This window comes from Pseudoalteromonas sp. S554 (genome assembly GCF_005930865.1).
GTDB classification, from domain to species: Bacteria; Pseudomonadota; Gammaproteobacteria; order Enterobacterales; family Alteromonadaceae; genus Pseudoalteromonas; species Pseudoalteromonas marina.
Genome location: NZ_PNDV01000023.1, coordinates 1 through 41,262, shown reverse-complemented (window position 1 = coordinate 41,262; position 41,262 = coordinate 1). Strand labels below are relative to the sequence as shown.

General features: G+C 37.7%; 41 protein-coding genes. 31 read left to right on the top strand and 10 right to left on the bottom strand.

Annotated features, from left to right (window positions below; translation table 11 throughout):
* The first annotated feature begins 396 nt into the window (after positions 1 to 396).
* Positions 397 to 1,584: a sensor domain-containing diguanylate cyclase gene (locus tag CWB65_RS06095; RefSeq protein ID WP_249365019.1), complete on the top strand. Its 1,188-nt coding sequence runs from the start codon at positions 397 to 399 to the stop codon at positions 1,582 to 1,584.
* A 54-nt stretch (positions 1,585 to 1,638) separates the two neighbouring features.
* Here the strand turns inward: CWB65_RS06095 and CWB65_RS06090 are convergent, their stop codons facing one another.
* Positions 1,639 to 2,058 (bottom strand): VOC family protein, encoded by a 420-nt coding sequence (locus CWB65_RS06090; protein WP_138740164.1) that lies wholly within the window; start codon positions 2,056 to 2,058, stop codon positions 1,639 to 1,641.
* A gap of 195 nt (positions 2,059 to 2,253) precedes the next feature.
* On the opposite strand from CWB65_RS06090, the gene CWB65_RS06085 reads away from it, so the two are divergent.
* From CWB65_RS06085 to CWB65_RS06075, 3 genes are all read left to right on the top strand, one after another.
* Positions 2,254 to 2,628, top strand: coding sequence for a hypothetical protein (locus CWB65_RS06085; RefSeq protein ID WP_138740163.1), 375 nt, complete (start codon positions 2,254 to 2,256; stop codon positions 2,626 to 2,628).
* Positions 2,619 to 2,996: a hypothetical protein gene (locus CWB65_RS06080; RefSeq protein WP_138740162.1), complete on the top strand. Its 378-nt coding sequence runs from the start codon at positions 2,619 to 2,621 to the stop codon at positions 2,994 to 2,996. Before CWB65_RS06085 ends, CWB65_RS06080 begins: the two co-directional genes overlap by 10 nt.
* Before the next feature lie 130 nt (positions 2,997 to 3,126).
* Positions 3,127 to 5,316 (top strand): fasciclin domain-containing protein, encoded by a 2,190-nt coding sequence (locus tag CWB65_RS06075; RefSeq protein ID WP_138740161.1) that lies wholly within the window; start codon positions 3,127 to 3,129, stop codon positions 5,314 to 5,316.
* 42 nt (positions 5,317 to 5,358) lie between these two features.
* Here the strand turns inward: CWB65_RS06075 and CWB65_RS06070 are convergent, their stop codons facing one another.
* Entirely contained in the window at positions 5,359 to 6,204 is an 846-nt protein-coding gene (locus tag CWB65_RS06070) for a sterol desaturase family protein (protein ID WP_138740160.1), read from the bottom strand.
* Entirely contained in the window at positions 6,194 to 6,646 is a 453-nt protein-coding gene (locus CWB65_RS06065) for an SRPBCC family protein (protein WP_138740159.1), read from the bottom strand. The genes CWB65_RS06070 and CWB65_RS06065 overlap by 11 nt, the downstream gene beginning before the upstream one ends.
* Positions 6,647 to 6,740: 94 nt before the next feature.
* On the opposite strand from CWB65_RS06065, the gene CWB65_RS06060 reads away from it, so the two are divergent.
* The 4 genes from CWB65_RS06060 (at position 6,741) to CWB65_RS06045 (ending at position 10,801) form a co-directional block, all read left to right on the top strand.
* On the top strand, positions 6,741 to 7,742 hold the full coding sequence (locus tag CWB65_RS06060; RefSeq protein ID WP_138740158.1) for an AraC family transcriptional regulator: 1,002 nt from the start codon (positions 6,741 to 6,743) through the stop codon (positions 7,740 to 7,742).
* Positions 7,743 to 7,811: 69 nt separating this feature from the next.
* Positions 7,812 to 8,606: a substrate-binding periplasmic protein gene (locus tag CWB65_RS06055; protein ID WP_138740157.1), complete on the top strand. Its 795-nt coding sequence runs from the start codon at positions 7,812 to 7,814 to the stop codon at positions 8,604 to 8,606.
* A 46-nt stretch (positions 8,607 to 8,652) separates the two neighbouring features.
* Positions 8,653 to 9,585: an alpha/beta fold hydrolase gene (locus tag CWB65_RS06050; RefSeq protein WP_138740156.1), complete on the top strand. Its 933-nt coding sequence runs from the start codon at positions 8,653 to 8,655 to the stop codon at positions 9,583 to 9,585.
* 127 nt (positions 9,586 to 9,712) lie between these two features.
* Positions 9,713 to 10,801 (top strand): polysaccharide lyase family 7 protein, encoded by a 1,089-nt coding sequence (locus CWB65_RS06045; RefSeq protein ID WP_138740155.1) that lies wholly within the window; start codon positions 9,713 to 9,715, stop codon positions 10,799 to 10,801.
* On the opposite strand, the gene CWB65_RS06040 is transcribed toward CWB65_RS06045, so the two are convergent.
* Positions 10,791 to 11,195 (bottom strand): nucleotide triphosphate diphosphatase NUDT15, encoded by a 405-nt coding sequence (locus CWB65_RS06040; RefSeq protein WP_138740154.1) that lies wholly within the window; start codon positions 11,193 to 11,195, stop codon positions 10,791 to 10,793. The two genes, CWB65_RS06045 and CWB65_RS06040, sit on opposite strands and share 11 nt — an antisense overlap.
* A gap of 183 nt (positions 11,196 to 11,378) precedes the next feature.
* Here CWB65_RS06040 and CWB65_RS06035 point away from each other — a divergent pair, with 183 nt between their 5' ends.
* The 11 genes from CWB65_RS06035 (at position 11,379) to CWB65_RS05985 (ending at position 23,324) form a co-directional block, all read left to right on the top strand.
* Positions 11,379 to 13,262 (top strand): propionyl-CoA synthetase, encoded by a 1,884-nt coding sequence (locus tag CWB65_RS06035; RefSeq protein ID WP_138740153.1) that lies wholly within the window; start codon positions 11,379 to 11,381, stop codon positions 13,260 to 13,262.
* A 227-nt stretch (positions 13,263 to 13,489) separates the two neighbouring features.
* Positions 13,490 to 14,569, top strand: a complete 1,080-nt coding sequence (locus CWB65_RS06030) for a methyl-accepting chemotaxis protein (RefSeq protein WP_008128866.1) — start codon at positions 13,490 to 13,492, stop codon at positions 14,567 to 14,569.
* A 275-nt stretch (positions 14,570 to 14,844) separates the two neighbouring features.
* The gene (locus CWB65_RS06025; RefSeq protein WP_138740152.1) at positions 14,845 to 15,606 is read left to right on the top strand and encodes a DUF6515 family protein; all 762 of its coding nucleotides are present in this window, start codon (positions 14,845 to 14,847) and stop codon (positions 15,604 to 15,606) included.
* Positions 15,607 to 15,831: 225 nt separating this feature from the next.
* Positions 15,832 to 16,611 carry a DUF2189 domain-containing protein gene (locus tag CWB65_RS06020; RefSeq protein ID WP_006791813.1) on the top strand — a complete coding sequence of 260 codons (780 nt, stop codon included), beginning with the start codon at positions 15,832 to 15,834 and terminating at the stop codon, positions 16,609 to 16,611.
* Positions 16,612 to 16,814: 203 nt separating this feature from the next.
* Positions 16,815 to 17,177, top strand: coding sequence for a DUF2237 family protein (locus CWB65_RS06015; RefSeq protein WP_138740151.1), 363 nt, complete (start codon positions 16,815 to 16,817; stop codon positions 17,175 to 17,177).
* A gap of 240 nt (positions 17,178 to 17,417) precedes the next feature.
* A complete protein-coding gene (gene dps / locus CWB65_RS06010; RefSeq protein ID WP_010555732.1) occupies positions 17,418 to 17,933 on the top strand; it encodes a DNA starvation/stationary phase protection protein Dps in 516 nt (171 codons plus the stop codon).
* A 163-nt stretch (positions 17,934 to 18,096) separates the two neighbouring features.
* The gene (locus CWB65_RS06005; protein WP_138740150.1) at positions 18,097 to 18,888 is read left to right on the top strand and encodes a hypothetical protein; all 792 of its coding nucleotides are present in this window, start codon (positions 18,097 to 18,099) and stop codon (positions 18,886 to 18,888) included.
* Positions 18,889 to 19,002: 114 nt separating this feature from the next.
* Positions 19,003 to 19,710 (top strand): hypothetical protein, encoded by a 708-nt coding sequence (locus CWB65_RS06000; RefSeq protein ID WP_010555729.1) that lies wholly within the window; start codon positions 19,003 to 19,005, stop codon positions 19,708 to 19,710.
* Positions 19,710 to 20,195: an RNA polymerase sigma factor gene (locus CWB65_RS05995; RefSeq protein WP_008128847.1), complete on the top strand. Its 486-nt coding sequence runs from the start codon at positions 19,710 to 19,712 to the stop codon at positions 20,193 to 20,195. The genes CWB65_RS06000 and CWB65_RS05995 overlap by 1 nt, the downstream gene beginning before the upstream one ends.
* 5 nt (positions 20,196 to 20,200) lie before the next feature.
* Positions 20,201 to 20,755 carry a hypothetical protein gene (locus CWB65_RS05990; RefSeq protein WP_008128846.1) on the top strand — a complete coding sequence of 185 codons (555 nt, stop codon included), beginning with the start codon at positions 20,201 to 20,203 and terminating at the stop codon, positions 20,753 to 20,755.
* A 364-nt stretch (positions 20,756 to 21,119) separates the two neighbouring features.
* Entirely contained in the window at positions 21,120 to 23,324 is a 2,205-nt protein-coding gene (locus CWB65_RS05985; protein WP_138740149.1) for a response regulator, read from the top strand.
* Positions 23,325 to 23,399: 75 nt separating this feature from the next.
* Here CWB65_RS05985 and CWB65_RS20040 read toward each other — a convergent pair whose 3' ends face one another.
* Positions 23,400 to 23,546 (bottom strand): zinc-binding dehydrogenase, encoded by a 147-nt coding sequence (locus CWB65_RS20040; RefSeq protein WP_283240431.1) that lies wholly within the window; start codon positions 23,544 to 23,546, stop codon positions 23,400 to 23,402.
* A 133-nt stretch (positions 23,547 to 23,679) separates the two neighbouring features.
* Here CWB65_RS20040 and CWB65_RS05975 point away from each other — a divergent pair, with 133 nt between their 5' ends.
* From CWB65_RS05975 to CWB65_RS05950, 6 genes are all read left to right on the top strand, one after another.
* Positions 23,680 to 24,576 carry a LysR family transcriptional regulator gene (locus CWB65_RS05975; RefSeq protein ID WP_138740148.1) on the top strand — a complete coding sequence of 299 codons (897 nt, stop codon included), beginning with the start codon at positions 23,680 to 23,682 and terminating at the stop codon, positions 24,574 to 24,576.
* A 285-nt stretch (positions 24,577 to 24,861) separates the two neighbouring features.
* Positions 24,862 to 25,440 (top strand): hypothetical protein, encoded by a 579-nt coding sequence (locus CWB65_RS05970; RefSeq protein ID WP_138740147.1) that lies wholly within the window; start codon positions 24,862 to 24,864, stop codon positions 25,438 to 25,440.
* Positions 25,441 to 25,509: 69 nt separating this feature from the next.
* Positions 25,510 to 26,286 (top strand): ETEC_3214 domain-containing protein, encoded by a 777-nt coding sequence (locus CWB65_RS05965; protein ID WP_138740146.1) that lies wholly within the window; start codon positions 25,510 to 25,512, stop codon positions 26,284 to 26,286.
* Between the two features lie 13 nt (positions 26,287 to 26,299).
* Positions 26,300 to 27,691, top strand: a complete 1,392-nt coding sequence (locus tag CWB65_RS05960; protein ID WP_138740145.1) for a transglycosylase SLT domain-containing protein — start codon at positions 26,300 to 26,302, stop codon at positions 27,689 to 27,691.
* Between the two features lie 79 nt (positions 27,692 to 27,770).
* Positions 27,771 to 28,664: a tetratricopeptide repeat protein gene (locus CWB65_RS05955; RefSeq protein WP_235591583.1), complete on the top strand. Its 894-nt coding sequence runs from the start codon at positions 27,771 to 27,773 to the stop codon at positions 28,662 to 28,664.
* Positions 28,661 to 29,197: a hypothetical protein gene (locus CWB65_RS05950; protein WP_008128829.1), complete on the top strand. Its 537-nt coding sequence runs from the start codon at positions 28,661 to 28,663 to the stop codon at positions 29,195 to 29,197. The genes CWB65_RS05955 and CWB65_RS05950 overlap by 4 nt, the downstream gene beginning before the upstream one ends.
* A gap of 83 nt (positions 29,198 to 29,280) precedes the next feature.
* Here the strand turns inward: CWB65_RS05950 and CWB65_RS05945 are convergent, their stop codons facing one another.
* Entirely contained in the window at positions 29,281 to 30,591 is a 1,311-nt protein-coding gene (locus tag CWB65_RS05945; protein ID WP_138740144.1) for a hypothetical protein, read from the bottom strand.
* A 282-nt stretch (positions 30,592 to 30,873) separates the two neighbouring features.
* On the opposite strand from CWB65_RS05945, the gene CWB65_RS05940 reads away from it, so the two are divergent.
* Positions 30,874 to 32,862 (top strand): methyl-accepting chemotaxis protein, encoded by a 1,989-nt coding sequence (locus CWB65_RS05940; RefSeq protein WP_138740143.1) that lies wholly within the window; start codon positions 30,874 to 30,876, stop codon positions 32,860 to 32,862.
* 74 nt (positions 32,863 to 32,936) lie between these two features.
* On the opposite strand, the gene kynU is transcribed toward CWB65_RS05940, so the two are convergent.
* On the bottom strand, positions 32,937 to 34,172 hold the full coding sequence (gene kynU / locus CWB65_RS05935; protein WP_138740142.1) for a kynureninase: 1,236 nt from the start codon (positions 34,170 to 34,172) through the stop codon (positions 32,937 to 32,939).
* Positions 34,169 to 35,011, bottom strand: a complete 843-nt coding sequence (locus CWB65_RS05930; protein ID WP_138740141.1) for an alpha/beta hydrolase family protein — start codon at positions 35,009 to 35,011, stop codon at positions 34,169 to 34,171. Before CWB65_RS05930 ends, kynU begins: the two co-directional genes overlap by 4 nt.
* Positions 35,012 to 35,375: 364 nt before the next feature.
* On the opposite strand from CWB65_RS05930, the gene CWB65_RS05925 reads away from it, so the two are divergent.
* Complete coding sequence (locus CWB65_RS05925) at positions 35,376 to 35,684, top strand: hypothetical protein (protein WP_006794804.1); 309 nt, start codon at positions 35,376 to 35,378, stop codon at positions 35,682 to 35,684.
* Positions 35,685 to 35,735: 51 nt separating this feature from the next.
* Here the strand turns inward: CWB65_RS05925 and CWB65_RS05920 are convergent, their stop codons facing one another.
* The gene (locus tag CWB65_RS05920) at positions 35,736 to 36,323 is read right to left on the bottom strand and encodes an acyl carrier protein phosphodiesterase (protein ID WP_138740140.1); all 588 of its coding nucleotides are present in this window, start codon (positions 36,321 to 36,323) and stop codon (positions 35,736 to 35,738) included.
* Between the two features lie 98 nt (positions 36,324 to 36,421).
* On the opposite strand from CWB65_RS05920, the gene CWB65_RS05915 reads away from it, so the two are divergent.
* The 4 genes from CWB65_RS05915 (at position 36,422) to CWB65_RS05900 (ending at position 40,464) form a co-directional block, all read left to right on the top strand.
* On the top strand, positions 36,422 to 36,898 hold the full coding sequence (locus CWB65_RS05915) for a YqhA family protein (protein WP_006794802.1): 477 nt from the start codon (positions 36,422 to 36,424) through the stop codon (positions 36,896 to 36,898).
* Between the two features lie 196 nt (positions 36,899 to 37,094).
* Positions 37,095 to 37,340 carry a DUF4235 domain-containing protein gene (locus CWB65_RS05910; RefSeq protein WP_138740139.1) on the top strand — a complete coding sequence of 82 codons (246 nt, stop codon included), beginning with the start codon at positions 37,095 to 37,097 and terminating at the stop codon, positions 37,338 to 37,340.
* Between the two features lie 320 nt (positions 37,341 to 37,660).
* Positions 37,661 to 39,076, top strand: a complete 1,416-nt coding sequence (locus CWB65_RS05905) for an amidohydrolase family protein (RefSeq protein WP_138740138.1) — start codon at positions 37,661 to 37,663, stop codon at positions 39,074 to 39,076.
* A 239-nt stretch (positions 39,077 to 39,315) separates the two neighbouring features.
* On the top strand, positions 39,316 to 40,464 hold the full coding sequence (locus tag CWB65_RS05900) for a PA0049 C-terminal domain-containing protein (RefSeq protein WP_138740137.1): 1,149 nt from the start codon (positions 39,316 to 39,318) through the stop codon (positions 40,462 to 40,464).
* 240 nt (positions 40,465 to 40,704) lie between these two features.
* On the opposite strand, the gene CWB65_RS05895 is transcribed toward CWB65_RS05900, so the two are convergent.
* On the bottom strand, positions 40,705 to 41,262 hold a 558-nt coding region (locus CWB65_RS05895), incomplete at its 5' end, for a transporter substrate-binding domain-containing protein (protein WP_138740136.1).

Sequence of the window (41,262 nt, the reverse complement as noted above, 5' to 3'; positions counted from 1 at the left end):
ATTTAATACATTTTATTAATTTTTTTTTTTTTTTTTTTTTTTTTTTTTTTTTCTAGTCTTTCATTTAATAAGTCTGCATTTGCAAATCAACATTGTGAAATTAAACAAATTAGTCCACAAATCACTTCAGCAAACACATTAAATAAACAAACGCCTTTAAGACTAAAAATTCAGTCTGGCAGAGTTCAATACTCTGTAAATTGCCAGTTACAGCAAGCTGGTGTTCTTAGCTTTAACCGCTCTACCCTTGAGCGCTTTGAGTGGCGCCAAAACGACGAAATACACAATCCAATTAGATACAACAAACCAGCTTATTTTATCGACTCAGGTGCAACAACCGCCCTATTAACTTTGTATTCTCCAGTCGAGTTTCGCCCGGTATTTAAGTGGCAACCAATGCCTGTATTTATTCAAAAAAGCCAACAACAAAACCTAATTTTAGGGCTATTTTACGGCTTGTGTATCACGCTTATATTGTATGTATTAATTATGGGGAGCCGCCTTAACGACGATACATTTAAGCTCTACAGCTTATACATTTTTTGTATTGGTGGCTTTATTCTTATGCAAGAAGGGCAGCTGTATTTATTTTTAACCTCCCAGCACAGCAGCAGTTTATTTAACATATACCTTTTATTTATTGGCCTATGTGTTTTAAGCGCGACATGGTTTATTTGCGCTCTTTTACAAATCAAAACAAGCTGGCCAAAAGTAGATACTGCCTTAAAGTGTTTAGCTGTAGTTGTCATGTTATTTAGCGTTTTACAAATACTGTTTAAAACCCCTCAAGTATGGGCTCTTTTAAGTAAAGCTACAGGCTATGTAACGCTTTGTATTGTAGGGTGTGTTTTTGTGCTTTCCGCTTTACAAGCACGCAAAGGCATTCGTGAAGCAACACTGGTGTTTATTGCTCTAAGCTTTGTATTTGTCAGTATGATTTTTAGAATATTATTAATAGACGAAAGTCCATTTATGCGTCGCTACGGGTTAATTATAGCTTTTGCTGTAGAGTCATTTTTACTCGCCGTGGCGGTTTCAAGGCGTATTAGTCGGATGAGGATTGCAAAAAAATGCGCCGAAACCGAAGCCGATTATGATCACCTTTGCGGTATTTTAAACCGCAGAGGGTGGTGCAAAAAATCGGCAGATTTAATAGAACATCATATAAAAAGTGGCGGTGTGCTCTGTTTAATTTATATAGATTTAGATGACTTTAAACAAATAAATGACACTCACGGTCACGCCGTTGGAGACCAAGCACTATGTAAAGTTGCTCACCATTTAAAAGCTATTGTGCGCAGTAACGATGTCATAGGACGTTTAGGAGGTGATGAATTTGTAGTGCTAGCGCACTTTTATACTAAGGCTCAGGTAAGCCCAAAAGTTCACTTTTTAAAAACTGAATTAGCCAAACTCACTATTGATCATAATACTGAACAATTAGCCATAAAAGCGAGTGTTGGAAGTGCTGTATTTAGTGATCCACCTAGAAATATTGATGAACTTTTAAAAGCTGGCGATGCTGCTATGTACCATGAAAAGCTAAAAAGAAAAGCAACACCGCTTACGTTAGTCGATTTATAAAATCGTCAAATTTTTCACATAAAAAAACCACTGAAAAGTGGCTTTTTATAAAAGTTATACTTTTTTAAATAAAACCTCGGGGTTAACCATGGTTTTCATTTCGAGCACATTGCCATTAGTATCTTCGATAAAAAATGTTTCTTGCTCAAATTCATCGCCAATGAATCGACGATATGGCTTATCTAGGTATTCTAAGTCAGCGTCTTCTATACGTTTTTTTAAATTGTTAAATTCATCTTCAGATAAGTGAATGCCAAAATGAGGAACCGCAACCGCCCCCATATCTACATCATGGCGAACAGTAGGTAATCGTTCAACGCTTTGATGTAATGTAAGTTCGTTACCCCAAAAGTCGATGTCGACCCAACGACCCTCTTCACTATTACCGGTTTTACAACCGAGGACGTCACAATAAAATGTTTTAGCTACTTCTAAGTCGCCGGCCGGAATTGCCAAATGCAAACAATTAGACATAAATTACCTTTGGTTATTTCTTAATCTTTAATAAGTTTTCTATATTATACATAAATTGTAATTTACATTACACAAAACACTTCTTTTGAGCATATTTAAACCTTACGGTAGCTTTATTTGATTTTTTTAACTATTCACTCGCAATAGTAAGCACTGCTTTTAAACATTCCCGAGTTACTTTAAACTAAGCGCCCTATGCTTAAATTCTTCCTCGTAAAATTCATCGCTTTTTTTATTGGCTGCTTACTGTGCTTTGTATTGCACTCTGTATTTAATATACCTGCAGTTATTGCTGCATCCTCAGTAGGGCTTGCGGGCTCATTTATTCCTTTTTCTCAGTTATTTAAAAACCACCCGAGCGCTGCTATCTATGCAGGGAGTTTTGCTGGCATGTGCTCGTCGAGTTTAATTAGCAGCTACTGGGAACTGGGGTTTATTTCACTTATAGGCGCATGTTTATATGTACTTACTTTAAATTTATTTTCTGGTTTTGGGGGAAAATTAGGAAGTATTGCATTTGTAAGCGTTACTGTATTTGCTCTAGCTAAAGGTTCTTTTTTATGGCAATAGAATACCCTGCCATTGCATTTTGCGGCGCTTTACTTACATTTTTACTTGCTAAACATAAGCCTTTTAGCCCTGTTAGCGCCTCTTCCGGCTTATCTATAATTGCTTACTATTTTTTTTATTATTTTAACTTACAGCCCGAGCTTTATAGTGCCATTTTTTTTGGTGGTACGTTTATTGGTATGAGTACGCCAAAGCGTTTTAGTGTATATACAATAACCAGTGCAGCAATGATTTTTGCGATCTTATTTGAATATTTAGTTCCTAAAATTAATAATTATGGCGGAGCACTGGGTATTAGTGCTTTTTTATCTGTATGTGCTTGTCATATATTTATTTTATTTGGGGCGCCACGTAGTAAAAAGCGATAAATAGTTTAATCCCTAACAAACTCCACAGATGCAAACGTTCAAAAAACACCCAAAAAACCTGATCCATTGTAAAAAAACGCCCGTAACGTTACGAGATTGTTAATTACATCTCACACAGAAGGATCAGGTCATGAACAAATTACTGAAGGTATGCCTCATTACATTTCCCTTGTTGCTAGCACAAGGGTGTAATGACGATGATGACGATAACACCCCTGTACAAGTTGAGCCCGAATCATCTTCAACCATTGTTGATGTAGCAAGAGACGCGGGTAACTTTACCACTTTAGTTGCAGCATTAGAGGCAACAGGTTTAGACGATACTCTTGCCGACACTAGCCAAGAATTTACTGTTTTCGCTCCTACCGATGATGCCTTTGCGCTACTTGGCGAAGACACAATAAACGGATTGCTAGAAGATACAGATACACTTAGTTCAATACTTACTTATCACGTAGTTTCAGGTAGCGTTAACGCTGAAGCAGCAATTGGTCTTGCTGGTACAACGGTTGACACTGTAAACGGCGGCAAAGTCGCTTTATCGTTAAATGGCGATAGCTTGTTAATAAACACAAGCACAGTAACCATGACTGACATTGCAACTGACAACGGCATCATTCATGCAATTGATGCAGTACTTACGCCTATCGCCACTGCTGAGGCAGCGCCAACTACCAATATCGTCGAAACAGCACAACAGGCTGGTGGATTCACCAAGTTACTTGCTGCATTAGACGCTGCGGGTTTAACGGCAGCATTAAGCGACGAATCAGCACAGTTCACTGTTTTTGCACCCACAGACGCGGCCTTTGAAGCCGTTGGTAGCAAAATGATCAATACGCTTTTAGCAAACCCAGATGTACTTGGCGACATTTTAAAGCAACATGTTTTGACTGGCGCGGTTGATTCGGTAACTGCTATGTCATTAAATGGTCAACCTGCAGAAACGCTGTTAGGCAACGCTCTTCCAATTACAATTAATGCCGAAACAGACATGCTAATGTTTGGCGGTGCCAATATTGTGGTTAAAGACATTGCTACAACTAACGGGGTAATTCATGTAATCGATTCAGTTATTGTGGCTGATGTAACACTACCTGAAAGCTTTGGTACAATTGCAGATGTTGCCAGCGATAATGGTAACTTTACAACACTGATTGCCGCACTAGCTGCTACAGGGTTAGACACTTTAGTTGCTGATCCTACCAATACATTTACAGTATTTGCTCCCACCGATGACGCTTTTGCAGCGCTTGGGCAAGACACCATTGATGCACTACTTGCAGACACTGATACCCTTCGCGACATTTTACTTTACCATGTAGTTGCTGATGCAAACGTTTTGTCTGACGCAGCAGTCACCATTGCAAATAGCGAAAATAATAAAGTGGAAATGGCAAATGGCGATATGGCCGCCCTATCATACGTAGACAGCGCACTGTTTATCAACGACTCTGCCGTCACTGCGGCAAATGTAACAGCCGATAATGGTGTAATTCATGTACTCAATAAGGTCATTATGCCACCAGCCGAAGTAGGCACACCTACCAAAACAATTGCTACTGTTGCAACAGAAACAGACGCACTTTCAACATTAGTGACAGCCTTACAAGCTGCTGACTTAGTTGATACGTTTAATGATACGACAAAATCGTTCACCGTATTTGCTCCAACAAACGCCGCATTTAGTAAAATCCCAACGGATACCTTAAACGCGCTACTCGCTGATACAGATGCATTAACCGGCGTATTAACGCAGCACGTTTTAGGTGCTCAAGTAGGTAGTACAGATGCGTTTGCAACAAACGGTAAAATGGTCACTACGCTTGCTGAAAACATGATAAGTGTAAACATTGTCGACTTTACTAGTACCACCAATGCTGCAACAGACAGTGTTGCATACGATGCAGAAAACGCACGCTTAGTAACAGGCATGGCTGATAGCACTGCGGGTAAAACGCTTTACGTTTTTGACAACGACTTAGGTGAGTCAATGAGCGTATGTGAAGATACATGTGCTACAACGTGGCCACCAGTGCTGGGCACAGCAGACTCTATTGAAAACATACCGGGTTTATCACTTATTGCTCGTGCAGATAGCACTATGCAGGTTGCATATCTAGGTCGTCCATTATACACCTACTTAGGCGATACTGCTCCGGGCGATGAAAATGGCCAAGGTGTAGGCAGTGTTTGGTGGCGAGTAAGCTTACCTGCAACTTCATTGCAAGTTGCTGGTAGTAACGTAACAACGACCGACATATACACTAGTAATGGCGTGGTTCATTTGATTGATACAGTCATTACTACTGCACAATAGTTTCTTTCCTTAGACAACAAAGTTAAGAGTGGATAACCACTCTTAACTTTTATAACTCACGTCATTATCATTGTTTTTCTGCGAGCTAGTTGGGTAGCCAAATAAAATACTTAGCTTAGCTTTAAACCCTTTTACTGTATAAGTTTGTTTAATTAAATGCCACCATTGATGAAATGTAATTGTGACTGGATTATTGCTATTTAACTGCCCCACAATGCCATACTTACATGGCTTATTAGAGTCTTCTTCAACAAATGTGCCAAACAACTTATCCCAGATTATAAGTACGCCTGCAAAATTTTTATCCAAGTATTCTCGGTTTATAGCGTGATGAACACGATGATGCGACGGTGTATTGAATACGCTTTCAAACCACCCAAGTTTTTTAACTATTTGTGTATGCACAAAAAACTGATATGCCAAGTTTAACGCAACAACTGTAAGTACCGTTATAGGATCAAAGCCGATTAAAATCATGGGTAACCAAAATACCCACATACCTGCTAAGGGGTACATTAAGCTTTGCCTGAATGCCGTTGTAAAATTCATTTTTGTAGAGCTATGATGCACAACATGTGCAGCCCATAACCAATGAATACTATGCGACGCCCTATGAAACCAATAATACAAAAAGTCTTGAAATATAAAGGCAAACAAAACGGTAAATACCGAGAGCTCTATATCGAAAACGCGGTATTCATATAACCAATTAAATAATGGCATCAGTAATATTAAAGAAACCGCATCAGCACCTTGGTGCAATAACGCCAAGGCCGTATTCGCCATGCTGTCTTTTATATCGTAAAAACGCCTGTATTTAATAAATTCAACACTAACAAATACTAAAAAAATGGGACTAAGTGCTAGTAAAATTACTTCAATGGTCATGTTGTGCCCTCTTAAAATAATGCTGTAATTTTTTAAGTGCTTGCGATATATCATGTTTAACAAGTAACTTTATTAAGCTACCCGGCATCCACCATGGTGGCCTAAAGGCGATACAATACCTAAGCGCTGTAGCTGTATTACCTTCATACTCAATGGGAGTTAAATATATGTCTCCTTGATGATTCTCCACCGGCTTATCACCCATTATGCGGTAACAAATATGATTACTGCTGGCATGTATAATTTGTTCATTAAAAGCAACAAGCGGCGTTTTAACTTGCCTTATGGCACCTGCCCCACCTTTCATTTCACCTTTATTGTGGGGTTTTAATTGTGAAAATTGAGCATTAAAAAAACGCCCTAAATAGGCATGTTCCAGCAATACAGCCGCCACCTTCTCAGGCGGAGCAAATAAAGTGCATTTTAAATTTATAGAAACCATAAGTGACCAATACTTAAAATAAGGCCTCTAGCATAATAAAATTTAACGTGGCAAACTTGCTCATACGCGATCATTTTTTAGCTTTAGGCGACAAATGCAAACCATTGCCGATCATTACTTTTCTAGTATTCTTGATTATTTACAAAGCCAAGGTTTAAATAATCAAGATGCTCTAAAGGCAATTAATTTTACTGAATTTAGTAATCGCACAAAACAACAACTATCACCACGCATAAGCCTCAAAAGCTATAACGCATTGCTTAATTATGCTCAAAATACACTTAAAGACCCTTTATTTGGCTTTAGACTAGGTCAGCATATTCGTACGGCGGACTATGGCGTTTTGGGATATTTAGTCGAGTCAAGTAACGGATTAGGCAACGCTATACAAGCGCTTTTAAATTACGACCGCTTAGTGGCAAATATAGGTAAAGCACAATTTGAGCAACACAAAAACCAAGCAACTATCCGCTGGTTTCCCCATGCTCAATGTAATGAACAAGTAGTATTAAGAAATATGACAGCTTGGGTGAGTGTTGTACGCCAATTACTCAATAACGAATTATCACCGACACAAGTTAGCTTTCAATATCACTTTACTCAACCGCAAATAAATACGCTAGCAACATGGTTTAATTGCCCAATTTTAACTAATGCAAAACACAACGAAATTTGTTTTCCGAGTAGCTATTTAAACCTGAACTTTAAAACTGATAACGCTGCTATTTATTTAGCACTAAAGCAAGTATCTGATCAGCAATTAAGTCTTTTTACTAACCAGCAAAATATAACTGAAAATGTCAGCCAAATTTTAATGGCAAAGCTCGATTTACAAAATTGTACGTTAATACGCACTGCAAATGCCCTCAGCATGACACCACGCACCTTGCAACGGCACTTAAAATTGCACGGTACAACGTTTGCCCTCATGCTTGAAAACGAGCGAAAGCGACGTATTAACGAACTGCCTAATAAACCTAATTTAGCACAGCTAGCATTGCTGCTCGGATTTAAAGATCAAAGCTCTTTTAATCGTGCTTTTAAACGTTGGTATTCGTGCAGTCCACTAGAATACTTTAAAACAAATAAGGGGTAATTTAACTTTGATTTACTTTTATTAAACATTTAAGTTTATATTTCAGGCAATATTATTTAAACTCAACCAATGTTGGCTAAAAAAGACTTTTTTATGTACCTGCGTGTTGTAATTAGCGCCTTTGTATTTATGTTTTGTACTGCGGTAAATGCAATGAGTACAGTAAACTTTATTGCCGAAGATTTGCACCCTTATCACTTTAAAAACGAGAATGGCCAAGCTGATGGCGCGCTTGTTGACATAGCCAAAGCCGTTTTAAAAATCACATCATTAAACGCTAAATTTGAAATAATGCCCATGGCGCGCGCATTTCACGAGCTTGAAAGTAATCCAAACACTATTTTACTTTCTTTATTAAAAACCCCTACGCGCACAAATAACTTTAAATGGTTAGGCAGTGTTTATTTTACCGATGCCTACGTAGTTAGCTTAAAAAGCAATAAAGCAGAAGCCACGCACTTAAACCACACTAAGTTTTATAAAATAGGCACTATTCGTGGTTACTCAAGTGCTAAGTATTTAAAGCAAATGGGCTTTAAAGAAGACAAAAACTTAGTATTGGTGAGCTACTACCAGCAACTTTGGCAAATGCTTTACAAAAAACGTATCGACTTTGCCTTAATGAATACACTCACATTAGAAAACGAGTTAAAAATGTCGGGCTTAGATCCAAGCCTTATCACCAAGCGCATTCACTTAGATAACTTTCCTTCAACGCTTTATTTTGCCAGTAATAAAATGCTTGAAGAAAGTACAGCCAACGCCTTATCGCAAGCACTTGTAATAATTAAGCAAAGCGGTGAGTACGAAGCAATTTTAAACAAATGGAAACTTCCGCTTCCTACCACTGCCAATAAACTGTAATAAATACGCACTACAATTTTAGTAAAGCTGATAACCTAACTTGGCTATGCGAACAATTAAAACACCGCACGGTATAACGCTTAACTATCAAGATGAAGGCAATAAACACTCTCCTGCAGTTATTCTGATAATGGGTTTGGGTGCTCAGATGACCGTATGGCCAGATTCACTATACTATGGTTTGGTTAAAAATGGCTTTAGAGTTATCCGTTTTGATAACCGTGATAGCGGACTGTCGACTCATTTGGATCATTACCCCTCTCCTAGTTTAGTGAAATCTTGGCTGAGTAAGCGCCTTCCTATACAAAGCCGAACTCCCTATTTGCTCGATGATATGGCAAACGATGTATTGTCGCTTATGAGCGCCCTTAAAATTAAAAAAGCCCACTTTGTTGGTGCATCTATGGGTGGAATGATTGCCCAGCTAATAGCAGCGCAACATAAAAAAAAGGTACTGAGCTTAACCGCTATTATGTCAAGTTCAAGCTTGCCAAGGCTGAGCGCTAAAAGCATTGGCGTATTTATTAAGCTTGCCAAATTAAAACCAAAAACACCAAGCCGTGATGAAGCAATTAATTACAACATTAAACTAAACCAACTAATTGGCAGCCCAGCTTACCCACAAACAGAAGCCGCCCTTCGGCTTCATGCAACACAAATAGTTGAGCGTTCAAACAACCCTAATGGCTACAAACGCCAGCTCATTGCAATGGCTGCCAGTAAAGATAGGCAACATTTAATTAGAAAAATTAAAACACCTACATTGGTCATTCATGGTAGTCATGATGTAGTCATTAATGTGGGTGAAGGTAAAAAAACGGCCATGTTAATAAAAAAGGCAAAACTAAAAATAGTGCCTGGTATGGGCCATAATTTTGCACCAGAACTCATGCCAAAAATGACAAAATGGCTCACAAAGCATATTAAAAAGGCACAACGTAAATACATTAAAAAAAGCTCAAAAACCACATTGGTATAACCAAATTTAAAATTAAAAAATAAAAAACATAGCAATTGGTAATGTTGATATTTTAAATTGGTATGTTAGATTAACGTTAATCAAGGTCGATATTGACCTTCATTAACATCATCACACAGAGACAACAATGAAAAATCTAACATCTACTTTTAAACTCACAGCACTGGCTGCTATTACTCCCTTGCTGTTTATGGGCTGCGCAAATACAAGCACACCTATTGATAGCAATACACCTGTTCCTGCATCAAAGTTTGATTTATCACAATGGAAAATAAACGTACCTGTTGATTTAAACAACGACGGTAAAATAGACACAATTGATGTTGAAGAAATTCAAACTTACGCGCACCCTGATTTTTTCTATCTTGACGATCAAGGTTACATGGTATTCACCTCGCCAAATAAAGCTTTAACCAGCGCTAACTCTACCAACACCCGCAGTGAGTTAAGGCAAATGATCCGCGGTACTAACACAAAAATAAAAACAAAAAGTTCAAAAAATAATTTTGCATTAGCTGTTCACCCACTCTCTGAGCGCTTTGGCTCTGTAGGTGGAAAAATGGAAGCCACGTTGAAGGTTGATCATGTGGCATTACGCGCTACAGACTCAAGTAAAAAAGCCGCATATTCTGTGGTGGTAGGACAAATTCATGCGGGGAAAGACCAAGCCCTAATAGATACAAAACTGGGTTATGGCTGGGGAAATGAGCCTCTTAAAATTTATTACAAAAAATGGCCCGGCCATAAAATGGGCTCCGTTTTTTGGAACTACGAACGTAACTTACCAAAAACAGATCCTAACCGAACTGATATTACATACCCAGTATGGGGAAACACGTGGGAAAACCCTAATGATCCGGGTGTTGAAGGTATAGCGCTTGGTGAAGATTTTAGCTATACCGTAAACGTACATGGTAATGTAATGCACCTTACCTTTAGCGCAAAAGGCAAAGAGGATGTTAACTACTCAATTAACTTAGGAAACAATGTTGATGCCTACGGCAAAGTGGACGACAAAGATCACCCGCATGGTTATGCTGCCGATTGGCATTATTTCAAGGCTGGTGCTTATAACCAATGTAGTACTAAATCGTCTAAAGGTATTTGGTACCCTGGCTGTTTAGGCACAGGCGAGTGGGCACTCGACAAACAAAACGGTGACTACGCTCAAGTGAGCTTTAAAAAGTTAATATTAAGCCCATCAACTAAGCCGTAAGTGTTGCTGTAGTTAAATAGTTTTTAAGTGATGTAAACAGTGGTGAAGGTAAGTTATTAATATCGCACCAGCGCCACTGTATACATTTATTTGGCTCGTTTAGCACAGGCTCACCACCATCGTAATCAGCTTTTACGTACAAAGTAATGTAGTGTTTGTTTTCAGCACTAAAAATATCGTTAGTAAAATCAAGCTTAGTTATTTGACTAACATTCAGCCCTGTTTCCTCAAATACCTCGCGTATTGCACACTGCTCAACGCTTTCGCCAAATTCTAAATGTCCACCCGGCGTTGCCCATGTATTTGCACCATGCGCACCAATTCGCTCACCTAATAAAATAGTGTTTTGTCGCATAATAATAACGGCAACACCCACTCTAACGTCGTTACTCATACAATTAATTCCTTACAAATATGAGGCTATGCTGAGCCGCGCGCCTTAATTTGTCAAACTCACTGCAACTGCATATTAACCATGTGATTAACTTTTAGCCGACCAAGGTCGAATAGCCTAGCCACATAAAAAAGCCTACCTTTTGTAAGGTCTCTCATACATATTTAGTTTTAGGAGCCTATTATGTCAGGCCTGTATAAACAGCAATACACGAGCTTTAAACAAAACCCAGCCCAATTTTGGCTAGAACAAAGTAAAAATATCCCCTGGTACAAAACACCAAACCAAGCATATACACAGGATAAAGACGGCCTTTATCATTGGTTTAGCGATGGACAATTAAATACCAGCTTTCTAGCGCTCGACCAACACGTAATTGCAGGCTTTGGTGACCAAACTGCGCTGATTTACGACTCGCCTGTTACCAATACAAAGCAAACTTATACTTACACCCAACTACAACAAGAAGTCGCTAAATTTGCAGGCGTAATAAAAGCACTTGGTGTACAAAAAGGCGATCGTGTAGTGATTTACATGCCCATGATCCCACAAGCTGTTATTGGTATGTTAGCTTGTGCTCGCTTAGGCGCTATACACTCCGTAGTATTTGGTGGGTTTGCAGCGCATGAACTTGCCGTTCGTATAGACGATGCAAAACCTAAACTCATACTGAGCGCTTCTTGCGGTATAGAGGTCGATAGCATCATTGAATACAAGCCACTTATTGATGACGCCATAGAGCTTGCCAATCATAAAATAGATCACTGTATTATTTATCAGCGCGACCAAGTTACTGCCAATATGGTCAACGAACGCGATATAGATTGGACACACGCAATGAAAACCGCACAGGCGGCAGATCCAACACCTTTAAATGGCAACGATCCACTTTATATTTTATATACTTCAGGTACAACAGGCGCCCCAAAGGGTGTTGTACGTGAAAATGGCGGGCACGCCGTAGCGATGAACTACAGTATGAAAACTGTTTACGGTATGGAGCCAGGCGAGGTATTTTGGGCAGCCTCAGATATTGGCTGGGTAGTTGGGCACTCTTATATTGTGTATGCACCATTAATGTACCGATGTGCAACCGTATTATATGAGGGCAAACCTGTGCGCACTCCCGACGCCACTGCTTTTTGGCGAGTAGTGGAAGAATATAAAGTAAGCGCTTTATTTAGTGCCCCCACAGCATTTAGAGCAATCAAAAAAGAAGATCCTAATGCTGAAGGCTTTAAAAAATATAATACCTCTAGTTTAAAACGATTATTTTTAGCAGGCGAACGCCTCGATCCGCCCACATACAATTGGCTAAAAGAGAAAACTCAACTTCCGGTACTCGATCATTGGTGGCAAACCGAAACAGGTTGGGCCATTGCGTGTAATCCAGTAGGAATAGAAATATTAACAACCAAACCTGGCAGTTCAACCGTACCTACACCGGGGTTTGATGTTCGTATACTCGACATGGACGGTAATGAATGCGCAGCTAACGAACAAGGGGCCGTAGTTATAAAACTACCTTTACCACCCGGATGCTTACCCTCTATTTGGCAAGACACAGCCCGATTTAAAGCCAGTTATTTAAGTGAATACGAGGGCTACTACCTCTCTGGCGATGGCGGATATATAGATGAAGACGGCTACTTGTTCATAATGGGCCGCACTGATGACGTTATAAATGTTGCAGGCCACAGACTTTCTACCGGCGAAATGGAAGAAATTGTAGCGGCTCATCCTGCGGTTGCCGAATGCGCTGTATTTGGTGTTAACGACCCACTAAAAGGCCAGCTCCCAATGGGCATGATTGTACTTAAAAATGACTTTACAGGGTCAAGCGAAGAAGTCGAAAAGGCACTTGTTGCCTCAGTGCGCAATCAAATTGGCGCCATAGCATGTTTAAAAAATATAGTTAGTGTAGAGCGCTTACCTAAAACTCGCTCCGGAAAAATACTACGTAAAAATTTACGCCAACTTATTGATGGCGACGAACTACAAATCCCTTCAACCATAGACGACGCCGGTATTTTTGATGAAATAAACCAACAACTTACTATGCGTTAGTCCAACCAAACAAAGCCACTTTATAATTAATAAAAAGTGGCTTTGTTTATTAGGACATGGGTATATAGAGAGTTAAAAAGGAGTTAACTGAAACAAATAAGAGAATGTAGGTAAACGCTTAGTCACTTTTTAATAACAAACAGTGATTATAAATATAGGCTCAATAAAATTTTACCTCTATAATGATAACTAAATGTAAATTATTTTTTAAAAATCAAGGTCTAAATATGTTTGTTTTAAGTTCAACCTACTCGATATTGAAAAACGAAAATGACCAACTAAAAAAAGAAATTGAGAGTTTACGTAATAAAAATACAACGCTTATCAATGAAAATACTTCTCTAATTGAAGAGTTAAATAACCCAAATAATAATGAAGATCATAGTTTCACTCACTCATTACTTTCCAGCTCTATAAATGGTGTTGCTCAAATCGAAGATATAAGACAAACCGTATTGGGCTCTTACTCTAAAATTGATGAAGAAAACAAAGTAAGCGATAAGATAAACACCCTGCTCGAAAAATCAAATAGCTCGCTAAATCATATTGTCAAAGAAATGGATTTAATGACCAGTAAAATGGGAAGCATGACTGAAAACATTTCAGGCCTAGCTAGCATGGCCGGTAAAATCAGTACGTTTGTTTCAACAATTAGTAAAATATCAGATCAAACAAATTTATTAGCACTTAACGCTGCTATTGAAGCTGCCCGTGCGGGTGAAGCTGGCCGAGGCTTTAGTGTTGTAGCAGATGAAGTAAGGGTGCTAGCAACAAACACGAATAAGTCAGCGCAAGAAGTGGCCGACCTAGTAAAAGAAATTATTAACAAAACAGATGAAACAGTGGTATCAGTAGAAGGTATTAAAGAAAATAGTTCGCACCTAAGTGATAATTTTGATGCACTGAATACCGATTACACTTCAATTATCGATTTTTGTAACAACATGAAAAATACGATTTCTCAGGCTGCTACGTTGTCGTTTATTCAAACCGTTAAACTAGATCATGTTGTATGGAAAGGTGACATTTATGCAGTAGCAAATGGCCAAAGCAACAAGTCAGTTAATGACTTTAGCGACCATACAATGTGCCGATTAGGCCAGTGGTATAGTTCAGAGCAGTCTGCTGAATTTAAACACACCAATGCATTTAAACAATTAGAAAACCCGCATAGTGAAGTGCATAAAAATGGTGTTGCGGCTCTGCACTCAATTCAAAATGGCGATAAAGAATCTGCAATTAAGCATATTCATAAAATGGAAGCAGCCAGCGAGCGTGTGATGCATCTACTCGATGAGATTTGTTAGCCCCAGCTAAGTACTAATGAACAAGCTATTAAAATGATTTAAATTTTAATAGCTTGGCTTATAAGTTAGTCTTTAATTTTAACCTGCACTCTTTTTTTATCACATGTATAGATTGTTTAAAGCGCCCTGTTTAAAACTGTAATAATAAGTAAGAAACTGTTTAGCTTACGTAAAGCAATGTAAAGGAACGTCCAAACATTAAATAGGTCAGTTAATGTTCAGTTTCAGAGGTTAATACTAAGCCTAGTTATGTAACAACATAAACGAGGCACACTATGAAACTTACATTTTTACTATCGGGTATAATTGCCATTAGCGCGCTTTCAAGTAGCGCAATTGCAGCGCCCAACGAGCGAGAAGCTCATAAAAATTATAAGCACGAAAACCCTAAACGCATTGAGTATAAGCGCGATGAACGTCGCCATGAAAAAAAACTACGCATAGAGAATAAAAATGAAAAGCGCCAAGACCGTAAAAAAGAAAAGAACAAGCAAAAAAAGCAGCAAGAAAAGCGTAAACAACTACGTTTCGACAATCATAAATATAACTACCTAACTAATAGGTATAAGCCGCGTTATTACAAAGAAAATAGATACATAAGGCACTTGCCAAGAAGAAGTACCTCTATTTGGTTTAATGGAATTTCATTTAGCTTTAATGACGGCATTTACTACCGAAAAGCTAAAAAAGGCTATCACGCTGTGATGCCACCTCGCGGACTGCGCATTAAAAAACTTCCTAGACATTATTCGCGTATGAAACATCGCAACACCACATATTATGCTTATCAGAACGTTTTCTATATTGCCGATAACGGCGGCTATAAAGTGGTAGATGCGCCAATAATTCAGCGCAACAAAGCTATTAAAATTGGCAACGTCTTCGACTATAGCTTAGGGCAAGTTTACGATGAACTACCATCGTCAGCTGAGCCAGTTACCATAAACTCTCAGCAATATTTTAAATACAACGATATTTACTTTTTGCCACAAATAAATGGTGATGAGATACAATACCTAGCAATCAGCTTAGGCTGAGCATTATTTAACTACTTAACCTGCCTACAGGTTAAGTAGTACTTTATTAATATTGATTTCAGCAATCCTCCTATAAAATTTCCTTTTGTAATCCCCCCTTCTAAAAACATAAAACGTTTATTTAGTGAACAATTTTAATTTTAGCTCCGTATGTATGTTTAATATTTGTAAATAAAGCGTTTATGACCTAAACCTAAATAGAGGCTTTATAGAGGAGCTCCACTTATGCCTACAACAAAAACAATTGAAAAAAATACCGAATTTGCTCGCTGTATAGAGTGTAACAAAGTAGATACGTTCGCTGCTTTTCACTGGTTAGCACTTGCGTTTAAAGATATGACCCGAGCCCCGTTACTTACTGTAATTTATGGCCTAGTGTTTAGTATTATTCCTGCAGCTATTATCTACTCTGCATTTTTTGCACAAAGCGTATTTGTAATTTTACCCGCCACTGTTGCGTTTGTTTTAATTGGACCCGCTTTCGCAGCCGGCCTATACGACGTAGCATGGGAACTCGAAAAAGGCCACAAACCCACTTTTAGGCATTCGCTAAAGTCGATGTTTAGAAACCCAGTTGGAGAGTGGGGATTTGCAATATTATTACTCGTAATAATGATTGCGTGGATGCGCATTGCCGCCCTTGTTCATGCTCTATACCCTAACTACGCTAACCCAACATTTGAAGAACTGTCAGCATTTTTAACGCTTGGTACAATTGCAGGTGGCGTTTTACTCGTGTCTGTTTTTTCAGTGTCTGCATTTACACCACAAATTATGATGGAAAGACGCGTAGACATAATGACAGCTATCGTCTCATCTATTAACGCCGTTAAAAATAACTTTGCGCCGATGGTTGTTTGGTCAATATGCATTTTCCTAATGGTTGCGCTTGGTTTTGTAACTGGGGCTGTTGGGTTTATTGTGATTATGCCACTACTTAGCTATGCAAGCTGGCACGCATACATTGCAGTAATCAAAACTAAAAAAGCCAGAAAATACGAATAGTTAACAAACTTTAACTTAACTTGTGCCACGATCTAGTGAAACTAGTTTGTGGCACAAATAATACTTTTCCCCTCCTCCCTTCATTTAAATGCCCCGATTTTTTTAAAAAGCCATAATCAAACATCCTCACTTTAGTAGCTATACTTTTTAGCGCCTGATAAAGTAATTTTTACTGTATTAAACATAATGACTTGAGGCACCTAATGGCAAATCAATTTAACGTTCTGGATACCCGGTTACAGTTATGCTGTGGGAATGGCGGGTATACTCGCGAGGGTTTTTGCTATGTACCAGACTCTGATCGCGGTAATCATAGTGTATGTGCAATTATGACCGAAGAATTTTTACAGTTTTCGAAGTCACAAGGTAATGATCTCATAACGCCCAATCCACTTTACGATTTTAAAGGCTTAAAAGCTGGCGACAAATGGTGTTTATGCGCAATAAGATGGCTTCATGCGCAACAAGCAAACGTTGCGCCGCCAGTTATCTTGCAGGCCACTAATAAAAAATCGCTTGAAGTAATACCGCTTGAATTACTAAAGGCACATGAATACACCCGTTAAAAATATTCTAGTTTAGTTTCAGCAAATCTGTTTGGTCTGCAAATTTTACAAAAAGATGCAGACTTTTCATAACCACCTCATATTAATAAAAAACCAAACAAAAGCAAAAACACAAGCGACTGATTTAAAACAATTATATTTAGTTTAACTTTCGGCATATTGATTGCTTCATACAATTATCACGTATTTATTACATTAAAGGACTACGTGAAAATATTAAATAGTTAAGTAGGAGAAGTTATGAGCAATACAAATAAGCAAGCTAAATTTACTGCACCAGGTATGAGCAACGAATCAGCTGAAAAAACTATCGCAGCCTTAGATAACCGCATGGTTGCACTTATAGATCTTCAATTAACACTAAAACATATTCATTGGAATGTTGTTGGTCCTAATTTTATAGGTGTGCATGAAATGCTAGACCCTCAGGTTGAAGCTGTGCGCGAAATGACAGATACAATAGCCGAGCGTATTGCCACTTTAGGCGGCATACCAGTAGGGACACCTAAGTCAATTGTTGACCGCCGTACATGGAACGAATATTCATTAGGTAAAGGACTTGTTACCGAGCATTTAGGCGCGTTAGATAAAGTGTACAACGGCATTAATGCCGATCACCGTAAAGCCATCGAAACGGTATCAGATTTAGACCCAGTATCTGAAGATATGTTAATAAGCCAACTTGCCGATCTTGAGCAATTTCAGTGGTTTGTAAGAGCACACATAGAGTCAGCTACTGGTGAATTAGCGCAATAATACCTTTATTACCTAAGTACCTTAGCCCAGCATTTTTGCTGGGCTTTTTGTTTAAATCATAAAACAAAATATCACTAAGGTATTTGAGCCGTGCAAGAACTTGTGGCATAAGAATTAACCTACTAGTATCAGTAAGTAGTTTTCAATATTGGTACAAATTAGTATGATAAGTTTTAATACCCCTAAACAATTTTGGCTTTTTTCTTTAATCTTTTTATCAGCCTGCGGTTCAGGCAGCAGTAATACCAAAGTTCAGCAATCAAATACAAGTGCCAGTCATACTCCAATTACACAAAACAATATTGAAGGTAATTACAACATTATTATTTATGGCAATAGTCACAGCAGTCAGTTAGGGCGGATCATTGAGCATATAATCGAAAACCAATACCCAGATAAGTCAGTTCAAACAACCACAGTGTCGGGACCTTTTTTAGATAATATTGTGAGTATTAGGGCAAACGTAGACAAACTTAAAAACAAAAATCTAAGCCATGCCATTTTTCAAGGCCAAAAATACTCTCAGTCTGGTTTAACAACTTACCCTACTGATGCCGCTGAGCATTTAATTTCATCAGCCAAGGCACAAAATATCACACCTATTTTATTTCCTGAACATCCACAAAGAGGCAACCCTGAAGAAGGCCAGCGTGTATACGACTTACATTTATCAATAAGCGCTAAACAACCTAGCTGCGTAGCTCCTATTGGCCTTGTTTGGAACAGGCTTTTAGAGTTAATGCCAAATGCAAAACTACATATGGATGATGGCAACCATGCCTCTTATGCTGGCAATGTATTAACAGCAATGACTTTTTCAGAAATAATTACTTCACGACCCGCGGATATCATGAAATTTGACCCAACTATTAATTTGTCAAAGCAAGAACAAGCTCTATTTGGTCAAGTAGTTACCGAAGTGCTTAATTTACATCCTGCTTGTGATGTAAGCTAATCTAATTATAAATCTATTTTTGTGTTTTAAATTTTTTACTTTAATTAAAAATAAAATGTCAGATTATTCTCATTGTTATCGACTAATAACATAACAATCAAAAGGAGAGTAATTATGAATACATTAACAGTAACCCCACTACATAGTTTACCCGCTAGTAAAGCTAATCAATGGCTTCAAGACGGTTTTTCACTTTTTAAGCAAGCACCTGTAAAACTTTTTTTATTTTTACTGCTTCCTTTAATTATTGAAGGTATTTTTCAAATACTACCCGCCCCTTATGGCATGCTAGCCTCCAAATGGGCTGCCACTTTTGTAGGCAGCAGCGCTATTATCGTCATTCACCATTTGGCCACTCAAAAAGTATTTTCATTGAAGTCGATTTTTAAAGCTAAAAACTGGCTAAGCATGATTCCGCTTTCAGCAATTTTAGCATCTGCTTTTTTTATTCAGTTATTTGTAGCAAAGCTTTTACTAGGAAATGATGGCATAAATTTACTTTTATTTTCGCAGCCTACTGAAGTTACCCAATGGCAACTAGGTATTATTTTTGCCTCGGTTATTCCTGTTACACTGCCTGTCAGTTTTGCAGGCTATTGTGTTTTACTTGGTGATAAAAATGTACTGCAAGCATTAAAAAGTAGCCTAAATGCTTTTTTCTATGCGTTTAAACCAATGTGTTTAATCGCGCTAATTTCTTTCTTAAGTCTATTGTTAGCTCCTTATACTTTTTTATTAAGTGCGATTATTACGGGTCCTATACTCACGTGTATAAGCTATATTGCTTACAGAAGTGTATTTATCAAAAACAAGGAAGACTAGTGGAAAAAAGGGATCATATTCATGAGATACTATTGCAATACGCACCTTTAATGGCGCGTATTGCTGCAACACATGAAGCAGACCAAGCACTTAGAGAGGACCTACTGCAAGATATATCGTTAGCTGTTTGGCATGCAGTAGAAAACTTTAGAGGCGATTCAAGTATGAAGACCTTTATTGCTAGGGTCGCACACAACCGTGCTGTCGATCATGTTTTAAAAGAAACACGTCGCCAAGATCGTCATAATTTAAGCGACCCTTTACTTGACTTGGTTAGTACTAATTCTCACCAACACAGCGATAACACGTATGATTTAATGACAGCAATGAGACGACTACCATTAAAATTTAGGCTAGTTATTTCTCTTCAATTAGAAGGTTTTAACCAAGCCGAAATAGCACATACGCTAGGTATAAACGAAGCGAACGTCGCCAAGCGTGCTAGCCGCGCACGTGTGCAACTTCAAAAGCTAATGGAGCAATAATAATTATGGATCCACTATTAGAACAATGGCAAAAAGACTATAAAAGTGCGACTCCAAAACTGGATACTGCCGCACTACTGAGCCAAATTACATCGGCAAGAAAAAAACAATCAATTAAAGCATGGTTAGACTTAGTTGCAGGCGCATTTGTTAGCTTATTTTGTATCTATGCATTAATTTTTGAAGCAACTAGTACTCCTGAGCAAGTGTTGTATGCAATTTTAACTCCGCTTCCAATTGGGTTTTCAATATGGGCATTTATTCAGCGCAAAAAGCTAATAAAAACATACACCCTAGATGTTAATGGTTTACTACTTTTTAAAAAGCAGCAGCTCATTAATCAAATAAACTATTGGCGCTTAAACCTTATAGGCTGTTCTATTTTGTGGGCTGCGCTTTGCATCACTGCGGCCGTGAGCATTTTAATGTATAACCACACAACAATATGGCTCACACAAGTAGGTATTGGCACTTTGGTACTAATTGCCACACTAGCTCGCTTCATTCATGTAAAGCTAAATTTTGAAAGTAAGCTAAAGCTAATTGAAAGTTTAAAGTAGATTTTCCAGCTTAAGCTACTCAATAAGGTGTTTACACCAAAACTGTAAACTAAATTAAATATCTAATGATATTTAAAATCCATTAAAATAAACAATATATAATTGTTTGGTTGGTTTAATTTCAAAGGTACAGTGATTACCGCTACTATACCCAATAAAGGTCCGTTAAATTTTTATAATTGATTAATTAACCTTCCAACTTATTTTTATTGAGCTTAATGTAAATCAATAACTTTTTGTAAATGGCGGGCTGTCTATAATAAAGCTAACGAATATTTGTCTCTTTATTGTAACTTGTAGTTAAAAGTTGTCATTCAGTTCACTTTACTTCTATAGTAACGCAATATAAACATTAGGTATTACTATGCAGAAAGCGCGAATTCCAGCGGATGAACAATCTCGATTAAAAGCATTATATGAGTACGAAATATTAGATACAGAAGCAGAAAAAGTATTTGATGACTTAACTCAACTTGCCTCAGATATATGTGATACCCCCATATCACTTATAAGTTTAGTCGATCCGCAAAGACAATGGTTTAAATCAAAATACGGTATTGAAGCGACTGAAACAGAGCGTGATATTGCGTTTTGCTCCCATGCTATTTTGCAAGACCAAGTATTTGAAATACAAAATGCATTGCTTGATGAGCGCTTTCATGACAATCCATTAGTAACCAACGACCCTAACATTCGCTTTTATGCAGGTGCCCCCCTTATCACACCGCAAGGCAGTACAATTGGTACTTTATGTGTAATTAGTGATAAACCTAAAAAATTAACTAAAAAACAAATTAGTGCGTTAACTATTTTAGGCAAAGAAGTCATAGCCCAATTAGAGTTAAGGCTAAAAAACAGAGAACTAAGTAAAGCATTAGAACAGCAAAAAACTCATATTCAAGAGCTTGAAAAACTAAAAGCTGAAGCAGATACATCCAATAATTTAAAAGGTAAATTTTTAGCTAATATGTCGCATGAGCTAAGAACACCACTTCACGGTATCTTAAACTTGGCCGAATTTGGCTTATCTGACAGCAGTAATAGTGAAAAAGATATTGCGCTAAAAAGTATTCTAAACTCAGCCAATATTTTATCCAATATAGTGAATGATATTTTAGATTTTTCAAAAATAGAAGCTGGAAAATTAGATATTGAACATATCGACTTTAACCTTAAAGACGTTGTTAATGGTGTAATTGAGCCACTAAAAAAACAAGCCTCTGATAAAGGTATAAAGTTTAATGTATCAATAGATAAAAAAGTGGCTGAAACATTAAAAGGTGACCCACTAAGAATATCGCAAATATTAAATAACCTATGCTCAAATGCAATTAAATTTACTCAAGCTGGGCACGTTGATTTAATAATTAACTTAAAAGGTCACTCTTTAAATACACAGAACATAACATTTAAGGTCATAGATACAGGTATAGGGATAAATAAAGCAGCACAAGCAAACTTATTTAAAGAATTTCATCAAGCTGATTCATCTACCTCTCGTAAATTTGGTGGTACAGGGTTAGGCCTTTCCATTTGTAATAAGTTAAGTCATTTAATGGGTGGGAAAATCAGTTTTACCAGCCAAGAAAATGAAGGCTCTACATTTATTTATCAACAAAGCTTTGAAGCATCGATTTTAGATAGTTTGCTAAAGAAAAACAAAGAAGTAACTGATTTACAAGGCTGTGCAATTTTAGTTGCGGAAGATAATAAAATAAATCAAATCGTCGTCAATAAAATGTTAAAAGCGCACAACACTCAAGTGATTTTTGCTGAAAACGGTAAAGAGTGTGTTGATTACTTTGTTAACAACCACGTTGATTTAATCTTTATGGATATTCAAATGCCAGTAATGGATGGAGTTGAAGCAACTAAGGCCATAAGAGCACTGAAAAACGGTAAATCAATACCTATCATTGCCATGACTGCCAACACAATGAAACAAGATATTGAGCATTACCTAAATATTGGCATGGACGGTTATTTAACTAAGCCATTTAATAAAGATAGCTTGAACAGCTTGCTTAATGTTTACAATCCAAACAACGAAAACCTCAAAGACTTAGCAATAAAAATTAGTGATCCGAGCATTAAAAGAGAACATAAACTTAAACAAACATGCCGAGAACTAAAAAGATTAATACCTGCGGCCAACAGAGTCAGCTTATGGCTGTTTAATGAAGAATACTCTGAGATAAATTGCTTAATGTGCCTTGATGAGAACGATGAAGTCATTCTTGACTCAGTATTAACAGCAAAAGACTACCCAGATTACTTTAACTATATACTAAGCCACCAAATACTTGATGCCCCCGATGCAAGAAATCACGAAGTTACAAAAGGCTTTACCAAAAGCTATTTTGAGCCATACGATATTTACTCACTACTTGATTATATTTTTTTTAAGGATAACAAACCGCTCGGAGTAATTTGTTGTGAGAGCATTGGATCAAAAATTTCTTGGACTCACGCTGACAAAGAAGCACTGATAAAAGTAACGGATGTAACAACGTTATTTCTATCAAAAATAATAGACCGTAACTCAAATGACGAGTCTCAGACTGTATAGCGCCTAAAAACATTTTATTTAAATCACAAAAGCCGAGCCCTTTAACAGATGCTCGGCTTTTCAAACAAAACTAGTTTATATTGTAATTACTACCTTGCCCATGCCCTCACCGCTTGCTAAACGATCAAGTGCTTTACCTGCATCCTTGAGGTTAAATTCAATATTGTCTAACACAGGCACTAGGTGCCCTTCATCAATAATTGTTGCAAGCTTCGCTAGTATTTCGCCATGCTGCTGGCATTTATGGTACCCCCTTGTTTAGTTTAAACAGCCAGTATATTTACAAGAGATACCCATGATAATACACTCAAATGAACAGCTAGTTTTAAAATTTAATTAATAATAGGCTTTAATAATGAACAATGAACACCTAAAGTTATTCGTTCGAGTCGCCTCTACACACAATATTAGTTCAGCAGGCGCGGAACTTGGTCTTTCGCCACCAGTAGCTAGCATGCATATTATTAAGCTTGAGGAATCGCTTGGTGTAAAACTAATTCACCGTACAACAAGGCGAGTTTCATTAACTGAAGAAGGCCGAGAGTTTTTACCTCACGCTGAAGAAATATTAAATGCTATAAATAGTGCAAAAGCAGCTGTAGGCGCAGGCTCTTTTACCCCCCAAGGCACGATTCGTGTTGCAGCCCCTTCCTCATTTGGTCGTATGCATATAGTGCCCGCACTTAAAGCTTTTATTGATCAGCACCCTGAGCTTAAAGTGGATTTAAGACAAAGCGATAGTATTGTAGACATGGTCGAAGGTGGTTTTGATATCGCTATCAGAAATGCCGAGCTTAACGATTCAACCCTCGTAGCCAGAAAGTTAGCCCGCGACCATAGAATTATATGCGCCTCACCAGGCTACATAGCAGAACACGGAGAACCAAAAACACCACAGGACCTTCTCAACCATAATTGTATTAAATTAATTGGGATTGACTACTGGAGCTTTAAAACGCCAAATGGCATTGAAAAAATTAAGATAAAAGGCAGTATTCGTATTGATAATGGAGAGTCGATCAGGGATGCGTGTATTAATGATGCAGGTATTACGATTTCGTCTATTTGGTGCGCCCACAACGCATTAAAAGAAGGCACCCTAGTTCAAATACTGAAAGATTACCCCATGGATTCTAATGCCGCTATTTGGGCTGTATACCCAAGCTCCCGGTTGCTTGCACCAAAAGTACGTGCATTTATCGACTTTTTTATAAAGTATTATGGCGAAATCCCATATTGGGAAACGCCGTGAGTGGCACGCTCTTAAACTTTCAACTAGGTATAGTACTTAAAAACATAAAGTTGTTTCTGTTAAAGAATTTAAATACCTGTGCGTATTAAAAATTATTTAAAAACACTAATCTATATTAATTATTAATAATTTGGTTTATTCTTTAAAACTAGTGATTTAAGCATGGAGGCAATCAAATAATGCAGTTTTTCATTCCCTCCTTTACACAAATAAAACTATTCTACAAACATACAATTAGTGTCTGCTTAAATTTTCACCTAAATTAACTACAAGGTTAGTGACTATATGAAAATATCCCGCACATTATTAACATCTGTTGCCGTTGTTGTTATTGCTGGCTGTAATACAGTTGTAGAAAAAAGCGCAAGTACACCTGTTTCAAATCTGCCTGACTGGGTTTTAAACCCTCATGTAAGTGAAGGCATTGCCGCGACAGATTGTGTGAAGTTCTCAGGCAACTTATCTATTGATAAAAAACTCGCAACAGCAAACAGTCGTCTAGCGCTAGCACAACAAATAGAAACACGTATTGAAGGGCTTGAAAAAACATATAGCAATCGTACAGACGCAAACGACGATACTACTGTTGGTACAAGCTTTAGTTCTGTTTCAAAGCAACTAACCAAGCAAAAATTGCAGGGCTCTAGGCTAATAAAATCGGATATTGTTAATATATCTGGAAAAGATCATTTTTGTGTACTTACAGCCCTTGAACCAAATCAAACAAAATCCTTATTCAATGACATTCTTAAACAAAGTCAACGAACCATAAACCCCGCTGACGAAAAGTTTTTGTATCAAGAATTCAAAGCCAAAAAAGCCGAAAACGACCTAGATCAAGAAATAAAAAAACTAACCAATTAATTGCATAGTTGTCGGTCAAAAAACTTCACCAAATTACTATGCGTGAAGTTTTCTATTATAAGTAAAAATATGACAGAAAATAATAATCAAACATCAACCTGGAAAAAAGTACAAAGCTCTATCTTAATGATAGCCGCTATATTGATTTCTATTGGACAGTGGGGTGATACAAAAGATGTTCTTAAAAGTGCTTACTCTGCGTTCGTAGAGAACTTTACACATAAAGTTCAGTATAAGCAGATAGATAAAGTTAACATAGGTAATAGCATCGCTTACATCAAAACATTTCTAGGGGAGCCTAACGCAGTAAAAAGGTCACGAATAGATATTGATGTTGAGTTTTACTATTACATTAGAAAAAAGTTTATCTTTACTGTCATCACCTCTGACAAGCGTATTAATGGTTACTCCGTAGTGTCACGTATTTCAGATTTTTCTCCTGAGATACCTTTCTCGGGCCCACTGGGCGAATCAACAATTTTAGAGAAAAATTCAAGTGAATTTGAATACAGCTTTGACAATCGTAACTTGACTTATTATCTAGAATCTCAAAATCTTGGTAAAGAAAAAATGTTTCTTTCTTTATCCAAAGGGTTTATTGGCTACGCCGCAGTTCCTGGCTCCGTAAAAGTACCAGAGAAGTATTTAGCAACAATAAAAACAAGTATTAACACGATGGATTCTTTGGCTACCTATTCAGATAACCTTAATGAGTTGAAAAAGGAAGTTGAATCATTACGAGCGAAGATAAAGCCCAACTATTATGCAGTCAGTGAATTAGAGAGCAAAATTGTTGCAGAGTCCTTACTCACCCGATTTGAGTACCAAACATTAACAAAAAGTTGATAAAGGTTTTTTTATGAGTTTATTCAAACTTAATTTATATGTACCACTATTTACCACCTTAATGCTAAATGTAACGGAAGTTTCAGCTCAACAAACAAATGACCCATTTGAGCAGCTAGAGCAAGAAATGGCCGCTTTAGAAAAAGAAGGCAGTGCAGAAGAACTAAAAGAGTTTAACGACTGGAAAGAAACCTACTTATCTGAATATCAAGATTTTAGACGCAAACATTTTAAAAAACTTGATGATATACGCGACAAGCTCATTAACACGTGGGGTGAAACAGATCCTCAGCTTTCTAGTCAAACGACCTACTATAGCCCTGATAACAAAGCAAAAACCACTATTGACTATGAGAATGACCAGATAAGTATTAGCATTTTGCACAACGAGCAAGAACATGTTTCTACAAAAGATATCAGTAACGCTCTAAAAAGTGCGTTAAATACTAATGAAGTGGTAGCGAGCAAAATAAATAGCACTTCATTTAAGATACTTAAAAAAAATATAGAAAATATCTCTCCCGTTGAAACGCAGGTTGAAGTGATTACACAGCCTGAAGCATTGATAGAAAAAGAAATTAATAAAATAAATAAGCAAGCTATTGAAGCTCGCCAACAAGTTGAAAAAGTGTTTGATATGTCTTTACAAGTATCATCACCTGTTCAGCTAGATAGCGAAAATTCACTCGCTAAAAAGAAATTGACTTCAGAAATAGCAAAAATAGAATCAGAAAAAACACAGCGTATAAAAAGCTTAAAAGCGTCGCAAGTAGGAGCTAACGCGATGCAACAAAGAGAAAAGCTAAAAAATAAACGAGTTACCACCTACACCATACCGCTTGCCCATCGCAGTTTTATAAAAAAAGCAGCCCCCTATAAAAATATCGTTAGTAAGCATAGTAAGCATTGGCGGTTGCCCGAGAGTTTGCTTTTTTCGATTATCCATACTGAAAGTCACTTTAATACTCAAGCAGAATCTCCAATCCCCGCCTTTGGTTTAATGCAGATTGTGCCTATAAGTGCAGGAGCTGATGTTAATCTTTTTTTACATAAGAAAAAGAACATCATGAGCAAGGAGTATTTATTCAACCCAAAGAATAATATTGAAACAGGTGTTGCATATATGCACCTTTTAAACACACGCTATTTGGCTAAAATAAGTAATCAGCAAAGTCGGTTTTATTGCATGATTGCAGCTTACAACACCGGTGCAGGGAACGTAGCTAAAGCCTTTAACACCGATAACTCAAGAAATATCAATAAAGCTTCTAACATAATAAATAAAATGACGCCTGAAGAGGTCTATAACAAGCTTATTAGAGACCTTCCATACGAAGAAACAAAAAAGTATTTACAAAAGGTGCTAGAGCGTCAACCTATTTATAAGTCTATGGACCAAATTTAAAACCACTTATCGGGTGATTAATTGCCTTTCCAGCAAAAAAGGCGTTAGTTTCACATTCAACATGGAAATGGAAAAAGCGATGCTAAATATTAAAAAAACATTCACACATTCATTATACTTTTTTAGTTTATTGGCTGTACTTACTGGCTGCGCTTCAAAAGTTGAAATTGATTCAACAATGAATATGCCTAGTAAGTCAGGCCTTGCTCTTGATCATATTGCTGTAGTTGGTTTTAACGGCGATAAATATAACATTAAGGGAAATGCGCTTTCGGCAAAAATAAAATCTAAATTAATGAGGCATGGATATGTAAAGGTACATGCCAATTCCCCCTATAAGCTGGTTGGTGAAATCTCACCATCTCGAGTAGAGCGTAATTCATGGAGTGAAAAGCATGAAGGAAAAAAAGAAACGTGGTACAGCTATCATGCATCGGTTAAACAAACTTTAACCCTAACTTATTACGTTATTTATGGCCAGCAAACACTAAATAGTGCTTCTGAAACATTCACTTACAGTAAAGAAAAAAGCTCAAGCGAAAATAGAAGTAAAGCAAAAGATAAGCTCCGGACCGACTCTGAAGTTGCTGACTTTTTAATAGAAAAGGCGGCTGACTTTGTTGTTAAACAAGTTTCCCCATATCGTTCTTTAGTAAAACTTAATTACCTAAATGGGGAAGATGAAAATATTGATTTAGGTATAGAGTATGTAAAAAAAGACCGTTTAAGCCAAGCTTTTAGTATTTTTGAACAAGTTGCTCAAAATAGTAATTCAATTGAAGATCAAGCCATAGCCCTTCACAACCAAGGTTTAATAAAATTAATGCAGGGCAAACATACAGAAGCTTATGACTTAATGACAAAAGCGAATCTTATTGATCCTAGAAACTTTGATATTCTTGATTCAATAAAAGAGGTGGAAGACTACAAAGTATTAAGTGATGCGCATAAAAAACAAAGAGGCCTAAAATGAAAATATTACCGCTAATCCTAATTACTTTTTTAGCGGGGTGTGCTTCCAGTAAAAATAATGAATACGACATCGTTATTCCTTTAGCTGAAAGCAATAAAATAAAACCTCAGCAAACCGAAAAATCGAGTGGTAGCTTTAAAATACATTACAAAAAAGATATTAATAATAACCCTATCGTTAAAACATTAAACAGATCTACCACGGTGATGGGTAATGATGAGGAAACTGTAAAAAGCTTAAGAGAACGCGCCAAAAAAGAAATAGTTCAACTAGCTACAGAGGAAGTAAACGGTGTTGTTATTGCTTCAACATCGAAGACTAATACGACTGTTATTAATGTTGACTCAAACAAAAGTAACACACGCTATTCAAGACAGGATTTTTCTGAAAAGGCCGTCGCACAAACAGCTGGAATTGCACAAGTAAAAAACTTGCAATGCCAAACACTACCAACTAAAGCAAGTAACTTAACAGTAACGTGCAGTGCTGATGTTACGGTACACCTAATTGAGAATATTGATTTTACCCAATAAACTTTTTACGTCGACCGAAAGCTAAAACATTATTTTTAAAAGGCCACAAGTGTGGCCTTTTAATACATAACTAAACGCAATGACTAATATATTTCAGCACTCACAAATGTATATACATAATTACTAAACTCTGGCTTAGTTAAATGCCCACCTTCAGACATCGTATCTAAAAGTTTTGCATAACTGTTTGCATCGGTTTCATTACCAGCATAGCCATAAAGTAATACCGTTAACTCTTCTAAAATGACCTCATCAGTGGGTTCAAGGAACACACTACCAAAAGACAAATCTGGAATTTGACCACTTATGCCCGCTTTTATTGTCCAATCAAATCGACTTTCAGCAGAATCATCAACTAAAAAGCTGTAACCCCATATTGTGCGAGCAAACCGATTGTCAACATTACCAAAGTCAAAACTTGAATCATTGTTTTCAGCAAATTGAAGTAAACTAAATCCTAAATCCTCAGTACCGATCGGAAGTGTGGTCAGCTGATAATCACCATTAGTATCTACTGCGCTTCGGGCATAGCTTTGAAACTCAACATCAACACCATCTACATTCATAAGGTCTGACATAAAATCAAGTTGCACATAAAAATTATGCTCAGTTACTGTTGGGAATACAAAAAGCGTGTTTGATATTTCAGAACCACTATATTGAACAAACCTATACGCATTATCAGCTTCTATATAACCTCGAGTACTAGCATAATCAGCATCAATATCTAATTGAACAGGAACTTCAACACCGTCATGAATAAAATCTTCATCTGTTAGGGTAATAACTGATGAGTTTACCGGTATATCAATAACGGCAGCTTTTGCATCAACTGAGTAACTAGAAAGCGCCGTTAAATAAAGCTTATTATCATTCGGGCAAACATTTACAGACCCCGAAACTTCGTTACCTTGTGATTGATATATTGTGTAATCAGACGCAATCGTACTTAGCGCTGTTGTATCAACACTATATTCAGTACATCCACAATCACCTGTGAAGTCATTAAAATAAAAGGTGCCTAAATTAGTTCTATTTTCAATATCAAGCTCAGTGATAATTTGCTTATAACCACCGTCTTCTTCATCAAACACATCACCTAATACTGATACATGCTTGGTGCCTGAGGGTAACTCACCTGAAAATTTACCTTCTGCATCGGTTTTAACAGAACCGATAGCACCGCCATCATCATTATGAAAAACAACATCTGCTTGATACGCAGAATCAGCCCCGCATTCGCGAGTTAATGTTTGTAAAGCAATAGTTTGAAGTTGGGCTGTGTTGCCACCGCTTGACGAGCCGCCAGAGCTACTTTCTGATGAAGAGCCACCGCATGCGCTAAGCGTCAAAGAAAAGGCAATAGCAAGCGGGGTAAGTATAAATTTATTCATTTTAATTAGTCCGTTAAATTGGTTCACCTACCATTATCTCAACTTAAGCAAAACAATAACAAGGTAACCACCACCAAAACGGTTACAAAATTGCAATAATATGTAAACAAACCGCGATTAAGTACCTCACACATAACACCATTTACTAAATTAACTCACTTGTTCAAGTGAATTTATTAAAAACTGCACTACGCTTTATGTATTAAATAGTTAATGGCTATTTATTTTCTTAACCCTTGTTTAGCCAAAATACCGAGATAAATACACAACAGGACTGACCTTATGAATCGCTTACTTGGCCGACTATCTATCATTCAGCTCTCTTTATTAACATCAATCATATTAATGGTTTTTATTTTTATATTGTTGATACAAAACATAGCGAATAAATGGCAGGAATCGCAAACACTACAGCAAGATATTGCATTAATTAGCTTGTTAGATGCACTGGAAAAAGTGGCACATAACCATGCTGTAGAGCGTGGGTTAACTGCAGGATTTTTAGGAAGTGGTTCAGCCGAGGCTAAAAACAAAGTACTCGCGCAACGCCAAAAAGCAGATAGTTCAATACAGCATTTAAAGTCGGTAAGTGATCAACTAACTAAAAACTCTACAAAGGTCTCTAAAAATTTAAGTATTCTTTTTGATCACAATGCAAAAAAAGCGGCATTACGTACCCAGGTTGATAAACAAGCAGCCCCTGGTGCCTTCGCGTTTTACAGTAAATTAAATCAAATTGCACTCGATGTAGCGTCTAACCTGAGTAGCCAAATAAAGCATCCGGTATTATCTAAAGATCTAAACATTGCTTTTTTGCTCGCGCAATATAAAGAACGTTTGGGCCAAAATAGGGGAAAAATAAATGGCACTTTAGCTAAAAAGCAGTTAACGAGTGTTACACAGCAAAATATTGCCTTATACAATTCAGAAATAGATTTACTCAACCAATATTTAATAGCTAATTTGCAAGGCCAACAATTACAAAGCTTTAACAGCATTATACAAAGTGCTGACTCACGTAAAATTAATGCAATAACAAACACATTGCTCAACACAGAATCGCCCAACTTTACAGCTTTGCCGGCAGCCTCTGTGTGGTTTCCAATGGCAACACAACAAATAACTCAAATTAAAAAAGTACTAGACAGCCAATGGAGTACTGTTGACAAAGATGGCCTTGAACTAAAAGAAGCTGCCGATACAACGCTTACACTCACTATTACCTACTTTTTGGTTACACTTGTGATCATCGCATACTTAAACTTTCATTTATTAAGTACTCTCAAAAAGGAATTAAGCCAACTAACGTCACTTTTACTTAAAGCCGAAAAAGGCGACCTAACAATAGATATAAGGCTCAAAAGTAAAGATGAACTCGGCGAAATATCAAATGCTATCCACAATACTATTTTCGCTTTTAAAGACCTGCTATTAGGGCTCGACCACTCAATAAATTCAGGCTCAAAACTCAGTGACGATATGAGTAATGCAACAAAAACAGTCCTTGATGATTCAAACAAAACATTGGCTATGGCGAGTAATATAGCCACCGCAATAGAAGAAATGGCCGCAACAAGCCGCGAAATAGCAGGCTCAGCTTCTGAAACTCTCAGCTCTAGTGACGAGTTAAACAAACAAGCCAATCTGTTGATTGAAGATAACAAACTGAGCCAAAGCTCAATTACTGAGCTTGCAACGGGGATGTCTGACGTAGAAGAAGTGGTAAGTAAAATGGATCAGCAGGTAGCGAGCATATCGTCCATTTTAGATTCAATTAGTAGCATTGCCGAGCAAACTAATTTACTCGCGCTCAATGCCGCTATTGAAGCAGCAAGAGCAGGTGAGCATGGTAGAGGGTTTGCCGTTGTTGCCGACGAAGTAAGAAGCCTTGCAGGAAACAGTAAAGAATCATCAGAAAAAATTTCGTCTTTGCTCGGCGAGTTACAGTCTATCAGCGACCAAGTAGTTAGCTCTATTGTAGCAAGTACTAAATTATCAAAAGCCACTTTAGAACGATTTGATCAAGCAAGAGCGGTATCCGAGCAAGTGCATGCACAAAGTAAAGTACTCGAAAACTTAGCCATGAACGTGTCATCAGCCGCAGAACAACAGTCGGCAGTTGCGTCAAATATAGCAGTGGATGCTGCAAGCGTATTTGAATACGCCAACCACGAAGTTGAAGCAGCACGTAAGCAAGAAGAAATATTTAATGAAATGCGACTCAACACTGAAACCCTGCAACACACAATGAAAAACTTTAAGTTTCAATAGTTAATAGCAACCTAGTAATACAGCTAGAGGCTAATTGCTTATGCAAAATAAACCAAAGCAATTGGCCCGCTTTATTAAGTTACTTTACCCGCTAAGTTAAACCGTGGCTCGGCGTATAACTTTGTTGTAACTACATCAACTAACGTATTTACCGCGTTCCACACATCTTCAAACGAGGTATATAAAGGCGTAAAACCAAAACGTAAAATATTAGGCGCTCTAAAATCGGCAATAACGCCTTTTTCTATTAATGCTTGGCAAATAGCGAATGCGTGGTTATGTGAGAAAGCCAATTGGCTTCCGCGTTGGATTGAATCCTCAGTAGAGCTTAAGCGCAAATCAGCCAAGCTAGCATGCGAATGCACTAAAGCAATAAACACATCGGCTAAAGCAATCGACTTAGCCCTCACATCGCTTATTTTTACGCTTTCCCACACATCAAGTGCAGCGTCTAACGCACTCATAGCAATCACACTTGGCGTACCACATAAATACTGATTAATACTTGCTGCACACTCGTATTGAGCATCAAACGCGAATGGCTTTGCATGCCCCATCCAACCACTCAATGGCTGTTTAACGGCACTTTGGTGGCGCTTGGCAACGTATAAAAAGGCAGGTGAACCAGGGCCACCATTTAAATATTTGTAGCCACAGCCTACTGCAAAATCAACGTTGCATTTATCCAGCTCAACCGGCAATGCACCTGCACTGTGTGCTAAATCCCATATTACTAAAATACCTTTTTTATGGGCAAGCTCAGTAAGTTTTTGCATATTCAAAAGCTTACCAGTTCTAAAGTTAACTTGGGTAAGTAACAATACCGCTATATCATCAGTTAAGTTTTGTTCAATATATTGCTCTTCAACTAGTTTTAATTGGCATAAGTCAGTACCTAATAAATCGCTTAAACCTTGCACCATGTATAAATCGGTCGGAAAATTATCTTGTGTCGACAACACTTTACTACGGCCAGTGTTTAACATAAGCGCGCTGCTTAAAAGCTTAAATAAGTTTATTGAAATCGAATCACAACAAATTACTTGGCCTTTTTCAGCACCAATTATGGGCGCTATTTTTTCGCCAACCTGTGTAGGTAAATCAATCCATTGGTGATCATTCCAGCTCCTAATTAAATGGCTTCCCCACTGCTCGCTCACTACTTGCGCCACTCTGGTTTTAACCGCTTTAGGTAAAGCACCTAGCGAGTTACCATCTAAATAAATAGTCTTTGCGGGTAAATCAAATTCATCACGCTTGCTTGCCAGCACATCAGCTTTATCAAGCGCTACAATATCATCAAAATTCATTTATCGATTCCGTTTAAATGTTTAACTAAGGTACCAAAAGCAGCAGAACCTGGGTGTATCCAATCAAAATGCCCCACCCCTTCGAGTAAATCTACTGGTCGATTAAGCTGTTCTAAATTATACGCAGGAACAATGCTGTCATTCGCACCTTGTAAAATAATGCTTTGTTGATGCAATGGTTGCTCACTTGGGTTGGCCTGAGTGTATTCTTTAGGTTTATCGCTTGGCATACCTTGCATAAAATCTTTAGTGACTTTTTGGCAGCTATTTGTACCTGCCGCATAGGCTTTAATATCGGTAATGGGAGCAAGGCCAATTACGCCTTTTAATTCACTCATTTGTCCACCCGCTAGTAACGCTAAATGACCACCAGCCGAGTGCCCAATAACCACTGTATTATTCAATTTAAATTCGCCACTGTTGTAGGCACTGGATGCTAAAATACCGGCTTTAATATCGTCAAAAGTTACAGGCCAGCCGCCACCGCTTTTACCACTGCGGCGATATTCCACCGACCACACATTAAATCCTGCTTGCGCTAAGCCTGTGCTTAATGCATAGGTGTGTTTTATATCGTATGCACTTAGCCAACAGCCACCATGTAGCAATACAACTAACGGCTTTGATGTACTTTGCTCAGCTTGCGTGGCGCGCCACAGTAATGCAAATTGTGATTCATCACTCCCATAAGGTACTTTTTCATTAGCATTTACAAAACTAAGCGACGCTACTTTAGAGTAAGCAACATTGTTTTCAACATCAGGAAACTCAATGTTGTTGGTAGTCGTACACCCGCTTAAAAACCAAATGCCTAAAAGTAAAACAACCATATTTTTCACAACACAACTTCCTTTTTAAATTTTAATAACAACGCCTTTATACATATTAAAACTGCTACCATAGCGTTACGTTTAACTTGCGTTATCACGTCACTTAATCATTAATTAATAACACTTTAGTGGCTGCAATTATTATTGTTATACACAAAACAGGCGTAATTAATGACCATTGTTTGCGTATTTACCCCACTATACAAAAGCAGCGCCAAGTTAACCATGCTAAAAGCAGCGAGTAAAGTTACTGCGTTTAAGCTTATATTTATATCTAAATTATTATTAACTTAGCTTTAAGGTGTTGCCCATTAAAAGCTTATGTATAATGACTCACTCTGGCTATTATTATGCCCTCAAGTGGAACACAACAATGAAAAAACTATCTAAAGTGCAAGAAAAACAACAAGCACTTGTGCTTAACGTTGCCGATAAAATAGAAGAGCAAGGCCGAGCCGAACTACCCGGTATGCTGCAATGTTGGTTTGACGTGGAGTATCACTTATTCCCGGGCTCGTTACTTATGTGCTTTCAGTTTGAAAACCAGCAAACCCTTGATGCCGCCGAGCCTGACATATTAAAATGGCAAAAACGATTAAGCGGCGCAATGCTTAAAAAAGGCGTTATTTTAAAAGATATGCGAAAGCATCTAAAATTTACCTTAAACGGCCCAGACGACTAAACTGCATTAACAAAAACCTTTGCCTGTAATTACAAACAAAGCACAGTAAGCTCAAGTGCGTTCAGTGTTAAACTCTTTTACATGTGCTATTAATTGTGGAAAAAACGCTAAAAAAGCGGCATCTAATTGGTTGTAATGGCGCTTTATATCTTCAGCGGCGCCAGTAAATTGGTTGGCAAAACGAATACGAGCAGCAATATTATCCAACGCATCCCCCACACCATTAATGGTTTCGTAATCTTTAAACCAATCGTGTTTAGTTATGCTAGTAACAACCCGCTGCATACGCGGCGGCATGTGCGCTAACCGCTGATTTAAAAGCCCAAAACTGTTACGTTTAAAATCACTCAAGGGCTGATCATTAAACTGTTGCCAATGCATAATTAAAAAGTGGTCAAACACAACATCTACTGCCACACCAGCAAAGCGCCTGCGCATTGGTGAAAAATACTGTTTTGCTTCTTTAACAATTGGGTGAGAGTCGGTAAATTTATCAACTAAATAGTGATTACTAAGCGCATTTTTTACAGGCTCACTCAGTTGCGCCACATGCCTGTGGCCACCAAAATCACCCAACAAGTTTCCAAAATGAGAATCAGCCGTTGGCTTTGCAAAATAAAGATGGGCTAAGTAATTCAATATGGTCTCGCGTTAGTTACTCTGTTTAAATAGTAACTTAGGGATCTAACATATACTATGCTTCGTATAAGTTACGTCTAATTATAAAGTTGAGCAGCATGGAAAATATATTCCAAACCAGTCGTTTTTTAGTTGTCATCGCGGTTATTACCGCAGCATTATCATCGCTTCTTGTTTATGTTTCGTGTATTAATATTGTTTTTAATATAGTGGTTTCAACCATTCTCGACCTACCAGATTCTGCAAAAGCAGGTAAAGCCCTCATAGTTGAACTACTTAAAATTCTCGATTTACTATTAATCGGTATTACCCTACAAGTAATTGCCATTAGCTTATACCGCTTATTCATATCGCCTGCTAAATCAAAAGAAAGTAAGTTTTTAGCCGCTTTTAATATTAAAGACTTTCACGATTTAAAAATAACCCTCGTACAAGTAACCTCAGTTGTTCTTGTCATACTATTTTTAGAACATGCAGTTGAATTTGGCGGCACAATAGAAACCCTGTACTTAGGAATAGCCATTGCAATTGTTATAGCCGCCTCAACATTTGCATGGCGTTCAATGAAAGACTAGCTATAAATAGTTTTATAAACGTTTTTAATACGCCAAATTACAAATCAGTGGATTACAGTGCCACGTGCTTTTACATTCAAATTACGGCTTAAGTTAGGCTGCTTTCTTTTCGGTATATAAATTGCTGTTACTCATGTTCTTGCTTTAAAAATTAAACATAAATATGGCTATCTATATTTAGCAAAAGGAGAACATTATGAGTAACAAACAACTAATTACGACTATAGGTATAGGTTTGGCAGCAGCTTCTGCAGGTATGTTAACAAGGAAAACTTTACAAAAATCGTGGGAAAAGGTTACCAACGAACCAGCCCCAAAAGACAAGCCAAGCGAAAATACAGATATTAAAGAAGCAGTAACTTGGGCTGTCGTTTCAGGCATTGGAGCCGGCGCAGCAAGAATGGCAGTGCGTTATATTCTCGACAAACGTCAATCCAAATAAGATTTAAATTAATGCCTCTTGTAATATTAGTGTTTACAAGAGGTTTAACCTTCCTATCACTCCACCAGCCATAATTACCCCAAACAATATAGATATGAACGTTCTATATTCCTGTACTAGACCGTGTACGATTCCCCATATAATTTGCATAACCTGAGTTGAGGGTGCCACCATAAAATACTGTTCAAGCAGTAAACGGTTCTTTCTCTTTGGTTAAATTATTTGTTCACCGTTTTGTTTTGCTAAGTTGTCTGTTTTGACGTTATCTTAATTGAGCAACTATAACTATTAGATAATAATTAAACAAAAGGAATGTACCGATGTTGAATATTACAACAACAGGTTTATATAGATCTGCACTCTCAATTTTCACCTGCTTATCTTTTTTAAGCGTTTTAATCGTACCAGTAGCGACTGCTGCTGAGCAATCTGAACCAACCGCATTAGTGGGCGGAAGACTGATAGATGGATTTGGTAATCAGCCACTTGCCAACAGTGTCATACTGGTAAAAAACGGGCTCATTGAAAAAGTAGGAACAGTTGATACATTACCTGTACCTACGGAGTACAAAATTGTCTCAACAGAAGGGATGGATGTACTTCCAGGCCTTTGGGAAAACCATGCACATTTAATGCTAAATGGTCATGCTAACTACAAGCATTGGCATAAAGAATATACTCCCAAGCTCACGAACGAAATTATGCCTGCAAGCGCTGAACAACTATTGTTAGCAGGGATAACTAGTGCCCGCGATTTAGGCGCACCATTAAAAGACTCCATTACAATAAAAAATAAAATAGACAATGGTGAAATCCCTGGACCACGCTTGTTCGTTTCGGGCCCCTTTTTGCAACACGAAGCCTATCCTGGTACCGAGCTTTATAGGTGGGGTGTTAAAAACGTTGAAGATGCCAAAAAAAAGGTCAACAAACTGGCTGATGCTGGTGTTGATATCATCAAACTAATTGATCATGACATAATGAAAATTGAGGTAGCACAGGCTATTGTTGACCAAGCCCATAAACGCAATCTGGTAGTTGTTGCTCACTCACACAAACCTGATGAAATTAGACGAGGTCTAGAAATCGGAGTAGATAATTTTGAGCACACTGGACTTACTACAGCCCCCGAATTTCCCAACGATGTAATTACTTTACTCAGAGAGCGTACTGCCAAAGGCCGAATTGCCGGCGGACCACTTTATTGGACCCCAACAGTAGAAGGACTTTGGAATTATGATTTAACCGTTGCCAACCCCGAGCGTTTAGATAATACATGCTGGCACAGAGGTCTAGAGCAAAGCACTATTGATGATATTCGCGGCTCATTAAAAAACGTAGGCGAACTTGAATATATGCAATTAACACCAATGCGCAAACCTACGTTAAAACGTAAAATTCAACAATTAAAAGAATCTGGTGTAGTTTTACTGGTCGGTACAGACAGCGGAATACCAACTAAATTTCACTGCCAAAGCACATGGAACGAACTAGCTGTTTGGGTAAACGAAATGGAAATTTCTGCAATGGATACAATTCGTGCCGCCACTTACTGGCCATCAGTGCTTATGAAGGTAAACGATAAAGTGGGAACAGTAAGCGAAGGGAAATACGCCGACATTATTGCTGTTAAAGGTGACGTATTACGTTATATAAACCTTTTACAACATGTTGATTTAGTCATGAAAAACGGCAAAGTTTATAAGCAAGACGGTAAAGCGACAGCTGACAAATAGCCCCCCTAAACCTTTTTCTCCACTTTCTTAATGCACGTCGAAAGTGGGGAGCATTTATTTAATATTTTTAGTGCTTTACCCATAAAAAAGACTCAATACTAGCTTTATATATCTAATAACCAAAGTGAGTTAATCACAAAAGCAAATATCAGTCGATTCAACGTTAATGGGTTGCTCTAAATTAGCAATCGTAGGATAGTAAATTACATATAAAACAATAGCCTTATATTAGGAATATTATGATCAAAGTATTATTAGCGACCAGCTTAATCGCCTCTTCATTCGCTGCTTTAAGTAATCCTTTAACTGTTGAAGAACAGCGTATCAACAAAGCCCAATTAGCAATGCCCAATGTTTTAAAAGCATTTACCCCACAGGTAACAAGTTTTGAGCAGCAATTTAAAGAGCTTAACAACTTTAAAAGTGCAAAAACATTAGTACAACGCTTTAGCTTTGAACTATGGGAAAACGCCAAACAACGTATAATAAATACCAATAACTACGACGACCGAGCGCTTTACTGGGCACGACTGCTTTCAAGCAAAGTAATACGGACAACCTCACCTAAGTTTTCAATTACGCAGGCTCAACTCAATACGTTACTAACCCTACTTGAGGAAGGCAGCAGAGGCCGCACCGACCTTACTTTTTCATCAGGCAGCACTAAAAAAATATTACTTACAGGCTTTGACCCTTTTTTACTCGATAGAAACATAAACCAAAGTAACCCCTCAGGTGTTGCAGCGTTATTACTCGACGGCCAAGTTATTAATTACAACGGCATAAGTGCAGAAATTAACACCGTTATGGTGCCTGTGCGCTACGAAGACTTCGATCAAGGCATAATAGAATCGCTACTTGCCCCCTATTACGCACTTAATAATGTAGACATGGTAGTCACCGTAAGTATGGGCAGAACACAATTTGATTTAGAGCACTTTCCGGGTAAACGCCGTAGTGTAACCGCCCCCGATAACGCTAATATTGTGTATGGCGGAACGCAAACAAGCCCAGTAATACCAAAACTTAATGGCCGACCACTCCCAGGCAACGAGTTTGTTAAATTTAGTTTGCCTGTAAATTACATGCAAAACGCCAAAGGCCCCTATAAAGTTATCGACAATCGTGAAGTCACCACGCTTGAAAAAACCTATAAAGCGCCTTCGTATGGCGAGCTAAAAAACAGTATTGCGGTTAATGGCGGCGGCGGTGGATACTTGTCTAACGAGATATCGTACCGAAGTATTCGCCTTCGTGATGCGCTTAATTCAAGTATACCTACAGGGCATATTCATACCCCACGTATACAACAATTCGAACCCGAAACAGAAGCTAAAATAGTAAACCAAATAAAGGCAATGCTAGAGCAAAGCTTAGTAGCGTTGTAGTTTATAAAAACCAATTTAAGCGCGTAAAAAAGGGCAATATTATTGCCCGTTTTTTATAACTAGCTAAAAATTGCTTTTGGGTCGTTAAATAGAAAAATATTTATTATTAGCTTCAAAATCAACTCTTATATCAACAGGACGGTTAAATAAAGTTACTAAGGGCAAGTTTACATTTTTACTCATTAAACAGCAGAAAACTGACCCAACGGGGTATTCTTAAAAACACATAAAATATAACGACTATTTATCAAGGCTAGGCAAAAACATACTTTCAGGTACTTTATTTTTAGTCATAACGTCATGGTATGTACCGTCGCTTATACCTAAATCAATCGCTTTATTAACAACCGCCATTGCTTTTAAACTTTCCGCAATGTCTTTTGCAAATGCAACATGGATAGAACGCTTTTCAATCATGCCGGAGTCAAATAATATGTCGTTTTTAAATTCAATTAGCTCAGTGCTTAACAAATACTTGCCATAACTTTCTGACATAATTAGGCGGTCAACTTTTTGGTTAAAAAGCAGTTTAAACCCTTGTTGAGCTGTGGCAACTTCTAACAACTCATAAGTATTATAGCCAGTTAATATTTTGTCATGCACACCTAAACGAACACCCGCAATAATAGCATGTTCGTCTTTTCTATCTTTATGATAAAAAGCACCAAATACTCCCATTCCAATTGGGTTTGATAAAACCGCCCATTGCTCTCGTCCTGGCAGGTTAGCAGCTAAAAATAGACCGTCAGCTTTTCCTAATTGAGTATAATAGTTAGCTCTCGCCCATGGTAAAATAAT

Coding starts and splice junctions, on each gene's coding strand:
- CWB65_RS05975 (WP_138740148.1), top strand. CDS start 23,680: ATGAACAATGAACACCTAAAGTTATTCGTTCGAGTCGCCTCTACACAC.
- CWB65_RS05970 (WP_138740147.1), top strand. CDS start 24,862: ATGAAAATATCCCGCACATTATTAACATCTGTTGCCGTTGTTGTTATT.
- kynU (WP_138740142.1), bottom strand. CDS start 34,172: ATGAATTTTGATGATATTGTAGCGCTTGATAAAGCTGATGTGCTGGCA.
- CWB65_RS05985 (WP_138740149.1), top strand. CDS start 21,120: ATGCAGAAAGCGCGAATTCCAGCGGATGAACAATCTCGATTAAAAGCA.
- CWB65_RS06050 (WP_138740156.1), top strand. CDS start 8,653: ATGCGAACAATTAAAACACCGCACGGTATAACGCTTAACTATCAAGAT.
- CWB65_RS06090 (WP_138740164.1), bottom strand. CDS start 2,058: ATGTCTAATTGTTTGCATTTGGCAATTCCGGCCGGCGACTTAGAAGTA.
- CWB65_RS05905 (WP_138740138.1), top strand. CDS start 37,661: ATGTTGAATATTACAACAACAGGTTTATATAGATCTGCACTCTCAATT.
- CWB65_RS06035 (WP_138740153.1), top strand. CDS start 11,379: ATGTCAGGCCTGTATAAACAGCAATACACGAGCTTTAAACAAAACCCA.
- CWB65_RS06095 (WP_249365019.1), top strand. CDS start 397: ATGCCTGTATTTATTCAAAAAAGCCAACAACAAAACCTAATTTTAGGG.
- CWB65_RS05900 (WP_138740137.1), top strand. CDS start 39,316: ATGATCAAAGTATTATTAGCGACCAGCTTAATCGCCTCTTCATTCGCT.
- CWB65_RS06015 (WP_138740151.1), top strand. CDS start 16,815: ATGGCAAATCAATTTAACGTTCTGGATACCCGGTTACAGTTATGCTGT.
- CWB65_RS06085 (WP_138740163.1), top strand. CDS start 2,254: ATGCTTAAATTCTTCCTCGTAAAATTCATCGCTTTTTTTATTGGCTGC.
- CWB65_RS06070 (WP_138740160.1), bottom strand. CDS start 6,204: ATGACCATTGAAGTAATTTTACTAGCACTTAGTCCCATTTTTTTAGTA.
- CWB65_RS05965 (WP_138740146.1), top strand. CDS start 25,510: ATGACAGAAAATAATAATCAAACATCAACCTGGAAAAAAGTACAAAGC.
- CWB65_RS06005 (WP_138740150.1), top strand. CDS start 18,097: ATGATAAGTTTTAATACCCCTAAACAATTTTGGCTTTTTTCTTTAATC.
- CWB65_RS05940 (WP_138740143.1), top strand. CDS start 30,874: ATGAATCGCTTACTTGGCCGACTATCTATCATTCAGCTCTCTTTATTA.
- CWB65_RS06000 (WP_010555729.1), top strand. CDS start 19,003: ATGAATACATTAACAGTAACCCCACTACATAGTTTACCCGCTAGTAAA.
- CWB65_RS06020 (WP_006791813.1), top strand. CDS start 15,832: ATGCCTACAACAAAAACAATTGAAAAAAATACCGAATTTGCTCGCTGT.
- CWB65_RS06040 (WP_138740154.1), bottom strand. CDS start 11,195: ATGAGTAACGACGTTAGAGTGGGTGTTGCCGTTATTATTATGCGACAA.
- CWB65_RS05925 (WP_006794804.1), top strand. CDS start 35,376: ATGAAAAAACTATCTAAAGTGCAAGAAAAACAACAAGCACTTGTGCTT.
- CWB65_RS05990 (WP_008128846.1), top strand. CDS start 20,201: ATGGATCCACTATTAGAACAATGGCAAAAAGACTATAAAAGTGCGACT.
- CWB65_RS05955 (WP_235591583.1), top strand. CDS start 27,771: ATGCTAAATATTAAAAAAACATTCACACATTCATTATACTTTTTTAGT.
- CWB65_RS06055 (WP_138740157.1), top strand. CDS start 7,812: ATGTTGGCTAAAAAAGACTTTTTTATGTACCTGCGTGTTGTAATTAGC.
- CWB65_RS05950 (WP_008128829.1), top strand. CDS start 28,661: ATGAAAATATTACCGCTAATCCTAATTACTTTTTTAGCGGGGTGTGCT.
- CWB65_RS05960 (WP_138740145.1), top strand. CDS start 26,300: ATGAGTTTATTCAAACTTAATTTATATGTACCACTATTTACCACCTTA.
- CWB65_RS06060 (WP_138740158.1), top strand. CDS start 6,741: ATGCAAACCATTGCCGATCATTACTTTTCTAGTATTCTTGATTATTTA.
- CWB65_RS06075 (WP_138740161.1), top strand. CDS start 3,127: ATGAACAAATTACTGAAGGTATGCCTCATTACATTTCCCTTGTTGCTA.
- CWB65_RS05915 (WP_006794802.1), top strand. CDS start 36,422: ATGGAAAATATATTCCAAACCAGTCGTTTTTTAGTTGTCATCGCGGTT.
- CWB65_RS06045 (WP_138740155.1), top strand. CDS start 9,713: ATGAAAAATCTAACATCTACTTTTAAACTCACAGCACTGGCTGCTATT.
- CWB65_RS06080 (WP_138740162.1), top strand. CDS start 2,619: ATGGCAATAGAATACCCTGCCATTGCATTTTGCGGCGCTTTACTTACA.
- CWB65_RS06025 (WP_138740152.1), top strand. CDS start 14,845: ATGAAACTTACATTTTTACTATCGGGTATAATTGCCATTAGCGCGCTT.
- CWB65_RS05910 (WP_138740139.1), top strand. CDS start 37,095: ATGAGTAACAAACAACTAATTACGACTATAGGTATAGGTTTGGCAGCA.
- dps (WP_010555732.1), top strand. CDS start 17,418: ATGAGCAATACAAATAAGCAAGCTAAATTTACTGCACCAGGTATGAGC.
- CWB65_RS06065 (WP_138740159.1), bottom strand. CDS start 6,646: ATGGTTTCTATAAATTTAAAATGCACTTTATTTGCTCCGCCTGAGAAG.
- CWB65_RS05945 (WP_138740144.1), bottom strand. CDS start 30,591: ATGAATAAATTTATACTTACCCCGCTTGCTATTGCCTTTTCTTTGACG.
- CWB65_RS06030 (WP_008128866.1), top strand. CDS start 13,490: ATGTTTGTTTTAAGTTCAACCTACTCGATATTGAAAAACGAAAATGAC.